At 73.7% G+C, this 57671-nt stretch carries 48 protein-coding genes and 1 pseudogene; 18 read left to right on the top strand and 31 right to left on the bottom strand.

From position 1 onward, the window contains the following. Positions 1-122: 122 nt before the first annotated feature. Both AB0F68_RS17690 and AB0F68_RS17685 read right to left on the bottom strand, forming a co-directional pair. Entirely contained in the window at positions 123-3104 is a 2982-nt protein-coding gene (locus tag AB0F68_RS17690; RefSeq protein WP_357339080.1) for a UPF0182 family protein, read from the bottom strand. A gap of 123 nt (positions 3105-3227) precedes the next feature. Further along, a complete protein-coding gene (locus tag AB0F68_RS17685) occupies positions 3228-4241 on the bottom strand; it encodes a PDZ domain-containing protein (RefSeq protein ID WP_357339078.1) in 1014 nt (337 codons plus the stop codon). A gap of 184 nt (positions 4242-4425) precedes the next feature. Between AB0F68_RS17685 and AB0F68_RS17680 the strand changes: the two genes are divergently transcribed. Then, entirely contained in the window at positions 4426-5628 is a 1203-nt protein-coding gene (locus AB0F68_RS17680; protein ID WP_357339308.1) for a zinc-dependent metalloprotease, read from the top strand. A gap of 146 nt (positions 5629-5774) precedes the next feature. Here AB0F68_RS17680 and AB0F68_RS17675 read toward each other — a convergent pair whose 3' ends face one another. Further along, complete coding sequence (locus AB0F68_RS17675) at positions 5775-6377, bottom strand: hypothetical protein (protein WP_357339076.1); 603 nt, start codon at positions 6375-6377, stop codon at positions 5775-5777. 585 nt (positions 6378-6962) lie between these two features. Beyond that, entirely contained in the window at positions 6963-7493 is a 531-nt protein-coding gene (locus AB0F68_RS17670) for a M48 family metallopeptidase (RefSeq protein WP_357339074.1), read from the bottom strand. A 479-nt stretch (positions 7494-7972) separates the two neighbouring features. Between AB0F68_RS17670 and AB0F68_RS17665 the strand changes: the two genes are divergently transcribed. The 3 genes and pseudogenes from AB0F68_RS17665 (at position 7973) to AB0F68_RS17655 (ending at position 10791) form a co-directional block, all read left to right on the top strand. Next, on the top strand, positions 7973-8140 hold the full coding sequence (locus tag AB0F68_RS17665; protein ID WP_012014940.1) for a DUF5679 domain-containing protein: 168 nt from the start codon (positions 7973-7975) through the stop codon (positions 8138-8140). A gap of 194 nt (positions 8141-8334) precedes the next feature. Beyond that, positions 8335-9434 (top strand): annotated as a pseudogene (locus AB0F68_RS17660) (TOMM precursor leader peptide-binding protein). A gap of 10 nt (positions 9435-9444) precedes the next feature. Further along, positions 9445-10791, top strand: coding sequence for an AarF/ABC1/UbiB kinase family protein (locus tag AB0F68_RS17655; RefSeq protein ID WP_357339071.1), 1347 nt, complete (start codon positions 9445-9447; stop codon positions 10789-10791). Between the two features lie 297 nt (positions 10792-11088). On the opposite strand, the gene AB0F68_RS17650 is transcribed toward AB0F68_RS17655, so the two are convergent. From AB0F68_RS17650 to AB0F68_RS17640, 3 genes are all read right to left on the bottom strand, one after another. Beyond that, a complete protein-coding gene (locus tag AB0F68_RS17650) occupies positions 11089-11454 on the bottom strand; it encodes a WhiB family transcriptional regulator (protein ID WP_073828771.1) in 366 nt (121 codons plus the stop codon). Between the two features lie 155 nt (positions 11455-11609). Then, positions 11610-11864, bottom strand: a complete 255-nt coding sequence (locus tag AB0F68_RS17645; RefSeq protein WP_357339069.1) for a hypothetical protein — start codon at positions 11862-11864, stop codon at positions 11610-11612. 130 nt (positions 11865-11994) lie between these two features. Further along, complete coding sequence (locus AB0F68_RS17640) at positions 11995-14148, bottom strand: ATP-dependent DNA helicase UvrD2 (RefSeq protein ID WP_357339067.1); 2154 nt, start codon at positions 14146-14148, stop codon at positions 11995-11997. Positions 14149-14240: 92 nt separating this feature from the next. Here AB0F68_RS17640 and AB0F68_RS17635 point away from each other — a divergent pair, with 92 nt between their 5' ends. Then, positions 14241-14483, top strand: a complete 243-nt coding sequence (locus tag AB0F68_RS17635) for a mycoredoxin (RefSeq protein ID WP_212832488.1) — start codon at positions 14241-14243, stop codon at positions 14481-14483. Between the two features lie 57 nt (positions 14484-14540). On the opposite strand, the gene AB0F68_RS17630 is transcribed toward AB0F68_RS17635, so the two are convergent. Next, positions 14541-15806 (bottom strand): MFS transporter, encoded by a 1266-nt coding sequence (locus tag AB0F68_RS17630; RefSeq protein ID WP_357339064.1) that lies wholly within the window; start codon positions 15804-15806, stop codon positions 14541-14543. A gap of 203 nt (positions 15807-16009) precedes the next feature. Between AB0F68_RS17630 and AB0F68_RS17625 the strand changes: the two genes are divergently transcribed. The 3 genes from AB0F68_RS17625 to AB0F68_RS17615 all read left to right on the top strand — a co-directional run bounded on the left by AB0F68_RS17625 (position 16010) and on the right by AB0F68_RS17615 (position 17771). After that, positions 16010-16990 (top strand): helix-turn-helix transcriptional regulator, encoded by a 981-nt coding sequence (locus tag AB0F68_RS17625; RefSeq protein ID WP_357339062.1) that lies wholly within the window; start codon positions 16010-16012, stop codon positions 16988-16990. A 69-nt stretch (positions 16991-17059) separates the two neighbouring features. After that, the gene (locus tag AB0F68_RS17620) at positions 17060-17290 is read left to right on the top strand and encodes a DUF397 domain-containing protein (RefSeq protein ID WP_357339060.1); all 231 of its coding nucleotides are present in this window, start codon (positions 17060-17062) and stop codon (positions 17288-17290) included. Positions 17291-17501: 211 nt separating this feature from the next. Then, complete coding sequence (locus AB0F68_RS17615; protein WP_357339058.1) at positions 17502-17771, top strand: hypothetical protein; 270 nt, start codon at positions 17502-17504, stop codon at positions 17769-17771. Positions 17772-17980: 209 nt separating this feature from the next. On the opposite strand, the gene nudC is transcribed toward AB0F68_RS17615, so the two are convergent. The 3 genes from nudC to AB0F68_RS17600 are packed head-to-tail and all read right to left on the bottom strand — an operon-like array spanning position 17981 to position 21569. Then, positions 17981-18928: an NAD(+) diphosphatase gene (gene nudC / locus AB0F68_RS17610; RefSeq protein WP_357339056.1), complete on the bottom strand. Its 948-nt coding sequence runs from the start codon at positions 18926-18928 to the stop codon at positions 17981-17983. Continuing rightward, on the bottom strand, positions 18925-20262 hold the full coding sequence (locus AB0F68_RS17605) for a pitrilysin family protein (RefSeq protein ID WP_357339054.1): 1338 nt from the start codon (positions 20260-20262) through the stop codon (positions 18925-18927). The genes nudC and AB0F68_RS17605 overlap by 4 nt, the downstream gene beginning before the upstream one ends. Next, positions 20259-21569, bottom strand: a complete 1311-nt coding sequence (locus AB0F68_RS17600; RefSeq protein ID WP_357339052.1) for a pitrilysin family protein — start codon at positions 21567-21569, stop codon at positions 20259-20261. Before AB0F68_RS17600 ends, AB0F68_RS17605 begins: the two co-directional genes overlap by 4 nt. Positions 21570-21798: 229 nt before the next feature. On the opposite strand from AB0F68_RS17600, the gene AB0F68_RS17595 reads away from it, so the two are divergent. From AB0F68_RS17595 to AB0F68_RS17580, 4 genes are read left to right on the top strand one after another with little or no spacing between them, the layout of a single operon-like run. Then, on the top strand, positions 21799-22857 hold the full coding sequence (locus tag AB0F68_RS17595) for an ABC transporter substrate-binding protein (protein WP_357339049.1): 1059 nt from the start codon (positions 21799-21801) through the stop codon (positions 22855-22857). Further along, positions 22854-23633 carry an ABC transporter ATP-binding protein gene (locus AB0F68_RS17590; protein ID WP_357339047.1) on the top strand — a complete coding sequence of 260 codons (780 nt, stop codon included), beginning with the start codon at positions 22854-22856 and terminating at the stop codon, positions 23631-23633. Before AB0F68_RS17595 ends, AB0F68_RS17590 begins: the two co-directional genes overlap by 4 nt. Next, on the top strand, positions 23623-24507 hold the full coding sequence (locus AB0F68_RS17585; RefSeq protein ID WP_357339045.1) for an ABC transporter permease: 885 nt from the start codon (positions 23623-23625) through the stop codon (positions 24505-24507). The genes AB0F68_RS17590 and AB0F68_RS17585 overlap by 11 nt, the downstream gene beginning before the upstream one ends. A gap of 4 nt (positions 24508-24511) precedes the next feature. Continuing rightward, the gene (locus AB0F68_RS17580; RefSeq protein WP_357339043.1) at positions 24512-24955 is read left to right on the top strand and encodes an Rrf2 family transcriptional regulator; all 444 of its coding nucleotides are present in this window, start codon (positions 24512-24514) and stop codon (positions 24953-24955) included. 129 nt (positions 24956-25084) lie between these two features. Here the strand turns inward: AB0F68_RS17580 and AB0F68_RS17575 are convergent, their stop codons facing one another. The 6 genes from AB0F68_RS17575 to AB0F68_RS17550 all read right to left on the bottom strand — a co-directional run bounded on the left by AB0F68_RS17575 (position 25085) and on the right by AB0F68_RS17550 (position 35534). Continuing rightward, positions 25085-26344, bottom strand: coding sequence for a DEAD/DEAH box helicase (locus AB0F68_RS17575; protein ID WP_357339041.1), 1260 nt, complete (start codon positions 26342-26344; stop codon positions 25085-25087). A 211-nt stretch (positions 26345-26555) separates the two neighbouring features. Beyond that, positions 26556-26759, bottom strand: a complete 204-nt coding sequence (locus tag AB0F68_RS17570) for a cold-shock protein (protein WP_013288421.1) — start codon at positions 26757-26759, stop codon at positions 26556-26558. Between the two features lie 201 nt (positions 26760-26960). Continuing rightward, positions 26961-30410: a UvrD-helicase domain-containing protein gene (locus tag AB0F68_RS17565; RefSeq protein WP_357339039.1), complete on the bottom strand. Its 3450-nt coding sequence runs from the start codon at positions 30408-30410 to the stop codon at positions 26961-26963. Beyond that, the gene (locus AB0F68_RS17560; RefSeq protein WP_357339306.1) at positions 30407-33976 is read right to left on the bottom strand and encodes an ATP-dependent DNA helicase; all 3570 of its coding nucleotides are present in this window, start codon (positions 33974-33976) and stop codon (positions 30407-30409) included. The genes AB0F68_RS17565 and AB0F68_RS17560 overlap by 4 nt, the downstream gene beginning before the upstream one ends. A 143-nt stretch (positions 33977-34119) precedes the next feature. Beyond that, complete coding sequence (locus tag AB0F68_RS17555) at positions 34120-34665, bottom strand: TIGR00730 family Rossman fold protein (RefSeq protein ID WP_357339037.1); 546 nt, start codon at positions 34663-34665, stop codon at positions 34120-34122. A 2-nt stretch (positions 34666-34667) separates the two neighbouring features. Continuing rightward, positions 34668-35534 carry a TIGR00730 family Rossman fold protein gene (locus tag AB0F68_RS17550; protein ID WP_357339035.1) on the bottom strand — a complete coding sequence of 289 codons (867 nt, stop codon included), beginning with the start codon at positions 35532-35534 and terminating at the stop codon, positions 34668-34670. Between the two features lie 155 nt (positions 35535-35689). Here AB0F68_RS17550 and AB0F68_RS17545 point away from each other — a divergent pair, with 155 nt between their 5' ends. Next, the gene (locus AB0F68_RS17545) at positions 35690-35851 is read left to right on the top strand and encodes a hypothetical protein (RefSeq protein WP_357339032.1); all 162 of its coding nucleotides are present in this window, start codon (positions 35690-35692) and stop codon (positions 35849-35851) included. Positions 35852-35905: 54 nt separating this feature from the next. On the opposite strand, the gene dapE is transcribed toward AB0F68_RS17545, so the two are convergent. After that, positions 35906-36979 carry a succinyl-diaminopimelate desuccinylase gene (dapE, locus tag AB0F68_RS17540; RefSeq protein WP_357339029.1) on the bottom strand — a complete coding sequence of 358 codons (1074 nt, stop codon included), beginning with the start codon at positions 36977-36979 and terminating at the stop codon, positions 35906-35908. Between the two features lie 80 nt (positions 36980-37059). Between dapE and dapD the strand changes: the two genes are divergently transcribed. Continuing rightward, on the top strand, positions 37060-38019 hold the full coding sequence (dapD, locus tag AB0F68_RS17535) for a 2,3,4,5-tetrahydropyridine-2,6-dicarboxylate N-succinyltransferase (RefSeq protein WP_357339027.1): 960 nt from the start codon (positions 37060-37062) through the stop codon (positions 38017-38019). A 90-nt stretch (positions 38020-38109) separates the two neighbouring features. Here the strand turns inward: dapD and AB0F68_RS17530 are convergent, their stop codons facing one another. Next, on the bottom strand, positions 38110-41445 hold the full coding sequence (locus tag AB0F68_RS17530) for a S8 family serine peptidase (RefSeq protein ID WP_357339025.1): 3336 nt from the start codon (positions 41443-41445) through the stop codon (positions 38110-38112). Positions 41446-41587: 142 nt separating this feature from the next. Here AB0F68_RS17530 and AB0F68_RS17525 point away from each other — a divergent pair, with 142 nt between their 5' ends. Continuing rightward, positions 41588-42154, top strand: a complete 567-nt coding sequence (locus AB0F68_RS17525) for a sugar O-acetyltransferase (protein WP_357339023.1) — start codon at positions 41588-41590, stop codon at positions 42152-42154. 201 nt (positions 42155-42355) lie between these two features. On the opposite strand, the gene AB0F68_RS17520 is transcribed toward AB0F68_RS17525, so the two are convergent. The 3 genes from AB0F68_RS17520 to AB0F68_RS17510 are packed head-to-tail and all read right to left on the bottom strand — an operon-like array spanning position 42356 to position 44674. Beyond that, positions 42356-43003, bottom strand: coding sequence for a nucleoside/nucleotide kinase family protein (locus AB0F68_RS17520; protein WP_357339021.1), 648 nt, complete (start codon positions 43001-43003; stop codon positions 42356-42358). Continuing rightward, positions 43003-43644, bottom strand: coding sequence for an SIMPL domain-containing protein (locus AB0F68_RS17515; RefSeq protein WP_357339019.1), 642 nt, complete (start codon positions 43642-43644; stop codon positions 43003-43005). Before AB0F68_RS17515 ends, AB0F68_RS17520 begins: the two co-directional genes overlap by 1 nt. Before the next feature lie 4 nt (positions 43645-43648). Next, positions 43649-44674 (bottom strand): prephenate dehydrogenase/arogenate dehydrogenase family protein, encoded by a 1026-nt coding sequence (locus AB0F68_RS17510; RefSeq protein WP_357339017.1) that lies wholly within the window; start codon positions 44672-44674, stop codon positions 43649-43651. A 292-nt stretch (positions 44675-44966) separates the two neighbouring features. Here AB0F68_RS17510 and AB0F68_RS17505 point away from each other — a divergent pair, with 292 nt between their 5' ends. Beyond that, positions 44967-46808, top strand: coding sequence for a M48 family metallopeptidase (locus tag AB0F68_RS17505; RefSeq protein WP_357339015.1), 1842 nt, complete (start codon positions 44967-44969; stop codon positions 46806-46808). A gap of 51 nt (positions 46809-46859) precedes the next feature. Here the strand turns inward: AB0F68_RS17505 and dapC are convergent, their stop codons facing one another. Both dapC and fdxA read right to left on the bottom strand, forming a co-directional pair. After that, complete coding sequence (gene dapC, locus AB0F68_RS17500) at positions 46860-47969, bottom strand: succinyldiaminopimelate transaminase (protein ID WP_357339303.1); 1110 nt, start codon at positions 47967-47969, stop codon at positions 46860-46862. Beyond that, positions 47966-48292 (bottom strand): ferredoxin, encoded by a 327-nt coding sequence (gene fdxA, locus AB0F68_RS17495; RefSeq protein WP_007464872.1) that lies wholly within the window; start codon positions 48290-48292, stop codon positions 47966-47968. The genes dapC and fdxA overlap by 4 nt, the downstream gene beginning before the upstream one ends. Before the next feature lie 79 nt (positions 48293-48371). On the opposite strand from fdxA, the gene AB0F68_RS17490 reads away from it, so the two are divergent. Continuing rightward, entirely contained in the window at positions 48372-49322 is a 951-nt protein-coding gene (locus AB0F68_RS17490; protein ID WP_357339013.1) for a GNAT family N-acetyltransferase, read from the top strand. Positions 49323-49365: 43 nt separating this feature from the next. Here AB0F68_RS17490 and AB0F68_RS17485 read toward each other — a convergent pair whose 3' ends face one another. The 3 genes from AB0F68_RS17485 to mshB form a co-directional block, all read right to left on the bottom strand. Next, entirely contained in the window at positions 49366-49830 is a 465-nt protein-coding gene (locus tag AB0F68_RS17485; protein WP_357339011.1) for a hypothetical protein, read from the bottom strand. An 86-nt stretch (positions 49831-49916) separates the two neighbouring features. Next, entirely contained in the window at positions 49917-50390 is a 474-nt protein-coding gene (locus tag AB0F68_RS17480; protein WP_357339297.1) for a hypothetical protein, read from the bottom strand. A 17-nt stretch (positions 50391-50407) separates the two neighbouring features. After that, a complete protein-coding gene (gene mshB, locus AB0F68_RS17475; protein WP_357339009.1) occupies positions 50408-51331 on the bottom strand; it encodes an N-acetyl-1-D-myo-inositol-2-amino-2-deoxy-alpha-D-glucopyranoside deacetylase in 924 nt (307 codons plus the stop codon). An 87-nt stretch (positions 51332-51418) separates the two neighbouring features. On the opposite strand from mshB, the gene AB0F68_RS17470 reads away from it, so the two are divergent. After that, positions 51419-53563 (top strand): prolyl oligopeptidase family serine peptidase, encoded by a 2145-nt coding sequence (locus tag AB0F68_RS17470; protein ID WP_357339006.1) that lies wholly within the window; start codon positions 51419-51421, stop codon positions 53561-53563. Between the two features lie 51 nt (positions 53564-53614). Here AB0F68_RS17470 and AB0F68_RS17465 read toward each other — a convergent pair whose 3' ends face one another. The 4 genes from AB0F68_RS17465 to AB0F68_RS17450 all read right to left on the bottom strand — a co-directional run. After that, positions 53615-55360: an ABC transporter substrate-binding protein gene (locus tag AB0F68_RS17465; protein WP_357339003.1), complete on the bottom strand. Its 1746-nt coding sequence runs from the start codon at positions 55358-55360 to the stop codon at positions 53615-53617. Positions 55361-55454: 94 nt separating this feature from the next. Beyond that, entirely contained in the window at positions 55455-56441 is a 987-nt protein-coding gene (locus tag AB0F68_RS17460; RefSeq protein WP_357339001.1) for an ABC transporter permease, read from the bottom strand. A gap of 13 nt (positions 56442-56454) precedes the next feature. After that, the gene (locus AB0F68_RS17455) at positions 56455-57456 is read right to left on the bottom strand and encodes an ABC transporter permease (protein WP_357338999.1); all 1002 of its coding nucleotides are present in this window, start codon (positions 57454-57456) and stop codon (positions 56455-56457) included. Continuing rightward, positions 57453-57671, bottom strand: a 219-nt coding sequence (locus tag AB0F68_RS17450) for an oligopeptide/dipeptide ABC transporter ATP-binding protein (protein WP_357338996.1), incomplete at its 5' end; no start/stop codon positions are given. The genes AB0F68_RS17450 and AB0F68_RS17455, both read right to left, overlap by 4 nt.

Genomic DNA, 57671 nt, shown 5'->3' with positions numbered 1-57671 from the left:
CCTGCTCTGATGACGGTGGAGGCGGGCACCGGGTTGCGGGTGTTCCGTCTGGAATGCGACACGAGCCCGTGGTCCGGACCGCTACGGGTCACGGACCACGGGCTCGCGTGGTCGGCTCGGCGTCAGCCGTTCGGGGTGGGCGAGGCCGAGGGCGAGGCCGGCGGCGACGCCGAGGGGCTGCCGCTGGGGCCCGAAGCGGGCGTCGGGTTGGCCGCCGCCTGTGCCTGCTGGAACGCGGCCATCGCCTCGTCCAGCGCCTTCAGCGCCCGCCCGTACCGCTCGAAGTCACCGGACGCCTGCGCGGCCTTGACCTCGACGATGGCGCTCTGCACCTTGCCGGCCGCCTCGGCCAGCTCACCGGTGAGCACCGGGGTGGTGGTGCCGCCGGTCGTCGGCGGTTTGTCGTCGGTGCTCGGCGGCGGGTTGCCGGAGGCCGGCCGCTTGCCCTGCTCGACGAGCTGCTTGATGCCGTCGCTCAGGTTGTTGGCCAGCACCACGTACGAGCCGCCGTCGCCGTAGGAGAGCAGCACCTTCTGCAGCAGCGGGTACGCGTCCTGGTTGCTGCTCTTCACGTAGACCGGCTCGACGTAGAGCATGCCGTCGGCGAAGGGCAGCGAGAGCAGGTTGCCGTACTGCACCTGCGCCTGGTTGGAGGAGAGCAGGTTGAGCTGCTGCCGGATGTCGCCGTTGTTGGTCATCTGCTGGTGCACCTGCGCCGGTCCGGAGATCCGGGTCTGGTCCGGCAGCTCCAGCACCTCCAGCTTCGGCTGCCCGTCGACGTACGACCCGGAGACCAGCGCGGCCAGGTTCTGCCGCCCGTTCGGCGTGACCGCCGCGGTGAGCTGGAAGCGCGGACCCTCCTGCCCGGGGAATTGGGTGAAGAGGTAGTAGGGCGGCTGCTTCTGCCCGCTGTCCGGCGCGTCCGGCACGTTCGGCACCTGCCAGAAGTCCTGGCCGGAGTAGAAGTCGCCGGGGTCGGTGACGTGGAACTTGGTGAGCAGGTTGCGCTGCACCTTGAACAGGTCGGCCGGGTAGCGGAAGTGGTCGGCGAGCTCCGGCGGGATGTCGCCCTTGGGCAGCACCAGGTCGCCGCCGAAGGCCTTGTTCCACGCCTTCAGCACCGGGTCCGCGTCGTCGAAGGTGTAGAGCTTCACCGTGCCGTCGTACGCGTCGACGGTCGCCTTCACCGAGTTGCGGATGTAGTTGACGTTCTCCCGGGCGAGCTGGAAGGTGCCCCGCCCGGTCAGCTCGTCGGCCGTCTCGGCCTGCAGGTTGACCCGCTCGGCGTACGGGTAGGTCGCCGCGGTGGTGTAGCCGTCGACGATCCAGAGGACCCGGCCGTTCACCACCGCCGGGTACGGGTCCCCGTCCAGGGTGAGGAACGGCGCGACCTTCTCCACCCGGTCCCGCGGGTTGCGCACGTAGAGCAACTTCGAGTCGTCGTTGACCGCCTCGGAGAGGAGGAAGTTCGACTCCTGCTCCTTGATCGCGTAGAGCAGCCGGCGGGTGAACGAGCCGATCTCGACGCCGCCCTCGCCGGTGTAGGTGTAGTACTGCTCGCCACCCGTGGAGGTCGGCTTGTCGAACTCGACGTTCCGGTCACCGGTCTGCCCGACGATCGCGTAGTCGTCCGGCTCCATCCGCTCGCCGTAGTAGATCCGCGGCTGCTGGGCCGGGATCTGCTCGGTCTGCGAGGAGCACGCCTCCTGCGCCTTCTCGCCGAGGAAGCCGGAGACGAAGTACGGCTGACCGCCGCAGACCACCTGGTTGGCCGGGGCGGCGACCAGGCCGTAGCCGTGGGTGTAGACCGTGTGCCGGTTGATCCAGTTGCTCTGCTGATCGGTCAGCTCGCCGTAGTTGATCTCCCGGACCCCGACCACGTAGTCGGAGGTCTTGCCGGCGTTCGCGTACCGGTCGATGTCCAGCTTCGGGCCGAAGTCGTAGAAGCCCCGGACCTGCTGCAGCTGCGTGTACGTCTCGGAGACCAGCTGCGGGTCGAGCAGCCGGACGTTCTGCACCACCGAGGTGTCGGTGGCCAGGCTGGCCGGCGGGACGAGATTGCTCGCCGCGTAGTCGGTGTTCTTCGTGCCGGTCAGCCCGAAGGCGGACCTGGTCGCCTCGATGCTGCGTTCGATGTACGGCGCCTCCTTGTCCCGGGCGCTCGGCTTGACCTCGAAGGTCTGCACGGCCCACGGGTAGATGCCGCCGATCGCCACCGCCGAGACGCCGAGCAGGGCGAGCGCGATGCCGGGCCAGACCAGGTTCCGCATCCACGCGTTGGAGAACACGATGATCGCGACGGCCACCACCACGGCGATCCAGGCGAGGATCTCCTTCGCCGGGAGCAGCGCGTTGATGTCGGCGTAGCCGGCGCCGTAGAGCTTGGCGCCCTCGTTGTACTCCAGCAGCATGGCCCGCTGGTCCAGCACGTAGGCGATGGCCTTGAGCAGCACGAAGACGGCCACCAGCGTGCTCAGGTGGGCCCGGGCGGCGTTGGTCATCCGGTCCCCGACGCCCTGGAGCCGCACCCCGCCGAAGATGTAGTGCACGGCGAGCGCGCCGAGCAGGGCGAGCACCACCGCGGTGAAGCCCACGCCGAGCAGGTAGCGCCAGAACGGCAGCTGGAAGACGTAGAAGCCGACGTCGACGCCGAACTCCGGATCCTTCACGCCGAAGCTGCCGCCGTTGCGGAACAGCAGCCACTGGCCCCACCGGCTCTGCGCGGAGAGGCCGGCGAAGAGGCCGATGACCGCGGCGGCCAGGGCGATCCAGGTGCCGAGCCGGGGGCTCAGCAGCATCCGGTAGCGCTCCAGGGTGGCCTGCTCGGCGGAGTGCGGGCGCAGCTGCGGTCGCAGCCGGTGAGCCAGCCAGAGGTTGCCGGCGATGATCAGCGCCATGCTGAGCCCGATGATCAGGAACAGCAGCAGGCGGGTGGCGAGGACGCCGGTGAAGACCTGGGTGTAGCGGACCTCGTCGAACCAGAGCCAGTCGGTCCACGCGTTGACCCCCCACCCGAGCAGGGTGAAGAGCACGAACACCCCGATCAGGACCCCGATGGTGACGCGTCCGCGCCGGCTCATCCTCGGCAGGGGGCTGCTACGCATGACCACTGTTGGCTCCGCACGCTCGATGTGATCGGCTCCGACCAGGCACCCAGAGTACGGGGTGTTCCTGAATACCTCGGGTCAAGGTCACGTCACGATCGTCCGGTGACCCGGCGTGACCGGTCAGCAGCGGGTCGGCTGCCCCCCGGCGCGCAGCTTCTCCAGCGCCGTCAGCGCGTCGTCCAGCGACGCCACCCGGAGCAGCGGCAGGTCCGGCTGCGGGTTGCGGACCGCCTCGGCGCAGTTGTCGGCCGGCACCAGGAAGACCTTCGCCCCGGCCTCCTTGGCGCCCACCAGCTTCTGCGCGATGCCGCCGATCGGGCCGACCCGGCCCTCGTCGTCGATGGTGCCGGTGCCGGCGATGACCTTCCCGCCGGTCAGGTCGGCCGGCTCCAGCTTGTCGACGATGCCGAGGGCGAACATCAGCCCGGCGCTGGGGCCGCCGATGTCACCAAGGTCGATCTTGAGGGTGAACGGGTGCGGCTGCTGCTGGTCGATCTCGATGCCGATGCGCGGCCGGCCGTCCTGCTCGCGGCTGGTCACCGTGGCGGTGGCCGGCTCCCCGCCGCGGGTGTAGCCGATCTTCAACGCGGTGCCGGCCGGCTTCGCCCGGATCAGCTCCGTGAGCCGGGCCGCGCTCGTCACCGGCTGGCCGTCGACCGAGGTGATCACGTCGTTGGGCTTGAGCACGTCGACCGACGGGCCGCCCCCGGTGACCGCCTTCACCAGCACCCGGATCGGGTAGCCCAGCTCGCGCAGGGCCGCCGTCTCGGCACTGGTCTGCGAGTTCTGGAAGTCCTCGGCGTTGCGCTGCTCGACCTCCTCCTGCGACTCCCCCGGCGGGTAGACCAGCTCACGCGGCACCACCGCCTCGTCCTTGGAGAACCACCCGGCCAGCGCCGAGCGGAGCCGGACGGTGGGCTGCACGCCGACCGTGGTCAGCCGAAGCTGCCCCGCGGAGGTGGACGTCGACCGGCCGGTGACCTGGATGATCTCCTTGCCGTCCTCGCTGCCCAGGGTGTTGACGGTCGGACCGGGACCGAGCACCACGTACGGGATGGGCACACTCAGCACGCCGACGCTGAGCAGGGCGGTGAGCAGTGCACCGAGGAGTACGGTCACGCCGCGACGTCTCATGCGCCAGAGCGTACCGATCCGGCCCGGAACGTCCGGCGCAGTGACCGCGGGACTTCGCCCTCAGCGGAACGGCGACGCACACGACCTGCGGCGGGGCCCGCGTACCGTAGACGTCGTGCCTGATATTCCGTTCGGCTTCGCGCTCCCGGGTGGGCAACCACCAGACCCCAACGATCCCGCGCAGATGCAGCAGTTCATGTCGCAGTTGCAGCACCTGCTCTCCGCGCCGGGCAGCGGTCCGGTCAACTGGGACCTCGCCCGGCAGGTGGCCGCGAGCCAGCTCGCCGCAGCCGGCGACCCGGCGGTCTCGCCGTTCGAACGCAACGCGGTCGAGGAGGCGCTGCGCATCGCCGACCTCTGGCTGGAGCCGGCCACCTCGTGGCCCTCCGGCATCCGCAGCTCGGTCGCCTGGAACCGCAACGAGTGGATCTACAAGACCCTCGACGTGTGGCGCAAGCTCTGCGACCCGGTGGCCAGCCGGATGGTCGGCGCCATGGGCGACCTGGTGCCGCCGGAGGCCCGCGCCCAGCTCGGCCCGATGCAGTCGATGGTCGCCACGCTGGGCGGCGCGCTCTTCGGCGGCCAGCTCGGCCAGGCGCTCGGCTCGCTCGCCGCCGAGGTGCTCTCCGCCGGCGACATCGGCCTGCCACTCGGCCCCGCCGGCACCGCCGCGCTCATCCCGGCCAACATCCGGGCGTACGGCGAGGGCCTGGAACTGCCCGAGGACGAGGTACGCCTCTACGTGGCCCTCCGCGAGGCCGCCCACCAGCGGCTCTTCCAGCACGTCCCGTGGCTGCGCGGGCACGTGCTCACCGCGGTGGAGAACTACGCCGCCGGCATCCGGGTCAACCGGGAGGCGATCGAGGAGGCGATGGGCCGGGTCGACCCGACCGACCCGGAGTCGATGCAGGCGATCGCCCTGGAGGGCATCTTCACGCCCGAGGACACCCCGGCGCAGAAGGCCTCGCTGGCCCGGCTGGAGACCGTGCTCGCCCTGGTCGAGGGCTGGGTGTGCCACGTGGTCGACAGCGCCGCGGGCGACCGGCTGCCCAACGTGGTGCGCCTCGGCGAGGCGTTCCGCCGCCGCCGCGCCGCCGGCGGTCCGGCCGAGCAGACCTTCGCCGCCCTGGTCGGCCTGGAGCTGCGGCCGCGCCGGCTGCGCGAGGCCACCGTGCTCTGGTCGGCACTCACCGAGCACCGCGGGATCGCCGGCCGGGACGCGGTCTGGGGCCACCCCGACCTGCTCCCCTCCGACGAGGATTTCGCCAACCCGCAGGCGTTCGCCGCGACCACCAACGACCTGGACGAGGAGCTGGCGAACTTCGACTTCACCGCGCCCGGCGCGCCGGAGGAGCAGCCCCCGGGCGAGGACGACGACAAGTCCTGACGCCGCACGTCGCCGGGGCCCGCACGAACGCTCGTGCGGGCCCCGACGCGTTCAACCAGCCCGCCCCGCCGTGCTGCCCCCCGTCGCATCGGTCAGCGCCTGCTGTACCAGGCCCCGACGGCGTGTCATCCGGCAGTCGAGGCGCGTCAGCCGGGCTGGCCGGAGAGGAGTGCCCGGGTGGCCTCCCAGCCCTCGAAGGCCGGGTCGAGGGTGGCCAGGTCGGCCGGGCCGCGCAGCCGGCGCCAGCCTGCGGTGACCGCCACGTCCCCGGGACGCGGGGCCGCGGCACGCACCTCGGCCGGCGCGGCGGTGTCCAGGTCCAGCGCCGGCAACCACTCCGGTACGGGCAGCCGGGCGGCCACCCCGAGCAGCCCCGCCCCACTCCCCTCCACGGGGGCGACCGCCACCGGACGGCTGGACAGCGGCCGGAGCAGCTTGCCCAGGGTGAGGCCCGGCACGTCGGGCGCGTCGGCGGCCACCACCGCCGCCTGGTCGTAGCCGGTCAGCGTGGCGAACACCGCGCCGACGGTGGGCTCCGGCACCTCGTGCACGGCCGTGCCGGGCCAGACCACCGCGTCAGCCAACCAGCGGTCCTCCGGCGTCACCGCCACGGCCGTCTCCACCTCGTTCAGGGTGGCCAGCAGGTCCACCACGTCCTCGGCGAGGGCGCTCCGCCACCGCGTCGGATCGATCCCCGGGGGCGCCCAGGTCACCGGGCCGAGCAACGCCACCACCACACGTCGAACCACCCGACGACCCTAACCCGCTACCCGCCCCACCCCTGCCATGTGGAGACGGGGCGACGGCGAGCATCGCCGGTGGGTTACCCGTCGCCGGTCCAGGCCCCAGCCGGTGCGACTCCGCATGCCCGGTTCCGCGATTGGCCGACCAGCACCGCCAACCGTCGGTGGAACACCATGGGTGTGTCAAAGCCCGCGAGACACCCATGGCGTTCCACCCGCCGACCGTTTGCGTCCGGCACGCGGGCCGCCACGGACACATTCGGCCGCCGCCGCCCCAGCCCGGCCGAGGTGGATGAGGTCGGCATCCCTGCTCCGCTCAGCAGCAGGCCGAGCTGTAGCCGCACCCCCCTCCGGCCGCCGCGCCCGCGCCGGGCACTCCGCGGGCCGCCACCGGCACCCAATCGCCCGCACCCCGCCGAATCGCCGCAACCATGCCCCAGCCCCCGATCTTGGCGACTTTCCGTTCGGAAAGTCGCCAAGATCTCCCGACTCGGCTCGCTGATCATGGGGTTGGTTGCGACAAAAAGGGCGAACCACACCGCCAACCTCATGATCGACGCAGCAACAAGCGGGGGTGTGGGAGGCCGGGGGTCAGTCGGCTAGGGGGACGCCGGAGGTGGCGGCTACGCCCTCCAGGTAGCCGCGGGCCCGCTCGGTCTTCGGGTAGCGGCCGACCAGGGCCCAGAACGCCGCGTTGTGGCTGGGCACGATGAGGTGCGCCAGCTCGTGCAGCAGCACGTAGTCGATCACCCAGTCGGGCATGTCCTGGATCCGGTGGGAGATCCGGATGGTGCGGTCGGCAGGGGTGCAGGAACCCCAGCGGCCGTTCTGGTTGGTCACCCAGCGGACGCTGGCCGGGGCGACGGTCAGCCCGTGCTCCGGCAGGTAGAGGTTGATCAGTCGGCTGGCCCGGGCCAGCAGTTCGGCGTCCGAGCGGGCGAGCCGGCCCTCACGGGCGGCGAGCCGGGCCAGCATCCGGTCGACCCACTCGCTCTCCTCGGCCCGGGAGAACTGGTCGGGGATCAGCACCACGACGCGCTCCCCGTCGCGGTACGCGGACACCGTGCGCCGCCGGCGCTGGCTGCGCCGTACTTCGACGACGGGCTTCCGCGTCCCGGCCATCACCGGTCCGCGCAGCCTCGATTGACTGTCACGAGGGAAAGCTAATGCGTACTGACCAGGGGTCCGCAAGAGTCAACACGACGACACGCGCCCGGAAAATGGGGGTTGGTCGTCAGGAGTCCTGAAAAATTTCTTTAGCGACGGGAGTTGACCATCACCTACCGGCCCCGGTCAACGTTAGGTGATCTACGACGGACTGTCGCCCCGGGGGGCCGCCCGAAGGGGGATCTGAGGGCATTCACCCGGCGTGTCCCCGCGAAACTGACTTATCCGACGTAACGCGGCATGCACACTCTCGTCGTCGACTTCCTCACAGAGTCGACGCACAGCTGACATGGAACCGCCCAGACCTGGGTAGGGTCCGCCAACCAGCGGTCACGTGAGTGATCGCGGGAAACCCCCCGGCGCCGGCGCCACTCGTGGCCCGCCGCAGGGAAACCCGCCGGAGGCGTCCGGCGGACGAGACGAGGAGGGCTACCGTGGCCGACCAGGCCCAGACCTACAACGGTTACTGCGTGAAGTGCAAGGAGAAGCGGGACTTCGAGGGCCGCGTGGAGGTCTCGAAGACCGGCATGAACATGGCCAAGGGCAAGTGCCCGGTTTGCGGCACAACAGTGAACCGCATCCTGGGCAAGGCCAAGGTCTGACCCGTCCCGGGTCGCACGGGGGAGGGATGGCCGGCGGCCGTCCCTCCCCCGTCGTGTAGCCGACACCGGCTACCGGCGGGTTGTGGACAACCGGGGTTTTCCTGTGGACAACGCTGGCCACAGCCCGGCGCACCTGTGGACAACGATCGACGCAGAGCGCCGACACGGTCACGATTCGTGGTGTGACCGACCCGATGCCCCTCGCGCGTCCGACGCTGCTGCCCGGCCTGACCCGGCTCTGGCGGGACCGGCGCACGCTCCAGCTCGGGGTGGAACCCGGCCCGGCCGTGCTGCTCGAGGTGACCAGCCCGGGCGCCGCCCGCCTGCTCGACCTGCTGGACGGCACCCGGAGCGAACGGGCCGTGCTCGCCGCCGCCACCGCCGCGCGGGTCCCGCCGGAGGAGGCCCGGGTGCTGCTCGACACGCTCCGGGCCGCCGGTCTCGTCGCACCCGCGCAGAGCCTGCTCCCCGCGACCTCACCGGTCCGGCCCGGGCCCGGCTCACCGCGGAGGCCGACGCCCTGGCCCTGGCCACGCCCGCCCTGCCGGGCACGCCGGCCCGGTTGCTGCGCCGCCGTCGGGCGGCCCGGGTGCTGGTCACCGGGGCCGGGCGGCTCGGCGCGGCGGTCGCCGTCGCGCTGGCGCAGGCCGGCGTCGGGCATGTCGTACCCGCGCTGGCCGGCCCGGTCCGCCCGGGTGACCTGGTCGGGACCGGCCTCGCCGGCGCGGAGCTGGGCCGTCCGCTGGCCCCGGCGGTCCGCGCGGCGCTGGCGCGGTGCGCGCCGGGCACGGCGACCGGGCCGCTCCGGGCGGGGCGGCCCGACCTGGTGGTCCAGCTCGGCGCGGACCGCCCGGCGGCCCTGCTCGCCGCCGGTCACGCGCAACGCCGCCAGCCACATCTCCTGGTCGACCTGCGCGGCGGCGTGCCGGTGGTCGGTCCGCTGGTCCGCCCGCCGGCGGGCCCCTGCCTGCACTGCCTCGACCTGCACCGGACCGACCGCGACCCGGACTGGCCGGCGCTCGCCGCCCAGCTCGCGGCCGACGACGGCGACCGGGCCTGCGCGGCCGCCACCCGGCTGGCCGCGGCGGCCTACGCGGCCGCCGAGGCGTTGACCCAGCTCGACGGGGGCACGCCGGAGACCCTCGGGTGCGCGGTCGAAATCCGGCAACCCGGCCGGTTCCGGCACCGGCGGTGGCCGCCGCACCCCTCCTGCGGGTGCTCCGGGCGTCGCCCGATCCGGTCGGCCGCACCCGCTCCCGGCCGCACGGCAGCAGCGGGCCCGTCCGGTCGGTAACAATGGCCGGGTGACCGACATCCCGCGCCGGGCCGTGTCCCGGACCGCCAAGCTCGCCGCTCTGCCGCTCGGTTTCGCCGGTCGGACCGTCCTCGGCATGGGCAAGCGGGTCACCGGGCTCGCGTCCGACGTCATCTCCGCCGAGATCCAGCAGCGCACCGCCGAGCAGCTGTTCAGCGTGCTCGGGCAGCTCAAGGGCGGGGCGATGAAGTTCGGTCAGGCCCTGTCGGTCTTCGAGGCGGCGCTGCCGGAGGAGATCGCCGCTCCCTACCGGCAGGCGCTCACCAAGCTTCAGGAGGCCGCCCCGCCGCTGCCCGCGGCGACCGTGCACAAGGTGCTCGTCGAGCAGCTCGGGCCGGACTGGCGGGACCGGTTCGTGGAGTTCGACGACACCCCGGCCGCTGCGGCCAGCATCGGCCAGGTGCACCGCGCGGTCTGGCGCGACCCGGGCTACGGGCCGAACGGCGGCCCGCGCCACCGGGACGTGGCCGTGAAGATCCAGTACCCGGGCGCCGGTGACGCCCTGCTCGCCGACCTGAAGCAGCTCTCCCGGCTGGGCGGCATGTTCCGGGCGATCCAGCCCGGGCTGGACGTCAAGCCGCTCCTGGTCGAGCTGCGCGAACGGATCACCGAGGAACTGGACTACGAGCTGGAGGCCGAGTCGCAGCGCGCCTTCGCCGCCGCGTACGCCGGGGACCCGGACATCTACATCCCCGAGGTGCTCGACGCCGCGCCCCGGGTGCTGATCACCGAGTGGGTCGAGGGCATTCCGCTGTCGCAGATCATCCGGGAGGGCACCGAGGAGCAGCGCGACGAGGCCGGGCGGCTGATGGCCGAACTGCACCTCTCCGCGCCGATGCGGGCCGGACTGCTGCACGCCGACCCGCACCCGGGCAACTTCCGGCTGCTGCCGGACGGCCGGCTCGGCGTGATCGACTTCGGCGCGGTGGCCCGGATGCCGGAGGGCACCCCGGAGCCGATCGGCCGGATCGCCGCGCTGGCCCTGCGCGACGACGCGGACGCGGTGGTGGCCGGGCTGCGCGACGAGGGCTTCGTCAGCTCCACCGAGCCGATCGACGCCGAGGGAGTGCTGGACTTCCTCCGGCCGATGCTGGAGCCGATCGCCGCGGAGGAGTTCCGGTTCACCCGGGCCTGGCTGCGCGCCCAGGCGGCCCGGCTGGCCAGTCCGCGCTCCCCCACCTACCAGCTCAGCCGGCAGCTCAACCTGCCCCCGTCGTACCTGATGATCCATCGGGTGACGCTGGGCTCGATCGGGGTGCTCTGCCAGTTGGAGGCGAAGGCGCCGTACCGGGCGATCCTGGAGCGCTGGCTGCCCGGCTTCGCCCCGGTGGGCTGATCGGCACCGACGCCGAAGGGGCGGTGACCATCTCGGTCACCGCCCCTTCAGTGGTGTAGGGATCTAGAGAGCGCCCAGGTCGCGAGCCGACTGGCTGCGGCTGCGCATGGCGACGGTACGGGCGGAACGGGTTGCCTCAGTGCTCGTGGTGGTGCCGGCCTGAGGCCGGCGCATTCGAGCCCGGGACAACGCTTCGTGGAGTAGTTGCATCTCGGTTCCATTCGGCAGGTGCAGCATGATTTCGACTTTCTCGTGGCCGGTGAGGATCACCGGCGGGGACGTTGGAACGGGGTTGTGTCAGGCTGCCAGCCGGACGGCGCTACGCGACTCGGACAGCCCACTGGCCGCCAGTCGCGCCTCCGCCTCGACCCGGAGCTGGGCGTCACGGGCGAGGTCCTCCTTACGCGGACGGCCACGGGGCCGCTTGCGCGGGACGACCGCGCCACGCTCGAAGATCTCGCCGCCCCAGACACCCCAGGGCTCGGCCCGCTCCACCGCGCCGGCGAGGCACTCGACGCGCAGCGGGCAGTCCCCGCAGAGCGACTTGGCCAGCTCGAGCTCGGCAGGCGAGTCGGAGAACCACAGGTCGGGGTCGAACTTCCGGCAGGGCAGGTTCGCCTCCACCTCGACGCTCACATCGAGTGGGGCCAACGCCAGACTCATCCTCCGGTCACCTCTCTCTCACTTCGATCTCGTGGATCGCTTTTCCGACGTACTTCGGCAGGTACTTCGGCATTGCAGGTGCGGTGCAAAAAAAACTGAGGCCGCGGATCCCGGTGTGCGGGTTCCGCGGCCTCGAGGTGAGCCGGTGGTCTGGATCAGACCGGTCTACCTCGAGGTGGAACGCCGCGGACATCCGTGCGCTTCTTGGCGTCGCCGATGCCCATGCCCGTGAAGCCACTGGTCCCCTCGATCGCCGCCAGCGGCGCCACGGTCAGGTTCAGCTCGGCCTGAACCTGGGCCTGGTGCACCAGCGGAGTCGACGGTCGAGCGGCAAGGGCCACCCGGACGGACGACAGCGGAACGCAGGCAGCTGGCATCGCCGCCGAACGCTCATAGGTGAAGATCTCCACGGGTGCCACCTCCCTGTCTTTCCTCGTGCCGACCATGGACTCATCCCCCGTGAGCAGCCAGAATGGCGCCGCTCGCGAGGTGTGTCCTGAGGCTATTCCTCGCCTCCGGGCGAGGGCAAACGATTTACGGCTAGATTTCGAAACTTTTCTGCGGGCAGACCTCGTCCACCCCCGCACCGGCCACCAGGGCCAGCACCGTTTCGCCGTATAGGCCCAGTTTGCGGGGGCCGATTCCGGCGATCGCGATCAGCTCCTCGGTGCGGCCCGGCCTCCGCTCGGCCAGCGCGGTGAGCGTGGCGTCGGTGAAGACCACGTACGCCGGCACCTTCTGCGCCCCGGCCACCCGCTGCCGCCACTCGCGCAGCCGCTCGTACAGCTCCTCGTCCAGGTCGGACGGACAGGTCGGGCAGCGGCCCAGCTTCCGGTCCGCCCCGGCGAGCAGGGTGGCGCCGCAGATCCGGCAGGAGACCACCTGGGTGCGCCGCCGCTCGGTGCGCCGGGCCGCGCCGGCCCCGGCCCGCTCACCGCCGCCGGAGCGGTCCAGCTGCGGCAGGAACCGGGACGGCCGCCGGGCCCGGCCACCGGGCGAGCGGGCCGCCGCGTACGACAGCCAGAGCCACTCCCGCGCCCGGGTGATCCCGACGTAGAGCAGCCGCCGCTCCTCCTCGACCTGCTCGGGGGTCTTCGCGTAGGTGGTAGGCAGGGTGCCCTCGGCCAAGCCGACCAGGAAGACGGCGTCCCACTCCAGGCCCTTGGCCGAGTGCAGTGAGGCGAGCGTCACCCCCTCCACGGTGGGCACGTGCTGCTGGGCGGCCCGCCGGGCCAGCTCCTCGTTGAAGTCGCCCAGGGTGACCGGGCGCTCGATCGCGACGGCCTCGCCGATCGGCACCACCTCGGGCGTCGCCGCGTACTCCTCGGCGAGCTGGACCAGGGCGGCGAGCGCCTCCCACCGCTCGCGCGCGGCCCCGCCCGGCGGGGGCGCGTCGGGCGCCCAGCCGACCGCGGCGAGCCCTTCCACGACGGCGGCCGGCAGCGGGGTCTCCCCCGGGATCGACCGGGTGGCGGCGCGCAGCGCGACCATCGCCTGGCGCACCTCGGGGCGCTCGAAGAAGCGCTCCGCGCCCTGCAGGACGTACGGGACCGCGGCCTCGGTGAGCGCCTTCTCATAAGCCTCGGACTGCGCGTTGGTGCGGAACAGCACCGCGATCTCCCGGGCCGGGGTGCCGCCGTCGATCAGCGCCCGGCAGCGGGCCGCGACCGCGTTGGCCTCGGCCGGCTCGTCGGTGAAGATCCGCAGCTCGGGTTCCGGGCCGGCCGGACGCTGGCCGTGCAGCTCCAGCCGGAGCCGGGCCTCGGCGCCCCGGGCCTGGGAGATCACCGCGTTGGCCAGCCCGACCACCTGCGGTGTGGAGCGGTAGTCGCGGACCAGCCGGACCACCGTGGCGGTGCGGTAGCGGCGCGGGAAGTCGACGAGGTAGGACGAGGTCGCCCCGGTGAACGAGTAGATGGTCTGGCTGGCGTCACCGACGACGGTGAGGTCGTCCCGGCCGCCGAGCCAGGCGTCCAACAGCCGCTGCTGGAGCGGGTTGACATCCTGGTACTCGTCGACGACGAAGTGCCGGTACTGGCCGCGGACCTGCTCGGCGACGTCGGCGTGTTCCTCGATCCCCCAGACCGCGGCGCGCAGCATGTCCTCGAAGTCGATCACCCCGTTGCGGCGCTTGAGCCGCTCATACGCGGCGAAGACCTCGGCCACCTTCGCCGGTTCGTGCGGGGTCTCGCGCAGCGCCTTGGCCGCGGCCACCACGTATTCACCCGGCTCGACCAGCGACGACTTGGCCCACTCGATCTCGCCGGCCAGGTCGCGGGCGGCGGCGCGGTCGGCCCGCAGGCCCACCTTGGCGGCGGCCAGGGTGACCATCCGGACCTTGCTGTCCAGCAGCTCCGGCATGGCCCGCCCCTCCAGCAGCCGGGGCGCGAAGTAGCGGACCTGGCGCAGCGCCGCCGCGTGGAACGTGCGGGCCTGGACGCCGCCCACGCCCAGCGCGGTGAGCCGGGCCCGCATCTCGGCGGCGGCGCGGGCGGTGAAGGTGACCGCCAGCACGTGCCGGGCGGAGATGTCGCCGGTGAGGGCGCGGTGGGCGATCCGGGAGGTCACCGCCCGGGTCTTGCCGGTCCCGGCGCCGGCCAGGATGCAGACCGGGCCGGCCGGGGCGGTCACCGCGGACCGCTGCTCCGGGTCGAGGCCGGCCAGCACCCGTTCCGCCGCTGAGTGAACCACCACAGCGAGGAATCATTCCAGCCTCCGGCGATGTTGCAGCGATTAGCCTGGCCTGATCGGGCCGGGCGGGAGCCAGACCGTTGGAGGACCTGACCATGTTGACGATGTATTCCACCTCGTGGTGCGGCTACTGCCACCGGCTGAAGTCGCAGCTCGACCGGGAGGGCATCGCGTACGAGGTGGTCGACATCGAGCAGGACACGAAGGCCGCGGAGTTCGTGATGGGCGTCAACGGCGGTAACCAGACCGTCCCGACGCTGCGGTTCGACGACGGCAGCGCCCTGACCAACCCCTCGATCACCCAGGTCAAGCAGCACCTGGCCAGCCTCCCCGGCTGACCCGACACACGCCCTGCCACGAGCGGCCGCCCCCACGGGGTGGCCGCTCGTCGCGTCTCACGGGGCCTCGCGGCGGCGGGTCGCGGCGAACACCTCCCGGTCGAGCGGGCGGCGGGGGGCCGGAACGTGGACCAGGACGGGCCGGGGCGCGGTGAGCCGGCGGCCGCGCCAGAGGTAGAGGCCGGCGGCCGTGGTGGTCATTCCGACCAGGGCGAAGAGCAGGCGGTAGTCGAAGACGCCAACGAGCAGCGCGCCGGCCCCGATGGAGACCGCCTGCGGGCCGCTGACCAGCGCCTCCGAGGCGGCGGCGACCCGGCCCAGCAGCCCCGGCGGGGTCCGCCGCTGGATCAGCGTGTTCAGCCCGACCATGGTCAGCGGCAGGGAGACGCCGGCCAGCAGCAGGGCCACCACGCCGAGCCAGAGCCGGGGGTACGCGAGCGCCAGCGCGGCCGGCCCGAAGAAGGTCACCCCGGCGGCGAGCGCACCCACCTCACCGGCCCGGCGTACCACGGTGGCCGAGAAGACCGCGCCGACCAGCCCACCGACCCCCTGCACGGTGACCAGCACGCCGACGAACGCGGCGTCCCGGCCCAGCCCCAGGTCGACGTACGCGAAGATCAGCGACTCGGTGAAGCCCATCATCAGCGAGCCCAGCCCGTACCCGAGCAGGGCCCGGCGCAGCGCGGGGTCGCCGGCCAGGTGCCGGACCCCAGCGCCCAGCCCGGCCGGCCAGCGGCGCGCGGACCGGGCCGGGGTGGTCTCGGTGACCCGGAGCACGCCGACCACCGCCGCGGCGGTGAGGAAGCCGGTCATGGCCAGGGCGACCAGCAGCCAGCCGCCGACCGCGGCGTAGAGCCCGGCCCCGGCCAGCGGGCCCACCAGCCGGAGCCCCTGCCGGACGGTCTGCAGCACCCCGTTGGCGTCGGCGAGCAGTTCGCTCGGCACCAGGTGCCGGATCAGCCCGCTGAGCACCGCGCTCAACGTGATGTACGACAGTCCGTAGAGCGCCGCCACCACGTAGATCACCCAGACGTCGGCGCGGTCGTGGACCGCGAGGAGCGGGCAGAGCAGCACCGCCGTACCGAGGTTGGCGGCCACGAAGAAGGGCCGGCGGCGGCACCGGTCGACCACCCAGCCGACCAGCGGGGCCAGCGCCATCGGCGCGATGACGGCGAAGATGGTCGCCCCGGCCATGCCGTCCGACCCGGTCAGGTCCTTGACCCAGACGGCCAGGGCCAGCAGCAGGATCGACTCGGCCGCCATGCTGGCCAGCAGCGCGACGAAGAGCAGGCGGAAGTCGGGGCGGCGCAGGACGGTGCGCATCGGGTTCCCTCCGGCGGGGTGCGCCTGTCGGCGCGTCGGGGGCGGGCGCCGCTGAAGGCACCCCTCCACAGTCCTCTTTTTCTCGCGTGACACGCCCACGCCGGACGCTCCGACACCGGTCGCGCCGTCCATACTGACCGTGGGGGGCGAATTTCATACAGTTACCGCCGCGCCCCGCGACGGTCGACGGGAAAGAGGACACCGTGCCTCCTGCCGCACCAGGCCCGATCCTGCGCCGTCGCAGGCTCGGCACCGAACTGCGCCGGCTGCGTGAACAGGCCGGTCTCACCGGCGACCAGGTGATCGAACGGATCGGCTGGGCCTCCGCGTCCAAGCTGTCCCGCCTGGAGAACGGCCGCAGCCGCCCCGACCCGGACGACGTCGACGTCCTGCTGACCCTCTACGGCGCGGACGACGACCTGCGCGCGGAGCTGCTGGGGATCACCCAGGAGGCCGGCGACATGCGCGGCTGGCTGCGCAACTTCCCGGTGATGACCCAGCAGCAGCGCGGCTTCGCCGAGCTGGAGGCGGGGTGCGCGGAGATCTCCGAGTACAACCCGGTGCTGGTGCCGGGCCTGTTGCAGACGCCCGGGTACGCCCGGCACCGGATCATGTCCGCGGCCCAGGTGGCCGAGGAGGCCGGCGACCTGGAGATCGAGGACCCGGAGACCGAGGTACGCGCCCGTCAGGCCCGCCAGTCGCTGCTGACCCGCTCGCCCGACGCGCCGCGCTACACGGCGGTGCTGGAGGAGGCGGCGCTCGGCCGCCGGGCCGGCCCGCCCGAGGTGCTGCGCGAGCAGATCGTCCATCTCTGCGAGCTGGCCATGCTGCCGAACGTGACGCTGCACCTGCTGCTGCGCGACACCAGGGTCGGCGACTGGTACCTCCCGCCGACCGCCTTCTCGGTCTACCGGTTCGCCGATCCGCTCGATCCGGAGACGTTGGCCATCGAAGGTGGGTTCACCGACGTCATGTCAACCGAGGCAAACACCCTAAATCGCTATAAAGTGGTGTTCGAGTGGCTGAGCTCGGCGGCGCTCTCCGCATCGGACACCCTCTCCTGGCTGATCGAGGCGACGGGACGGCTGACCGGCACGGCAGTCGAGTCCACAGTGGCGTTCGGGCCGGCAACGGCGCCGCCCCAGCGCCGCCGCGGCTCGGGGCGCCTGACGACGGACCGGTGATCCACGGGGACCGTCCGGCCTGCGGCGTCACTCGTCCCCATCGGAGCACTCCAGACCAGGAGCAGAACCATGAACGAGATCCGCAACAGCTCGTCCGAGCAGTTCACCCGCGCCGCCTGGCGCAAGAGCACCCGCAGCCAGACCTCGAACTGCGTGGAGATCGCACCGCTGCGTACCGGACCGGCGGCCGTCGCGCTGCGGGACAGCAAGGACCCGCGCGGGCCGGTGCTGCTGTTCAACCGGGCCGGCTGGCTCGGCTTCATCGCCGGCGCGAAGAACGGCCAGTTCGACCTGAACTGATCCGGCGAGCTTCGGGGGCCGTCGGCGTGGCGCCGGCGGCCCCTTACGCGTCCACCGCCGACAACCGTCCTGAGCTGGGGTCACCCGATCGGTCGACGCCCACGAACGATAGGCGAGTTTCACTTGCTGGGACGACGCTCCGGCGTAACATGACGCAAGAGTGAACGTGGAAGTTGCAGCGTGCATCCGTCCGTCCGTACCGGGGGACACCATGCGGTTCCTGATCGTCCGCACCGAGATCCGTGCCGCCGCCGACACCGACATCGCCGCCGCCTGGGCCGGCGGAGGTCGCCTGCGGGACGAGACCAGCACGCCGGAACCACGCCGCCAGGTCGTGCACGCCGAGGACCGGGACGCCGCGCTGCTGCTCGCCCGGGCGCTGTCCACCGTGGGGCCCGTCCGGGCCGGGCGGCAGCGGGTCAAGGTGCTGCCGATCGAGGACCTGCACCCGCGTCACCCCTACCAATGGGGCAGCAGTTGACCCGCCACTGACGTCCGTCGTGGCCGGACCGGCTCCCCCGCCGCGTTCCATGCCTCACCCGGCCACGACGGCCCGTGTTCCCGGCCCGCGACCGCCGCGGCAACGACGGTCCGGGCCGGGACCATCTCCGCCCGTGTTCCCGCCGATCAGCCGACCATCGCGGCAACGACGGTCCGGGCCGGGACCATGTCCGCCCGTGTTCCGGCCGGTCAGCAGTGGCCGTCGAGCCAGCGGTGGACCAGGAAGAGGGCGATCGACGAGGGCGGCGGCAGGAGCAGGCGGTCGCCGCCGTCCACCACGACCGGCTGGTCGGCCAGCGCGGCCCCGATCTCCCGCCGGGTGAACCAGCGGGCGTGGGCGATCTCGGCCGGATCCACCCGGATCGGCGCCACGGCGTCCGCCCGGGCCAGGAAGCCGAGCATCAGCGAACCGGGGAACGGCCAGGACTGGCTGCCGGCGTACCCGATCTCCTCGACCGCGACGCCGACCTCCTCGCGGACCTCGCGCAGCACGGCGGCCTCGGCCGACTCCCCCGGCTCGATGTAGCCGGCCAGGCAGGAGTAGCGGCGCTGCCCCGGGGTGCTCGGCCAGGTGGCGTTGTTGCCCAGCAGGCAGCATCCGTCGGGGCCGTCCACGCCGTCGTGCACCAGCACGATCATCGCCGGATCGGTACGCGGCCAGATCCGGCCGCCGGCCGGGTCGACGCGGGACCAGCCGGCCTCGTCCACCTGCGTCAACTGCCCGCTCGACGAGGAGTAGCCGTGCCGGAGGTGCCAGTTGAGCAGGGCGAGCGCCGTGGTGAAGATCCCGGCGTCGCGGTCGGTCAGCAGGTGGCCGACCTCGCGCAGGTTGACCCGGCGGGTGCCGGGCAGTTCGGGCAACGGCGCGTCCACCGCGAAGACCGGCACCCCGTCCGGCTCGACGCCGAGGAACATCGGCACCGACCGGGGCACCTCGGGCAGCTCGCCGGGGCCGACCAGCACCAGTTCCGGCGGTGCCGCCGCGCCGCGGACCAGGGCGCGGCCCTCGTCGGCCGAGTCCAGCACCAGCACCCGGGCCTGCTCCCACGCCTCCGCGAGCCAGCCCGGGTCGGTGCGCCGGTGCGCGGCCCGATCCAGCGTGGACCGGGCCAGCGGTGGCGCGGACTCGCCGCTCACGCGGGCTCCGTGCGGATCGGGGTGAGCGTGGCGAGGCCGTCGGCCACCCGCTCGGCGTCGCCGAGCACCACGGTGACCGCCTGCGCCGGAGCGAGGTAGCGGGCGGCCGCCGCGGCCACGTCGTCCACGGTCGCCTTGGCCAGCCGGGCGGCGTGCTCGGCGAGGAAGTCCAGGCGCAGCCCGTTGCCGGCGTACGCGCTGGTCAGCGACGCCAGCCCGGCCTGGGTGGACATGCCGAGCTGGAGCGTGCCGAGGGCGTACTGGCGGGCCTGCTCCAACTCGTCCGGCTTGGGCGGCAGAGCGGCCAGCCGGCCCAACTCGTACATGGTCTCCAGCAGGGCGGGCGTGGTCACCTCGGTGGCCACCTCGGCGGCGGCCACCAGCACCGACCCGGCCACCGAGTGCTCGATCAGCGAGTGCGGCCCGTACGTGTAGCCCTTGTCCTCGCGGATGTTCTCCACCCAGCGGGAGGAGAAGTAGCCGCCGAAGACCAGGTTGGCCAGTTGCAGCGCGGCGTGGTCGGGATGGGTGCGCGGCACCGCGGGCAGCGCGATCCGCAGCGAGGACTGCACCGAGCCGGGCCGGTCGACCAGCAGCAGCGGGCCGGGCTCCAGCGGCGGCGCGGGCGGCAGCTCGGTCGGCTGCCCGTCCCCCGTCCAGCCGGAGAGCGCCTGCTCGGCGGCGTCCAGCGCCCGCTCCGGCTGCACGTCGCCGACCAGCACCAGCACCGCGCCGGCCGGGTGCACCCGCTCGGCGTGCAGCCGGCGCAGCACCGGCGCCTTCACCGCGCGCACCTGGTCGGGCTCGGGGGTCTGCACCGCGTACGGGTGCCGGCCGTAGATCCGCTTGAGCAGCGCGGTCCGGGCCAGGTGGGCGGGCTGGCTCTGGGCCACCTGGATGCGGTCGACCAGGCGGTCCCGCTCGGTCTCCACCCAGTCGACCGGGTAGGTCGCGCCGGTGAGCACGTCGGCGAGCAGCTCCAGCATCCGGCCCAGGCCGGTGACCAGGCCCGCTCCGGAGAGCATCAGCCGGTCCGGGTCGATGCCGGCGGAGAGCCCGCCGCCGACCTTCTGCAACTCCGCGGCGAGCTGGGTCGCGGTGTGCGTCTCCGTGCCGGAGAGCAGGGTCTGCGCCAGCATCCCGCCGCGGGCCAGGTGGGTACGCCCGAACGGCATCCAGAGCCGCAGCTCGACCAGCGGGATCGCGCTGCGGCGTACCGCGATCACGGTGAGCCCGTTGCCGAGCGTGCGCTCGGCCTGCTTGGGCACCTTGAGCCTGCGGTTGGGGCCCAGCGCCGGCAGCGGCCGGACACCCGTTTCCACGGTTGCACTCAACGGGCACCTCCGGCGATGACCTCGATGGACGCGCGGCGCTCCGGCCGCAGGGTGGCGGCGGCCACGCGGACCTGCTCGTCGGTCACCTCGCCGACCAGCCGGGGCAGTTCGTTGAGCAGGCCCGGCTCGCCGCGCTGCTGTTCCAGGACGGCCATTCGCAGCGCCCGGCCGAGCACCGCGTCGGTGTCCCGCAGCAGGTGGGTGGCCATCCGGGCCTGGGTCCGGGCCAGCTCCCCCTCGGTCAGCCCGTCGGTGGCCAGCCGGTCCAGTTCCTCGTCGATGGTGCGCAGCACCTTGTCCACGTCGCCGCCGGGCGGCAGGTGGGCCTGGAGCAGCAGCGCGGTGGGGTCGCGCACGTCGAACGGGTCGCCCATGAAGCCGAGGTAGCCGCCGAGGCTGGTCACCGAGCGGTCCCGTTGGACCAGCCGCTCGACCAGCCGGGAGGCGTCGCCGTCGGTGAGCACCTCGGCCAGCACCACGTACGGCAGGTAGCCGGTGAAGTCGGTCACCGGGTCGGGTACTCGCCAGGCCCCGGCCACCGCCGGCAGCGGGGCCAGTTGGTCGGTGTACGAGGTGCGCCGCTCGGCGGTGAGGTCGGGCTCGGCGAAGTCGGGGCGCTTCGGGGCGGGCCGGGCCGGCACGTCACCGAAGTGCCGCTCGATCAGCGCGGTGGCCGCGGCCACGTCGATGTCCCCGCTGACCGCGAGGACGGCGTTGCCGCTGGCGTAGTAGCGGCGGAAGAAGTCGGCCGCGTCGCCGACGGTGGCCGACTCCAGGTCGACGAAGGAGCCGTAGCCGTCGTGCGCGTTGGGGAAGGTGTCGAACATGACCGGCGGCAGGGTGAGCCAGGGGAACCCGCCGTACGGCCGGTTGAGCACGTTGACCCGGATCTCCTCCTTGACCACGTCGACCTGGTTGCGCAGGTTCTCCTCGGTCAGCCGGGGGCCGCGCATCCGGTCGGCCTCCAGGAAGAGCGCCCGCTCCAGCGCGTTGCTGGGCAGGGTCTCGTAGTAGTCGGTGTAGTCCAGGTGGGTGGAGCCGTTGAAGGTGCCGCCGGCGCCCTGGACGTGCCGGAAGTGGGCCAGCTTCTCCAGGTTCTCCGAGCCCTGGAACATCAGGTGCTCGAAGAGGTGGGCGAAGCCGGTGCGCCCCTCCGGCTCGGAGCGGATGCCGACGTCGTAGACCACCGCCACCCCGATGACCGGGGCGCTGCGGTCGGGGGTGAGCACCACCCGCAGGCCGTTGTCGAGGGTGAACCGCTCGACCGGGTATTTCGTCGCTGGAATTCTGGCTCTCCGCGTCGGCACGTGATCGACCTTAACGCGTCCACAACGCCCGCACCGGCGGTGTGCGATGGCCCACCGGACGGCGGTGCCGGGCGGGGGCCGACCGGTGCCGCTATCTCCACCGAACAGGTGGGAATTATCGAGAATTCGCGGGCCAGCCGTCCCGGATCGTGAACGGGTCTTGACGCCGCTCACCGCTTCCCCCACTCTTCCTACCAACTAAGTAGGAATACTGCGGATTGGATACACGATGAGACGGCTCCCCTTCCGCCGCCTGGTCACCCTGGCCACCCTCGCCGTGGTCGGCGCGGCCACCCTGGGCGGCACCGCGGCCTGCGGCGACGACAGCGATGCCGGCGGCTCCGGTCCGGTGACGCTTCGCCTGGGCTACTTCCCGAACATCACCCACGCGCCGGCCGTGGTCGGCGTGGAGAAGGGCATCTTCAAGGAGAAGCTGGGCGGCGACGTCACGCTGGAGACCAAGACGTTCAACGCCGGCCCGGCGGCCATCGAGGCGGTCTTCTCCGGCGCGCTCGACGCCACGTACATCGGTCCGAACCCGACCGTGAACGCCTTCTCGAAGTCCAAGGGCGAGGCGGTCCGGGTCGTCTCCGGCGCCGCGTCCGGCGGCGTCGCGCTGGTGGTGAAGCCGGAGATCACCTCGGTGGAGCAACTGCGCGGCAAGAAGATCGCCACGCCGCAGCTCGGCAACACCCAGGACGTCGCGCTGCGCTACTGGCTCAAGGAGAAGGGCCTGCAGACCACCAAGGAGGGCGGCGGCGACGTCAAGGTGGTCCCGCAGGAGAACGCGCAGACCATCGAGACCTTCGGCACCGGCGCCATCGACGGCGCGTGGGTGCCCGAACCCTTCGTCTCCCGGCTGGTCAACGCGGGGGGCAAGGTCCTGGTCGACGAGCGCGACCTTTGGCCGGACAGGAAGTTCGTCATCACCAACCTGCTGGTCAGCACCAAGTTCCTCAAGGCACACCCGGACGTGGTGAAGAAGCTGGTCGAGGGCCAGGTCGCGGCGAACGAGTTCGTCAACAGCAAGCCGGACGAGGCCCAGCAGGCCATCTCCGACCACATCGGCAAGATCACCGGCAAGCCGCTGGACCTCAAGCTGATCAAGCAGGCCTGGCCGACCCTGGAGTTCACCAACGACCCGATCCCGGCCTCGCTGAAGGCCGGCCTGGATCACGCCGTCGCCGTCGACCTGACCCAGCCGGTCGACCTGACCGGCCTCTACGACCTGAAGTACCTCAACGAGGTGCTGAAGGCGCAGGGCAAGTCCGAGGTCACCCAGCCGTGACGTCGACCACGACGACCCCGCGCAGCGCGACCGGCTCGGTCGCGCTGCGCGGCGTGACCAAGGTGTACGGCCAGGGCGAGCACGCCGTCCTGGCGCTGGACGGGGTGTCGCTGGACGTCGCTCCCGGCGAGTTCGTCTGCCTGGTCGGCGCGTCCGGCTGCGGCAAGAGCACCCTGCTCAACCTGGTCGCCGGGCTGGACCGGACCAGCGGCGGCCGGATCGAGCTGGGCGAGGGGGTCAACCCCGGCCTGATGTTCCAGGAGTCGGCGCTCTTCCCGTGGCTCACCGTCGAGGGCAACGTCGAGGTGCCGCTCAAGCTGCGCGGGCTGCCCCGCAGCGAGCGCAGGGCCCGGGTCGCCGAGCTGCTGCGCACCGTGCACCTCTCCGACTTCGGCCGCAAGCGCCCGCACCAGCTCTCCGGCGGCATGCGGCAGCGGGTCGCGCTGGCACGAACCCTCGCGCTGGACACCCCGGTGCTGCTGATGGACGAGCCGTTCGGCGCGCTGGACGCGATGACCCGGGACATCCTCCACGACGAGCTGGAGCGGATCTGGTCCGAGCGGAGGCTCACCGTGATCTTCGTGACCCACAACGTCCGCGAGGCGGCCCGGCTCGCCGACCGGATCATCCTGCTCTCCAGCCGGCCCGGCCAGATCATCTACTCCACCGAGGTCGACGTGCCGCGACCCCGGCGGATCGACTCGCCGGAGATCGCGGCCATCGCCGCCGACGTCACCGACCGGCTGCGTACGGAGGTGGGCCGTCATGGCCAGTGACACGCTCGCCGCGTCACCGCGTACCGACGCGGAGATCTCCGGCCTGGACGCCCTGGAGACAGCCGGCCGGGAGAAGGCGCCGTCCCGGTTGCGCCGCGGCTGGTCGGCGCTCTGGCCGAAGCTGGCCGCCCTCGCCCTGGCCGTCGCCCTCTGGCAGGCCGTGGTCTGGACCGGCTGGAAGGACCCGTGGGCGCTGCCCGGGCCGGCCGTGGTCTTCGCGGACCTCGGCCACTACCTGGGCAGCCCGGCGCTCTGGGACGGCCTCGCCACCACCGCCCGGCGCGCCGCCGTGGGCTTCGCCGCCGCGGTCTCGGTGGGCCTGCTGCTCGGCCTGGCGGTGGCCCGGGTGAAGGTGCTCCGCGCCGCGCTCGGCTCGATGATCACCGCGTTGCAGACCATGCCGTCGATCGCCTGGTTCCCGCTGGCCATCCTGCTCTTCCAGCTCAGCGAGCAGGCGATCTTCTTCGTGGTGGTGCTCGGCGCGGCGCCGTCGGTCGCCAACGGCGTCATCCACGGCGTGGACTACGTGCCGCCGCTGCTGGTCCGGGCCGGCCGCAACCTCGGCGCCCGCGGGTTCAACCTCTACCGCTACGTGATCGCGCCGGCCGCGCTGCCCGCCATCGTGGCCGGGCTCAAGCAGGGCTGGGCGTTCGCCTGGCGCAGCCTGATGGCCGGTGAGCTGCTGGTGGTCATCGCCACCCGGACGTCGATCGGGGCGCAGCTCACCTACGCCCGGGAGCTGAGCGAGGCGCCCCGGCTGATGGCCATCATGATCGTCATCCTGGTGGTGGGCATCGTGGTGGACGCCGCGTTCGGCGCGGCCGACAAGGCGATCCGCCGCCGCTGGGGCGTGCTGGACCAGGCCGGCAACTGAGGCCGTGTACGTCTCCGCGCGCGCCGACTACGCGCTCCGGGCCATGCTCGCCGTCGCCGACGCCGCCGGGTCCACCGGCGACGGGGGGCTCGGCGGCGGCGAGCTGGTCAAGGCGGCGAGCCTGGCCGAACGCCAGGACATCCCGCTCAGCTTTCTCCAGGGCATCCTGCTCGACCTGCGCCGGGCCGGGCTGCTGCACAGCCACCGCGGCACCGAGGGCGGGTACGCGCTCACCCGCCCGGCCGGCGAGATCAGCGTGGGCGACGTGCTACGGGCGGTGGGTGGTGCGCTGACCAGCGTCCGGGGCATGCCCGCCGACCGGGCCGGCTACCACGGGGTGGCCGCCGGGCTGCGGGACGTCTGGCTGGCCGTGGACGGCGCGATCGCCCTGGTGGTCGACCGGACCACCCTTGCCGACCTGCTCGCGGACCACGCCACCGTGTCCTGACCGTCCAGCCGGGACCGGGCCGCGGATGCGACGCGGCCCGGACCTGACCGGCTCCGGCTCGGCGGGCCGGCGGTGTCCCGGCGATCCGGGCACCGCCACCTCGCCGAGCCGGAGCCGAGGGTCAGCCGGTCAGCGGCGCCGCGGGCGGCGGGACCGGGCCGGCCGCGAGGCCGGGGCCGGGTGCGGCGCGGGCGGCGGGTTCAGGGTGACCGGAACGCCGGTGGGCTGGCGGGCGCCGGTGACGCGGGCCAGTTCCTCGTCGCCGGGGCGTACCCGGGCGGTGTGCGGGGTGATGCCGGCGACCGTCATCAGCCGGGAGACGTCCCGGCGCTGCTCGGGCAGGACCAGGGTGACCACGGTGCCGGACTCGCCCGCCCGGGCGGTCCGCCCGCCCCGGTGCAGGTAGTCCTTCGCCTCGGTCGGCGGGTCGGCGTTGACCACCAGGTCCAGCCCGTCGACGTGGATGCCCCGGGCCGCCACGTCGGTGGCCACCAGGGCGGTCACGTGGCCGGTGCGGAACTGCTCCAGGATCCGGGTGCGCTGCGGCTGGCTCTTGCCGCCGTGCAGCGCCGCGGCGCGTACCCCCTTGGCGAGCAACTGGCGGGCGACCCGGTCGGCGCGGTGCTTGGTCGCCATGAACAGGATGGTGCGCCCCTCGCGGGCCGCGATGTGGGCCAGCGCGGCCGGCTTGTCGTCCGCCTCGACGTGCAGCACGTGGTGGGTCATGGCGGTCACCGTGGCGGTGCCCGGGTCGACGGAGTGCGACACGGGGTTGCTCAGGAAGCGGCGGACCAGCCGGTCCACGCCCCCGTCCAGGGTGGCCGAGAAGAGCATCCGCTGGCCGTTCGGGGCGACCTGCTCCAGCAGCTTCGTCACCTGCGGCAGGAAGCCCATGTCGGCCATCTGGTCGGCCTCGTCGAGCACCGTGATGGCCACCTGGTCCAGCCGGGCGTCGCGCCGGTCGATCAGGTCGTGCAGCCGGCCCGGGGTGGCCACCAGCACCTCGGCGCCGACGCGCAGCGCGTCCGCCTGCCGCTGGAGGGAGAGCCCGCCGACCACGGTGGCGCAGCGCAGCCCGAGCGCCCGGGCGTAGGGGGTGAGCGCCGCGGTGACCTGCTGGGCCAGCTCGCGGGTGGGCACCAGGACCAGCGCGAGCGGGCGGCCGGGGCGGGCCCGGCGACCGGCCGTGCGGTGCAGCAGCGGCAGCCCGAAGGCCAGCGTCTTGCCCGAGCCGGTGCGACCCCGGCCGAGCACGTCGCGGCCCGCCAGCGAGTCCGGCAGGGTCGCGGCCTGGATCGGGAACGGCTCGGCGATGCCCTGCGCGGCCAGCTCGGCGACCAGCTCAGGGGCCAGGCCGGTGGCGGCGAAGGTGGGAATGGTCATGGTCATGCGAATAGCCTTCCTCGACGCGGCACGTGTCGAGGAAGGGCGCCGCGAGCGGCGCGTCACCGGCGTCACCGGTGGTCACAAGCACGAACCGAAAGGGTACGGGCCGGCCCGCCGCAGCACGCCACGTCCCGCGGAGCGGGTGGGCGGCGCAGCGGACCGGCCCGTCACCGCGCCCGGGGGGCGCGATGGGTGTTACCGGATGATCCGAAGATCAGAGCGGACGGATGTTCTCCGCCTGCGGGCCCTTCTGGCCCTGGGTCACCTCGAACTCGACCCGCTGGTTCTCGTCCAGGCTCCGGTAGCCGGAGGTCTGGATCGCCGAGAAGTGGGCGAAGACGTCGGCGCCGCCGTCGTCCGGGGTGATGAAGCCGAAGCCCTTGTCAGCGTTGAACCACTTGACGGTGCCAATTGCCATGTGTTTCGTCTCCTTGACGGAACGTTCGGACCCGCACCTGTTGCGGACCGAAAGGGAGCACACCGCACGCGAGTGCGCGGTGTACCTGTCGCTGCTGGTCGCCCCGCCCGGAGAACTCCGGACACAACAAAGAGCGCCTGGGGCCACAATCCGCCAGGCGCACACAGAGTCTCTGGAAACCAAAACTGCAACGCGCCTAACCTACCACGATCTCTGCAACACCGCGCCCTCTGTCGGAAATTCCGGCACCGCGGCGAGGAGCGCGGTCAGTCCGGCGGCGTCGAGCAGGTCGGCCGGGCGGACCGTCACCCCGTCCCGGACGTAGTGGAAAGCGGCCCCGACCCGCTCGACCGGCACCCCGGCCAGCTCGGCCCAGGCCAGCCGGTAGACGGCGAGCTGCACCGCGGCCGCGTCGGCCTCCCGGCCGGTGGGCTGCCGGCCGGTCTTCCAGTCGACCACGTCGTAGCGGCCGCCGGGGCGGGCGAAGACGGCGTCCATCCGGCCCCGGACCACCACCCCGGCGACCACCGTGGCGAAGGGCACCTCCACCTCCACCGGCATCCGGTCGGCCCACTCGCTGGCCAGGAAGCGCTGCTGCAGTTCGGTGAGCGCGTCGTCCGGGGCTGCGTCGTCGTCGGCCGCGCCGGGCAGCTCGTCCACATCGAGCAGCCGGTCGGCGCCGAAGCGCTGCTCCAGCCAGGTGTGGAAGGCGGTGCCCCGGCGGGCGTACGGGTTGGGCTCGGTGGGCATCGGCCGGCGCAGCGCCCGGGCCAGGGCCTCCGGGTCGCGGCGCAGCGCCACGAGCTGGGTCACCGACAGGTGGTCGGGCAGTTCCACCTCGACCGCCTCGGCCCGCCGGGCCAGCTCGGCCCGTTCGGCGAGGAGCAGGTCGGCCTCCCGCCGCCACCGGGCCACCTCGACGTCCTCGACGGGCTCGGCGGCCGGCCGGGCCTCGTCGGCGGCCCCGACGGGCTCGGCGCCGGCGGCCAGCAGGGCCTCCTCGCGGCGGGCCGCCTCGGGGTCGGCCAGGTAGCGGCGGACCACGGCGGCCGCCTCGGCCAGCGCCGGGCGCCGAGAGCCGAGCGGGTCGGCCGGCCACTCGGACCGCAGCACCGTCTCGGTGGTCGGGTTCACCGCGTCCCCGGCGGGTTCGGGCGCCCAGGCGTCGACCAGGTGGCCGTCCGCGCCGGCCAGGCAGGCGTCGTGCACCTCGCGGAGGAAGACCGACGGACCGCGGAACTTCTTCGTGCCCTCGCCCCACCAGTAGCCGGAGCAGAGCAGCAGCCGCCGGGGCCGGGTCACCGCCACGTACGCCAGCCTGCGCTCCTCCCGCTCGTCGTGCGCCCGCCAGGCGTCGGTGAAGTCCTCCACCGCCCGGGCCACCCCGCGCTGGTCCTCCGCCCCGTGCAGGCCCAGCTCGGGCAGCCCGTCCGCGTCGCCGCGCAGCGGGAACGGCAGCACACCCAGCCCGCCCAGCCAGTGGTCCGAGTTGCGTACCGGCCCCGGCCAGACGCCCCGGGTCAGCCCGGCGACCGACACCACGTCCCACTCCAGGCCCTTGGCGGCGTGCGCGGTGAGGATCTGCACGGCGCCCTCCACCACCTCGACCTCCCCCGGGGTGAGGCCGCGCTCCTCGTCCTCGGCGGCGGCCAGGTAGGCGAGGAACCCGGCCAGCGTGGCGCCGGGGGTCTCGCCACTGAACCGGGCCGCGACGTCGCCGAGCGCGTCCAGGTGGGCGCGGGCCAGGCCGGCGTCGCCGGCACCGTCCCGGCCGGCCCGGACCGCCACCTCCACGTCCAGGCCGATGGTCCGCTCGATGTCCGCGATCAGCTCCGGCAGGGACTGGTCCAGCCGGTAGCGGAGCAGCGCCAGCTCCATCCCGTACGACCGCAGCCGCGCGTACCCCTCCGCCGAGTACGCCTGCGCCGGACCCAGGTCGGCCAGCGCCTCGACCAGGGTGGCCTCGTCCAGCACGTCGACGGTGATCTCCGGCCCGTCGTCGCCGGTCACCTCCCGCCGGGCCCGTGCGATGGCCCGGGCCCGCCGGTGCAGGGCGACCAGGTCGCGCGGCCCGATCCGCCAGCGCGCGCCGGTGAGCAGCCGCAGCAGCGCCGCCCCGTCGGTCGGGTCGGCGAGCACCCGCAGGGTGCAGACCACGTCCCGGACCTCGGGGGTGTCCAGCAGCCCGCCCAGGCCGACCACGTCGACCGGCAGCCCGCGGGCGCGCAGCGCCGCCTCGATCGCCGGGATCTGGCTGCGCAGCCGGACCAGCACGGCGGTGGTGGGGCGCCGGTGCGCCGGGATGTGCTCGGGCAGCGCCTCCGGCATCCCGGCCGCCCCGCGCCAGGCGGCCAGGACGCTGTCGGCGATCCAGTCCGCCTCGTCGGCGTACGTCTCGAGCAGCGCGCAGTGCACGGTGCCGGCGGCCCGCCCGCCGGGGCTGCGGTGCGGGATCGGGTCGCGGACGCTGAGCGCGGCGTGCAGCTCGGGCACCCGGGCGCCGGCCGCCCGCAGCGGCACCGACAGCGCGTTGGCGACGCCGAGGATCTCCGGCCGGTTGCGCCAGCTCGTGGTGAGGCTGAGCACCTCGGCCGGGGCGCCGTCGGTGCGGGCGAACTCGGTGGGGAACCGGTCCAGCGTGCCGGCGCTGGCCCCGCGCCAGCCGTAGATGGACTGGCAGGGGTCGCCCACGGCGGTGACCGGGTGGCCGCCGCCGAAGAGCGCGTTGAGCAGCACCACCTGGGCGTGGCTGGTGTCCTGGTACTCGTCGAGCAGCACCACCCGGAACCGGTCCCGCTCGATCACCCCGACGCCGGGGTGGTCGCGGGCCACCCGCGCGGCCCGGGCGAGCTGGTCGGCGAAGTCCATGGCCTCGAAGTCGTCCTTGCGCCGGGCGTACGCGCGGACCAGCGGAAGCAGCTTCAGCCGGGTCTGCTGGAGCTGGAGGGCCTTGCGCACGTCGGCGTAGACCCGCCCGGGGCGGGACTGCACCTCGGCGAAGAACCGGCCGGTCCAGGCGGCCAGCTCGTCCGGGTCGACCAGGTGCTCGTCCAGCTCCCCGGCCAGGGCGAGCACCGCGTCGGTGATGGTGGCCGGCATCCGGTCCACCTCGGACATGTCGCCGTCGTAGTTGCGCACCAGCAGGTCGACGAGCTGCCAGCGGGACGCCTCGGTGAGCAGCCGGGTGGTCGGCTCGTAGCCGGCCCGCAGCCCGTGCTCGGTGACGATCCGGCCGGCGTACGAGTGGTAGGTGGAGACGGTGGGCTCGCCCGCCAGGGGATCCTCGTGCGGGTCCCGGCCCTGCCGGCCGAGCCGCCGGATGAGCTGGTCGAGCCGGGTGCGTACCCGGTGCGCCAGCTCGCCTGCCGCCTTGCGGGTGAACGTGAGGCCGAGGATCTGCTCGGGGCGGACGTACTGATTGGCGACCAGCCAGACCACCCGGGCGGCCATCGTCTCGGTCTTGCCGGAGCCGGCGCCCGCGACCACCAGCAGCGGCTCCACCGGCGCGGCGATGATCGCCGCCTGCTCCCGCGTGGGCGCCGGCAGCCGGAGCAGTTTGGCCAGCTCGAGCGGGGTGTAGCGAGGGCCGGCGTCGGCGGTCCGGGGCGTCGGGGCGGCGGTGGCGCTGAACAGCGCCGGCTGGATCGTCATGCGTGCTCCGTGGGTGGCTCGACCACCTGGCGTCCCTGCCCGGAGACCGGGCAGCTCGTCCGCACCGGGCAGACCCGGCACTTCGAGTTGGCGACGGCGGCGAAGGTGGCGGCGGCCATCGTGTCGGCGGTGCGCCGGACCAGTGCGGTGGCCCAGCCGGCCTCGGGACCCTCCCCGGCCGCCGCCTGCGCCTGCTCCTTGGCGTCCTTGGCGCCGGTGCCGAGCTGCACCAGCGCGGCGCCCCCGGACTCCTCGCCGAACTCGGCGAACGCCCCCGCCTCCACGGCCGCCTGGTAGGCCCCGAGCTGCGGGTGCTCGGCCACCTCCCGCTCGGTGACGGCGGTGGACTTGCCGGTCTTCAGGTCGATCACCACGAGCCGCCCCTCGGCGTCGACCTCCAGCCGGTCGACCCGGCCGGTCAACTCGACCGGCCGGCGCGGGTCGTCGAGGCGGACCGCGAACTCGTGCTCGATGGCGAGCAGCCGCCGCGGGTTGCCGGCCAGCCAGCGCAGCAGCTTGTCCACCATGGCCTCGGCGCGGGCCCGTTCCGGGCCGACCATCCAGCGGGCGGCCAGCTCGATGGCGTCGAACCGGGCGGCCACGTATTCCAGCAGGGCGGTCCGGTCGACGCTGGCGTCCTCGGCCAGCATGGCGGCGGCGTGCACCAGGTTGCCGACCCCCTGCGCGGCGCTGGCCGGGGCGCTGCCGCCGTGTCGTTCCAGCAGCCAGCGCAGGCTGCACCGCAACGCGCTCTCCATGGCCGACGGGGTGACCCTCACCGGCTCGCCCTCGTCGACCAGCGGCCGGTCGTCGGAGAGGCCGCGCAGCCCCCACCAGTCGTCCGGGTGCGCGCCGGGCACCCCGGCGGCGGCCAGCCGGGCCAGCTCGGCCGCCGCCGCGCGCCGCCGGGTGACCGGCGCCGCCGGGTCGGTGACCGCGGTACGCAGCTCCGCCACCAGCGCGGACAGGGTGAGCCCGCGCGGCGGCAGGGTGACCGGCAGTACGCCCGGCGCCGCGTCCTGCGGATCCTCGTCGCCGGCCGGCACCGGCCCGTCCGACACCGGGGGGATCAGCGCGGCACCGCCGCCGGGACGCCCGTCCCGGCGACCCCGCTCCGGGCCGGCGTCCCCGGTCGCGGCGTCGTCGGCCGGACCCCCGCCGTCGGGGTCGGTCGGGGCCGGGCCGGTGCCGCCGCCCCCGCCGATGGTGGGCGGGTCGGTGGCGGCCAGCTCGTGCAGGAAGCGGCTCGGCTGCTCCTCGTGGTCGTCGCCGCCCACCGCCGCCGAGGCGACCGCGGTGACCAGCAGCCGGCGCCGCGCCCGGCTGACGGCCACGTGGAACAGTCGGCGCTCCTCGTCCAACAGCGCCGAGGTCTGCCCGACCAGGCTGGCCCGCAGCCCGGCGCCGTCGGCCCGGCCGGCGAGCACGTCGACCAGCCGCTCCGAGCCGAGCAGGCTGCCGCGCAGCCGCAGGTCCGGCCAGACGCCCTCCTGCACCCCGGCGACCGCGACCAGGTCCCACTCCAGCCCCTTGGCGGCGTGCGCGGTGAGCAGGCGCACGGCCTCGCCCCGGTCGGCGCTCGCGGCGAGGGTGTCGGCCGGCAGCTCCTGGCCGAGCACGTGGTCGAGGAAGACCTCGGTGCGCGCGCCGGGCAGCCGGTCGGTGAACCGGGCCGCCGCGTCGAAGAGCACCATGACCGCGTCCAGGTCCCGGTCGGCGGCCTCGGCCCGCCAGCGCTGCGCGGTCTCGTGCTCGCCGGTGGCCGCCCGGCCGCGGGTGATCGCCCCGGCCCAGCGCTCGGCGAGGCCGCTCTCCCGCCACACCGCCCAGAGCACGTCCTCGGCGGTCGCGCCGGGGGTGACGGCGGCCTGCCGGGCGGTCTCCAGCAGGTGCGCCACCGCCTGCGCCGGGGCCGCCCAGCGCCGCTCGACCGTGGCCAGCTCGGCCGGGTCGCGCAGCGCCTCGACGATCAGCTCGCCGGAGGGGCGGCGGTCGCCGGCGGCCAGCGCGAGCGCGCGCAGCCCCTGGCGCAGCCGCCGCTCGGCGAGCGGGTCCGCGCCACCCAGCGGCGAGTGCAGCAGGGCGACCGCCGACTCCTCGTCGAGCCGGTCGGGGTCGAGCGCGCAGCGGAGCAGGAGCAGCAGCGGGGCCACTCCGGGCTGGAGGTGCAGGGGCAGGTCCTCGCCGTGCACCACGGTCGGCACGCCCGCGGTGTGCAGGGCGCGCCGCAGCGACGGCAGCTGCCGGCCGGTGGAGCGGACCAGGACCGCCATCCGGGACCAGGGCACCCCGTCGAGCAGGTGCGCCTCGCGCAGCGCGTGGGCCAGCCAGGCGGACTCGCTGGTGGCCGAGCGGAAGGTGCGTACCTCCAGGCCGCCGGGTGGGGCGTCGGGGAGCGGGCGCAGCCGCCGGTGCGCCGCCGGGCCGCGCAGCCGGCGGGCCAGCCGGGCGGTCGCCGCCAGCAGCTCCGGCCCGGCCCGGTAGGAGGTGGTCAGCATGACCTGGGCCGCCGGGGCGCCGGAGGCGGTGCGGAACCGGTGCGGGAAGGTGGTCACCCCGGCCGGGTCGGCGCCGCGGAAGGCGTACGTGGAGGAGTCCGGGTCGGCGAAGGCGACCAGGGACTTGCCGCCACCGGCCACGACGGCGAGCAGGTCGAGCTGGGCGGGGTCGGTGTCGGCCAGCTCGTCGACGTAGACGTGGGCCAGCCGGCGGCGCTCGGCGGCCAGCAGCTCCGGGTCGTCGAGCAGCATGCCGGTGGCGGCCCGGACCAGCTCGGCCGGGTCGTAGGCGATCGAGCCCCGGTTGCTCACGTCGCGCAGGGCGAGAACGGCCACGTACTCGCGGAGGAAACGGGCGGCGGCCGGCCAGTCGGCGCGGCCCAGCTTCTCGCCCAGCCGGGCCAGCTCGACCGGGCCGACGCCCCGCTCGGCGGCGCGCATCAGCAGGTCGCGGAGCTGCTGGGCGAAGGCCCGGGTGCGCAGCGCCGGCCGCAGGTCCTCCGGCCAGCCGGCCGGGTCCTCCTCCGGCTCCTCGCCCACCACGTCGAGCAGCTCGCGGATGATCAGGTCCTGCTCGGGGCCGGTGAGCAGCCGGGGCGAGGGTTCCCCGCGCTCGGCGGCGGCCCGGCGGAGCAGGCCGAAGGCGTACGCCGGGAAGGTGCGGACCAGCGGCTCGCGGACCACGCGGTGGCCGTCGCCGGCGATCCGCGCCTCGATCCGGTGGCGCAGCTCGGTGGCACCCCGCCGGCCGAAGGTGAGCACCAGGACGTGTTCCGGGTCGACGCCCTCGGCCACCCGGGCGGCGACCGCCTCGACCAGGGTGCCGGTCTTGCCAGTGCCGGGGCCGCCGACGACCAGCATCGGCCCGTCGGTGTGCGCGACGACCTCGGCCTGCACCGGATCCGGCCGGCGCGGCGGCGGGTACGCGGCATCGCCCGCGGACCCCCCGGATCGCGGCTCCGTCTCGGCCGGCCCGCCGGACCGACCACCCCCCTGCCCCGCCCCGGCGGCGCGGGAGACCCCCGTCCCCACCCCACCGGGCCGGCGCACCAACCGGTACGCCTGCATCACCGACATCCCACCACGCCCGTCCGACAATCAACTCCCCCGCCGGTCCAGTACGCGCCCCAGCTCACGACGATCATGGGGTTGGCGGCACCCACGGCGATCGACTTCGCCGTCAACCTCATGATCGACCCCGGCGGGCGCGGTCAGGTGAGGCGGGAGTCCAGGAGGTTCAGGGCTTCGGGGACCGTGTCCGCCACCAGGAGGAGGTCGAGACCGGCCGGCTTGAGGAAGTGCCGGTCGGCCAGGGTGCGCAGCCAGTCGAGCAGGGGGCGGTAGAAGCCGTCGGCGTCGACCAGCACCATCGGCTTGGCGTGCAGGGCCAGGGTGGCGGTGGTCCAGACCTCGAAGAGCTCGTCCAGGGTGCCGAGCCCGCCGGGCAGGGCGACGAAGGCGTCCGACTTGTCGATCATCAGGGTCTTGCGGCTGGCCATTCCGTCGGTGATGAGCAGCTCGTCGGAGGCGAGGTCGGCGACCTCCAGGTCGACCAGGGCCTGCGGGATGACACCCAGGGTCCGGCCGCCGGCCGCCCGCGCCCCGTCGGCCACCGCGCCCATCATCCCCACGCACCCGCCGCCGCTGACCAGCGTGTGCCCACGCCGGGCCAGCTCGGCGCCGGTCTCGGTGGCCAGGTCCAGCCAGCGGGCGTCGAGGGTGCGCGAGGATGCGCAGAACACGCAGACGTTGGCCATGGTCAGCCCTGCTCCGCCGGCCCCTCGGGGGCGGCCTCGGCGGCGGCCTGCTGGTCGCTGGCGAGCCGGGCGACCGCCTCCTCGCGGATCGCCTCCTTCTCGGCGGAGAGCACCGCCTCGGAGTCCACGATGTGCTGGACCGCCTCGTTGACGTCGTCGGTGAGGCAGATCAGGTCCAGGTCGGTCGGGCCGACCTTGCCCTCGGCCGCCATGGTGTCCCGCATCCAGTCGAGCAGGCCCCGCCAGTAGTCGACGCCCATCAGCACCACCGGGAAGCGGGTCACCTTGCCGGTCTGCACCAGGGTGAGCGCCTCGAAGAGCTCGTCCATGGTGCCGAAGCCGCCGGGCAGCACCACGAAGGCCTGGGCGTACTTGACGAACATGGTCTTGCGGGCGAAGAAGTAGCGGAAGTCGATGGCCAGGTCGACCCACTCGTTGATGCCCTGCTCGAACGGCAGCTCGATGCCGAGCCCGACGGAGAGCCCGCCCGCCTCACCGGCGCCCCGGTTGGCCGCCTCCATCACGCCCGGCCCGCCGCCGGTGATCACCGCGTAGCCGGCCCGCGCCAGCGCCCCGCCCAGCTCCTCGGCCAGCCGGCACTCGGGGCTCTCCGGCTTGCTCCGGGCCGAGCCGAAGACGCTGACCGCGGCCGGCAGGTCGGCGAGGGTGTCGAAGCCCTCGACGAACTCGGACAGGATGCGCAGCGCCCGCCAGGCGTCCTTGGTCTTCCAGTCGCCCCGGCCCCGGGAGTCGAGCAGCCGCTGGTCGGCGGTGCTGGTCGGGATGGCCTGGTTGCGCAGCGTGACGGCACCCCGGTGCCGCTCCCCGCTCGGCCCGCGGCCGGACGGCCGCCCGATGCTCTGGCTCATGGGGCCACCGTAGTGGAGCCGGGGCGACGCGGTGCGGAGGCGGGCGACCCGGAGAAATTCTTCCCGATCATGGGCAACTAAATGGCTCGCTCGTACGTCTTACTATTCACATACCGGGTATGCCCGGGCGCGCGCCTTCGGGGGAGGAGCCAGCGTTGATCAGCAGCAGCGAGATGATCCGGATCCGCCGGCAGATGCAGCGGCGGATCCGTGACGTGGTGGCCGAACGCCGCCGCGCCCGGATGATGGAAGCCCACCACACCGACCTCACCGGCGAGAGCAGCGAGTCGGACGCCCCGCTCACGACCACCGTCTGACGGCCGCCGGGATCCGGGGGTCCGCGTCACCGACGCGGACCCCCGGTCGCGTACTCAGGACGAGGCGAGCCAGCGGTGCAGGGTGGCCGCGCCGTCGCGGATCTTGGTCAGCTCGACGTGCTCGTCGGGGTGGTGGGCCAGGTTCGGGTCGCCGGGGCCGAAGTTCAGCGCCGGAATGCCCATGGCCGCGAACCGGGCCACGTCGGTCCAGCCGAGCTTGCCGATCGGGGCCGCGCCCACCGCCGCCAGGAACTCCTGGGCGGGGGCGGCGGTCAGGCCGGGCGGCGCGCCGGCGGCCACGTCGGTCACGGTCAGGTCGAAGCCGGCGAAGACCTCGCGCAGGTGCGCCTCGGCCTGCTCCGGGGTGCGGTCCGGGGCGAACCGGTAGTTGACCTCGATCTCGCAGTGGTCCGGCACCACGTTGCCGGCGACCCCGCCGTGGATGCGGACCGCGTTCATGCCCTCCCGGTAGTCGCAGCCGTCGATGGTGACCCGCCGCGCCTCGTACGCCTGGAGCCGCCGCAGCACCTCGCCGGCCGCGTGGATGGCGTTCACCCCGTGCCAGGAGCGGGCCGAGTGGGCCCGGACGCCGGTGGTCGTCAGGACCGCCCGCATGGTGCCCTGGCAGCCCGCCTCGACGATGCCGTACGTCGGCTCCAGCAGCACCGCGAAGTCGGCCTCCAGCCACTTCGGGTGCGCCTGCGAGACGAGGGTGAGGCCGTTGTACCTCGACTCGATCTCCTCAGCCTCGTAGAAGAGGTAGGTGACGTCGTAGCGCGGGTCGGGCAGGGTCACCGCCAGGTGCAGCGCGAAGGCGACCCCCGACTTCATGTCGGAGGTGCCGCAGCCGTACATCAGGTCGCCGCGCATGGTCGACGGGAAGTTGTCGTTCAACGGGACGGTGTCCAGGTGGCCGGCGAGCACCACCCGCTGCGCCCGGCCCAGGTCCGTGCGCGCCATCACGGTGTTGGAGTGCCGGTAGGTGGTGAGGTGCGGAACGCCCCGCAGCACCTCCGCGACGCAGTCGGCGATCGCCTTCTCGTTGAGCGAGACGGACTCGATGTCGACCAGCGCGCGGGTCAGCGCCACCGGATCGGCCAAGACCTCGGGGGTCAACGGGTTCTGCATGTAAGGCACGGTACCGTCAATTTCGGTGAGCGCGAGGAGTGAGCTTGCGAGCCCCGCAGTCGCGAACGAAAGGTGAAACAGTGACGACCGCACAGTCTGCCTGGGGCATCGGCCTGGCCACGATCACCGCTGACGACCAGGTGCTCGACACCTGGTACCCGACCGGCAAGCTGGGGCTCGGCGAGCTGCCGCTGGTCCCCGGGGAGGACCAGGCCGACGTGCTCGACCTGCCGCCCGGCGCGATCGGGGAGCGCGCGCTGTCCGGCCTGCGTACGGTCCAGGTGGTCACCGTGATCGGCTCGCTGGACGACCCGATCAAGGACGCGGCCGACGCGTACCTCCGGTTGCACCTGCTCTCCCACCGCCTGGTGCGGCCCAACGAGCTCAACCTCGACGGCATCTTCGGCAAGCTGGCCAACGTGGCCTGGACCTCGGCCGGGCCCTGCCCGCCGGAGCGGGTCGACGAGCTGCGGGTCATCGAGCGGGCCGCCGGCCGGCACCTGGCCGTCTACGGCGTGGACAAGTTCCCCCGGATGACCGACTACGTGGTCCCCTCCGGCGTGCGGATCGCCGACGCGGACCGGGTCCGGCTCGGCGCCCACCTGGCCGCCGGCACCACCGTCATGCACGAGGGCTTCGTCAACTTCAACGCCGGCACGCTGGGCACCTCGATGGTCGAGGGGCGGATCGTGCAGGGCGTGGTGGTCGGCGACGGCTCCGACATCGGCGGCGGCGCCTCGATCATGGGCACCCTCTCCGGCGGCGGCACCGAGAAGGTGCGCATCGGGGAGCGGAGCCTGGTCGGCGCGAACGCCGGTGTGGGCATCACCCTCGGCGACGACTGCGTGGTGGAGGCCGGCTGCTACATCACCGCCGCCTCGAAGATCAGTCTGCCGGACGGCCGGGTGGTCAAGGCCCGCGACCTCTCCGGGGTGGACGGCCTGCTCTTCTGGCGCAACTCGGTGACCGGCGCGCTGGAGGCGAAGCCGCGCACCGGCCGGGGCATCGAGTTGAACGCGGCGCTGCACGCCAACGACTGACGAGCGACGCGGAACGGGCCGGGGCGCGAGGCCCCCGGCCCGTCCGCGTCCGGGCCTGCGGCGCGACGACCACGGACCCGGACGACCGGTTCACCGCAGGCGGTACGCCTGGATGATCCGCTGGGTGACGGTGTTGCCGGCGCCGTCCCGGGCGGCGGCCCGCAGCGAGACGTAGCCGGGGCCGGCCGGGTGCCGGACGGTGGCCGCCCAGGCCGCACCCTGCTTGTGCAGGGCCGCCTTCCGCCAGCTCTTGCCGCCGTCGTAGGAGACCTCGACGGTGAGCGCCGCGACCGGGGACGCCGGCGCGCCGGGCTGGCGTTGCACCGTCACCGGGATGGTGAAGGTCCGGCCGGACGGGGCGCTGCTGTCCACGGCCAGCGGCGGCGCGAAGCGGACCGCCATGGCGGGCAGCCGTGCCCAGTCCTCGCCCGGCACGCGCCGGGAGCGGAACGTCCAGCTCGCCGAGACCTCGGTGCTCAGGTCGGTGAAGCCCCGCGTGGCCGAGGTCTCCAGCCGGTAGCTCGCCGCGCCCGGCGGCACCTGGAACTCGCCGTACCCCGCGGCGGGCTGCTCGCCGAGCAGCTTCCCGTTGCGGTAGAGGGCGGTCCGCTCGGTGTCGTTGAGCGAGCCGCCGGGATGGCCGCCGGCGTCGCTGTGCACCGGCAGCGCGACGACGACGGTGTCGCCGTTGCGCGTGATGCCCTGCTCCGGCCAGCGCGGCTGCGGGAACGACGGCCCGTACGGCGCGCTGTTCCAGTCCTCCCGGTAGGTCCGGCCGGCCCGGTACCGGGTGGGCACCGACTCCAGCACCGCCCGCACCTCCAGCCAGCCGTCCTCGCCCCGCTCGCCGAAGTCCAGTTCGGAACTCCACCGGGTGCGGGTCGTGCTGTAGTGCTCGACCCGCTTGCCGGGCACCGGCACGGGCACGACGATCGCCGAGCCGCCGATGTTGTAGTCGGAGTCCGGGAAGACGATCCGCTCGTTCTCCAGCCCCGCGTAGCCGGCCGCGAACCGGTGGGTCACGGTGGCCAGGTCGGCTGGCCGGTAGTGCCGGACGGACCCGGTCGGGAACCGGCCCGGGAACAGCTCGTTGAGGGCGTAGAAGTACGGGCTGCGCTCCGGCGCCGTCGGCTCGGCCCACTGGCTGGCCAGGGCGCCGACGAAGAGCGAGTCGGAGACGCCGCGCCCGAGCTGACCGCTGTAGAGGCCGTCGAAGCTGGACGCCCAGAGCCCGAACCCGTATGAGGTCTCCTCGGTGAACCAGTTGGCCGAGAGGTCGATCAGCAGCGGGGCCGCGCCCCGCTGCGGCACGGTGGACCGGACCGGTTTCGCCCGCCGGGCGTCGAGGGTGAGCCGTTGGTCGCCGCTCACCAGCAGCTCGGGCTGGGCCAGCATGGACACCTCGGTCCAGCCCTCCTCCCCCGGCCGGTAGATCAGGCTGTTCACGCCGTACCGGCCCTTCGGGAGGCGGATCCGTGCCTCGCCGTCCGGGTCGAACACGTCCCGGTACACGAAGCCGTCCAGCCCGATCAGCGTGGTGAAGTAGTCGCCGGTGAGCTTTCCGGCCCGGTCCCGGTGCGTGACGGTCAGGTCGTAGCTCTCCACCTCTCGGTTCACCGCCAGCGGGGTCACCGCGACCGCGTCGCCCCCGCGGGCGACCAGCCGGCCGGTCCAGTAGCCGTCCAGACCGCCGAGCCGGGTGTCCGCGGTGACCGTGACCTGGGCCGTCCCGCCGGCCGGCACGGTGAGCCGGGACGCGCCGAGGGCGAACATGCCGGCCGGGGCGGCGCGCCCGTCCGGGCCGGTGACCTCGGCCGTGAGGTCGAGGGTGAGCGGGCCGCTCCCGCCGTTGCGGTAGGTGATCGTGCGGGCGATCGGCTGGTCGTCGCCGTGCGGCCAGGCCGCCAACCCGAACGAGACGCTGGGCGGGTCGGTGGTCACCTGCTCGGTGATCGCGTGGGCCACGTCCACCCGTCCGGCGCCCTGCTGGAAGGCCGTCTGGTCAGGGTGCGGCTTCGCCGCGGCCATCAGCGTCGCCTTGTACCGCCCCGCCGTCCAGCCGGGGTGCTGCTGGGCGAGGAGCGCCGCCGCGCCGGCCACGTGCGGGGTGGCCATCGAGGTGCCGGAGAGGGAGACGTACTTCTCCTCCACCGGTTCGCCGATGGCGCCGTTGGCGGCCCGGGCGGCCACGATCTCGACGCCGGGGGCGGTGATGTCGGGCTTGAGCCCGCCGTCGACCCGCGGCCCCCGGCTGGAGAAGTCGGCCAGGGCGTCGTCCCGGTCGACCGCGCCGACCGCCAGCGCGGCGTCGGCGGTGGCCGGCGAGCCGACCGAGCCGTCGGCGCCGTCGTTGCCGGCGGCCACCACGAAGAGCGTGCCGGTCTGCGCGGTCAGCGTCTCCACCGCCTGCTCCAACGGGTCGACCTCGGGGAAGTCGGCGCCGCTGAGGCTCATGTTGACCACGGTGGCATGCTTCTCGGCCGCGGCCCACTGCATGCCGGCGAGGATCGCCGACTCGGTGCAGCCCTGGTTCTCGCAGACCTTGCCGGAGAGCAGTGTGGCGTCGGGGGCGACGCCCCGGTACTTCCCGCCGGAGGCGGTCCCGCTGCCCGCGATGATCGAGGCGACGTGGGTGCCGTGCCCGACCATGTCGTCCGACTCGGCCGCCTCGCTGAAGTTGCGCGCGTCGGCGACCTTGCCGGCCAGGTCCGGGTGGCTGAGGTCGACGCCGGTGTCGAGCACCGCGACGCTGACCCCCTTGCCGGTGAAGCCGGCGGCCCAGGCGGTGGGGGCACCGATCTGCGGCACGCTGTGGTCGAGGGTCACCCGCCGCCGGCCGTCCAGCCAGATCCGGTCGACATCCCCCGCCGCGTCGACCCGGGCGCCGGGCCGGTCCGCCGTCACGGCGGCCCAGACCGCTCCGGCATCGGCCTTCGTCGCGACCAGCGCCGCGCCGCCGATGGCCGGCAGGTCGCGGGTCATTCGCGCGCCGGCCATCGGTGCCGCCGCCCGGCGGGCCGACCCGGGCCGGTACGACACCAGCAGCGGCAGCGTGTCCCGCCGGGCGTCGTCGTAGCCGGCGGCGACCAGCCCGGTGACGTCGAACAGCCGCCGGTCGACCCGGCCGGCCCGGACCAGGGGCAGCGCGTCCTGCGGCAGCACGGTCAGGTGGCCGCGTTCCCGGCCGACCAGGAAGCCGATGCCGGCGCGGCCGGCGCCGGGGCGGACCGCCGCCTGGCCGGCGGCGGTGACGGTGACCTGGTCACCGGTGATCAGGGTGACGGTGACCGGCGTGCCGGCGCGGGCGGCACGAGCGGGGACGCCGTCCGGGGCCGCCGGCGGGGCGGCGGAGGCCGGCACGGGCACGCCCAGCGCCAGCCCCAGGGTGAGGCCGAGGCCGGCGATTTTTCTTCGGATTCGGCGCAACGTTCCTCCTTGGTGGAGCGTCTTCATCGATGGGGACCCATCGATGGGAACCGTCAGAATTACATACCGCGTATGCAATCGGAAGTCGCCAACCCGACGGAACGGGTACCGCATCCACCGCGGCGCGGGGCATGATCGCCCGGTGAGCGCCATGAGGGACCGCATGCTCGCCGGCGAGCCGTACATCGCCGACGACCCCGAGATCATCGCCGACCTGGACCGGGCCGCCCGGCTTGGCGAACGGTTCAACCGCAGCTCCGCCGACGATCCCGAGGGGCGCCTCGCCGCCCTCCGTGAACTGCTCGGCTCGGTCGGCGAGGACGTCTGGGTCCGGCCGCCGTTCCACTGCGACTACGGCCACCAGATCCACCTCGGGCCGCGCACCTTCGTCAACTTCAACGCGGTCTTCCTCGACGTCGCCCGGATCACCATCGGCGCCGACGTCCAGATCGGACCGAACGTGCAACTGCTCACCGCCACCCACCCGGTCGAGGCGGCGGCCCGGCGGGCCAAGTGGGAGGCGGCCCAGCCAATCACCATCGGCGACAACGTCTGGCTCGGCGGCGGGGTGATCGTGCTGGCCGGCGTGACCATCGGGGCGAACACCGTGGTCGGCGCGGGCGCCGTGGTGACCCGGGACCTACCCGCCAATGTGGTGGCGGTGGGTAACCCTGCTCGTCCGGTACGGAACCTGGAACAGCCCGCCTGAGCTGCAAAAGCGACGCCGCGGCCGGGGTGCGGATTCCGGCCGGAGAGCGCACTCTGGGTAGTGAATGGTTCACCCAGGGGGCGCGATGGAACGGGTGCTCGAACTGCGGGTGCACGGAGTGTCGAATGCGGCTATCCGGACGCGGCCGAGTTCACCCGCGAGCGGGCGGTGGTGGCCCGGCTGCTGCGCCGGGCCGTGCCGTCACCCCGGCAGGGGGTCGGCTAACCGGACCACCAGGTCGGCGTGCCCGGCCGTGTCGGCGACCAGCCGGGCGTTGGCCTCGTCGCTGCCCAGCGCCCAGGCGCGGGCCTGCTCCGGCGTCTTCCCGTACGCCTCGTGCCGGGCGGTGAGCCGGCGCACCCGCAGCTCGGCGTCGAGGTCGAGGAACCAGATCTGGTGCAGCAGGGTGCGCACCTCTTCCCACGGCTCGTCGCGCAGCAGCAGGTAGTTGCCCTCGGTCACCACCAGCCGCACCTCGGGCGGCACCTCGATGGCCCCGGCGATCGGCTCCTCGATGTCGCGGCGGAACGCCGGCGCCCACACCGAGGTCGGCTCCAGCCGGCGCAGCCGGCGCAGGGTGGAGACGAAGCCGTTGACGTCGAACGTGTCCGGCGCGCCCTTGCGGGCGTCCCGGCCCAGCCGGACCAGCTCCGCCTGCGCCAGGTGGAAGCCGTCCATCGGCACCAGCCGGGCGGCCGGACCGACCTCGGCGACGATCCGCTCGGCCAGGGTGGACTTGCCCGCCCCGGGCGCGCCGGCGATGCCGAGCAGTTGCCGCGGGCCGTCCCCGGCGAGGGCCCGGGCCCGGGCCACCAGCTCGTCGAGCGGGAGCACCTGCGCGGGCGGCATCAGCCGAGCACCGGTTCGCTGATGGTGAACCGGGCCTCGACGGCCGCCCGCACCGGTTGCGGCTGCGGATCCAGCTCCAGCTCGGGCGCGGCCTCCGCGGTCCGCGCGAAGCCCGCCTTCGCCAGCATCGGCGGGGCGGCGGCCAGGCCGGTGTCGGCCAGCTCCAGCAGGGCGGTCACCCGGGCGCCGAGCGCCTCGGCGTATTCCCGGGCGCGGGCCAGGGCGTCCGCGATCGCGGCGTGCCGGGCCTCCCGGTACGCCGGGCTGTCCGGCCGCAGCGACCACCACGGGCCGGCCACCTCGACCTGCTCCTGGTCGGCCAGGCGGAGCATCAGCTCGCCGAGCGTGGTGAAGTCGGCCACGGTGACCGTGGTGGCCACGCTGCCGTGGTAGGCGACCACCCGCTCACCCGAGCGCTTCGTCTCCGGCCAGACCCGGAGCTGGCCGGTCTCCCGCCGCTCCACGGCCGGCTCGGCCGAGTCGAGCAGCACCCGCACGGCGGCCGTCCGCTCAGCCAGCCGGGTCAGCGTGGTCTCCCGGTCGCGGTCGCGCGCGGTCGCGGTCACCGTGAACCGGGCCAGCTCGGGGGCGACCTCCCGGTACGCCTCGCCGCGTACCGCCACGACCGGTGCGTCCGCCATGCGCTCAGCCTAGTGGCGGGGTGGCCGGAAGGTGCGCCGTGTAGATGACCGCGCCGCCCGTCACCCGGCAACCGGTCAGGTGGCCGCCGGCCGCGCCCAGCTCCCGCAGGTAGGCCAGTTCCCCGGCGTGGTCGACGGCGGCCGGGAACTCGCGCCGGTGGGCGGTGAACGCCCGGCCACGCAGCGCGGCCCGGGCGGTGCGACCCTCGGCCAGCCGGCCGGCCAGCTTCCCGGGATCGCCGGCCCGCAGCGCCTCCGCCAGCTCGTCGAGGTAGGCCCGGACGGCGTCCAGCTCGGCGAGCACCCGCTCCCGGTTGCCGAGCAGCATGTTCGCGGTCCGCTCGGGCGGGCCGCCGGCGACCCGGGTGCCGTCCGAGAAGCTGCCCGCGGCGAGCGCGAGCACCGCGTCGCGCAGCGCCGAGCGCTGCACCGTCCCGGCCAGCGCCCCGGCGAGCAGGTGCGGCAGGTGCGAGGCGAGCGCGGCGGCGCTGTCGTGCTCCGGGGCGGACATCGGCACCACCCGTGCGTGGAAGACGTCGATGAGCAGCGCGGCGAGCCGCCGGAACGCGGCCATCCCGGTCGGCCCCGGGCAGAGCACCCACGCGGCCCCGTCGAGCAGGGCCGGGGTGGCCGCGTCGAGACCGGCCCGATCGGCGCCGGCCATCGGGTGGCCGGGCACGAACCGGTGCCCGAGACCCTGGGTGGCGGCCGCGGTGGCCACCTCGGCCTTGGTGCTGCCCACGTCGGTCAGCACACACCGGTCGTCGGTGACGGCGGCCACCCGGGCCAGCGTCCCGGGCAGGGTGGGCAGCGGGCCGGAGAGGAACACCACGTCCCGGCCGGCGACCGCCTCCTCGACGGTGTCCGGCGCCGCGCCGCCCTGCTCCTGCACCCGCCGCCGGGTCGCCGGATCCGGGTCCCAGCCGGCCACGTCGAGCCCGGCGTCGCGGAGCCGCAGCAGCATCGACCCCCCGATCAGGCCGGTGCCGACCACCGCCACGCGTGCCTGCCCGCCGGCCCCGCCCACCATCGGCCCACCTCGGCGTCGCGTCGTCCGGAGCCGTCTCGGCCCCGCTGGAAGTCCCGCCGAGGATACCGTCCGGTGCTCAGCCCTGGCCCTCCATCACCGTCCGCCGCCACCGGGTGAACGCTTCGCCCTCCGCCGGAACGGCCACATGTCCTCGTCCACCCCCGTGCACGTCGACGGAGGTCGTAGGGCGGACCGGATGGGCACGGAAGGGGGTTGTCCGAGCAGCGCTCACGTCGTACGGTCCCCCGGCGGCCCAACCGGACGGGCCGGAATCAACGGGGAAAGGAAGCACATGTCCGCCACGTACCGGGCGCTCGCCTCGGTGGTCATGTTGATCGGTTTCTACGTCGTCGCGCTGCTCCAGCTCGCCGCCGTGGCCGCGCTCGGCGTCTGGCTGTTCAGCCACACCAGCGGCCTGGTCACCGGCAAGCTGCTGCTCCCGCTGGTGGTCGCCCTCGGCGCGGTCGGGGTCGGGCTGTGGAAGGCGATCCGCACCAAGAACGAGCCGGCGCCCGGCCTGATCCTGGACGAGCGGGCCGCGCCGTGGCTCTGGGCCACGGTGCGGGAGCTCGCCACGGCGGTCGGCACCCGCGCGCCGGACGAGATCCGGCTGGTGCCGGAGGTGAACGCGGCAGTCGGCGAGCAGAGCCGACTGCTCGGCCTGGTCGGCGGCCGGCGCACCCTCTACGTCGGACTGCCGCTGCTCCAGGCCATGCGGGTCGACCAGCTCCGCTCGGTGCTGGCGCACGAACTGGGCCACTACTCGGGCCGGCACACCAGCCTCGGCGGGGTCGCCTACCGGGGCCGGCTGGCCATCGGCGAGACCATCGAGCGGATCAGCCCGCGCAACCCGATCGGCTGGGTCTTCAAGCAGTACGCGAAGCTCTACCTGATGGTCGACAACGCCGCGTCCCGTCGCCAGGAGCTGGAGGCGGACCGCGCGTCGGTGCGGATCGCCGGGCACCAGGCCGCCGCCTCGGCGCTGCGGACCCTGCCCGCCCTCGACGCGGCCTGGCGCTTCTACGAGACCCGGTACGTCGACCCGGGTTGGTCGGTCGGGCTGGCACCGGACGACTTCTTCGGCGGCTTCGGCCATCTCCTCCACGCGCGCCGGGACGAGATCGACGAGCTGCGGGAGAACGCCCCGGAGCGGCCGGAGTCCCGCTGGGACACCCACCCGCCGATCGGTGCACGCGTCGCCGCGATGGACCAGATCCCTCCGGTGCACGTCACGCCGGACGACCGGCCGGCCTGGACCATGCTCGCCGACGTGGTGGGGGCCGGCCGGGCGCTCCAGAGCCTGATCGTCGCGCACGGCTCCCGCCGCCTGCTGCCCTGGCCGCAGTTCATCGCCGAGTCGGTCGCCGCCGGCGTGCAGCAGCGGGCGGACCGGATCTACCGGGCGGCCGGCCGGTTCACCGGCACACCGGAGCCGGGCCTGCCCACCGTGCTGGACCTGATCCGCGCCGGCCGGCTCGGTGAGTTCGCCGAGCAGTTCTTCACCAACGCCACCCGCCGGGAGGCGGCGGCCGCCTTTGCTGGCCCGATGGAGACGCTGCTCGACAACGCGGCGGTCCGCTCGGGCCGGGCGTACTGGCAGCTCTCCTGGTCCGAACCCGCCCGGCTGGTCGGTCGCTCCGGCGAGCCGTGGGACCTGGCCGAGATCGCCAAGCTGGCGCTCGCCCCGGAGACCCTGGACGAGGCGCTCGCCCGGCTGGCCGAGCTGGGCGTCGACGTGCGGCAGTCGAGGGTGGTCCAGGCCCGGGCCTCGGCGCGGAACGCCGACCTGATCGCCGCGCTCGCCAACATCAAGATCGACGGCCGGGAGCACGACGTGTACGTGCTGGACAACGGCCTGGTCCTGGTCCCCGACCCGGGGAAGGCGCACGAGGGTGAGAAGCGGCTCAAGGAGGTGCTGAGCGCGACGCCGGTCGCCGAGGTGGCCAGCCGGAACCCGTTCCTGCCGTACGAGGAGATCCGCTCGGTCGAGGTGACGAAGCGGGTGCCGCTGAGGGCGGCCATCACCCTCCACGACGGCCGCACCGTGCAGGTGCAGGAGCTCATGGCCAGCGAGTTCCTGGAGAAGCACAGCCGGGACACGCTGCTGCGGGTGTTCGAGCAGATCAACGGCTGACCCGGTCGCGCCGGCCGGCCCTCCTCGGGCCGGCCGGCGCGGCGACGGTGGTCAGGGCTGGGCGAGCCGGCCGGCGACCGCGTCGACGTGCTCGTCCGACTCGGTCAGCGCCACCCGCACGTGCCGGGCCCCGGCCGGGCCGTAGAAGACGCCGGCGGCGACCAGGATGCCCCGGCGGGCCAGCCAGTCGACGGTGTCCCAGCAGTCCTCGTCCCGGGTCATCCAGAGATAGAGCCCCGCCTCGGAGTGCTCGACGGTGAAGCCGGCGCCGGTGAACGCCGCGTACAGCTTCTCCCGCCGGACCCGGTAGCGCTCCCGCTGGGCGTCGGCGTGCGCCTGGTCGCCCAGCGCGGCCACCATCGCCGCCTGCACCGGGGCGGGCACGATCATGCCGGCGTGCTTACGGATCTTGAGCAGCTCGGCCACCAGCGCCGGGTCACCGGCCACGAAGCCGGCCCGGTAGCCGGCCAGGTTGGAGCGCTTGGAGAGCGAGTGCACCGCGAGCACGCCCGCGTACGAGCCGCCGCAGACCTCCGGCGAGAGGACCGAGACGGGCTCGGCGTCCCAGCCCAGCGGCAGGTAGCACTCGTCGCTGGCGACCACCGCACCGCGCTCGCGCGCCCAGTCGACCACCTTGCGCAGGTGGCCGGCGGGCAGCACCCGCCCGGTCGGGTTGCCGGGCGAGTTCACCCAGACCAGCCGGACCCGCGGGTCGGGGCCGAGGGCGGTCAGCGACTCGGTGCGCACCGTGGTGGCGCCGGCCAGCCGGGCCCCGTCCTCGTAGGTGGGGTAGGCGACGGAGGGCACCACGACCACGTCGCCGGGGCCGACGCCGAGCAGCGTGGGCAGCCAGGCGACCAGTTCCTTGGAGCCGATCGTGGGCAGCACCCCGAGCCCGTCGACGCCCGCACCGCAGGCGCGGGCGACCCAGGCCGCGATGGCGTCCCGGAGCGCGGGGGTGCCCGCGGTGAGCGGGTAGCCGGGCGCGTCAGAGGCGTCGGCCAGCGCCTGCCGGATCACCGCCGGCACCGGGTCGACCGGCGTGCCCATCGAGAGGTTGATCAGACCGTCCGGGTGCGCCGCGGCCGCCGCGGCCGCGGCGTCCAGGGTGTCCCAGGTGAACTCCGGCAGCCGCGACGAGACCGGCGCGGGCCGGTTCAGTGGCCCTCTCCGCGCGGCGGCTGCGCGGCCACGAAGGTCGCGTCCTTCTCCACCTTGCCGATCTTGGAGGCGCCGCCCGGCGAGCCCAGGTCCTCGAAGAACTCGTAGTTCGCCCCGGTGTAGTCCTTCCACTGCTCCGGGACGTCGTCCTCGTAGAAGATCGCTTCGACCGGGCAGACCGGCTCACAGGCACCACAGTCGACGCACTCGTCGGGGTGGATGTAGAGCATCCGGTTGCCCTCGTAGATGCAGTCGACCGGGCACTCCTCGATGCATGCCTTGTCGAGCACATCCACGCACGGCTCGGCGATGATGTAGGTCACCGGTCTTCTCCTCCGCAAGACTCGTCGCGATCATCCGCGACGGTAAGAGCCTAGTATCTCGCCGGGGAGGGGGTCGATCGTGCTCCGACAGCAGGACGTGGGACACCGGATCGTGGTCCGGCGTATTGTGGGGATTCGCGAAGGCCGGCCGCTCTTCTCCGACGCTCTCGGCGAGCTCGTCGAGCTGAGCGAGACCCACATCACGCTGGCGACCGACCGGGGGCGGCTGCGGGTCCCGGTGGAGCAGGTGCACCGCGCCAAGCGGGTGCCGCCGGCCCGCCGGCCGACGGCCGCCGCCGTGGTCGCCCTGGAGCTGGCCGCCGACGAGGCGTGGCCCGCCCCGGTACGCGGCCGGATCGGCGACTGGCTGCTGCGCAGCGCCGCGGGCTGGACCGGCCGGGCGAACACCGCGCTGCCGATCGGCGACCCGGACCGTCCGCTCCCCGCCGCGCTGGACGCGGTGCAGCGCTGGTACGCCGAGCGCGGCCAGCCCGCCATGGTCAACACCCCGCTTCCGCTGGCCGCCCCGGTCGGCGCCGAGCTGGACGCGCGCGGCTGGACCGCCCGGCCGCCGGTGCTGGTGCAGACCGCGCCGCTCGCCGCGCTCCCCCCGGGGCGCCCGGACCTGCCCCCGGTCGGCCTCTCACCGGCGCCCTCGGCGGAGTGGCTGGCGGTGGCCGCCGGCCGTAAGGGCGGGCTGCCGGACGCCGCCCGGCACGTGCTCACCGCCGTGGACCGGATCCGCTTCGCCCACCTGCACGTCGACGGCCGGCTGCTCGCGGTCGGCCGGGGCACGGTCACCGGCGAGGGGCGCTGGCTCGGCCTCACCCTGGTCGAGGTGCTGCCGGAGGCCCGCCGGCGCGGGTTCGCCGGCGGGGTCATCCGGGCGCTGGCCGACTGGGGCCGGGCCGAGGGCGCCACCCACGCCTTCCTGCAGGTGGAGCAGCGCAACACCCCCGCCGTGGCCCTCTACCAGCGGCTCGGCTTCACCACCCACCACACCTACCTGACCCGGGTCGCCCCGGACTGATCAGCTGGCCCGGACGGGCCCCGCCGCACGGCCGGGCTCCGCCTCAGCGACGGACGATCTTGCGCGGCTTGGCCGCCTTCAGCTCGGCGAAGCGCTTGAGCTGGCGCGAACGGTGGTCGCGGCCCAGCGCGGTGAGGATCAGGTAGCCGACCAGCACGCCAGCCACGGTGGCCGCGAGGTAGAGCCAGATCTGGGCGAAGAAGAGGCCGGCGCCCCCCTCGAACGGGTTCTCGCCGACCAGCAGCGGGCCGATGAAGACGGTCAGCGCCAGCGCCACGGCCACCGCGACGGCCAGGTCGCCGCTCCAGCGGGCCACCGGCCGGTCCCCGCCCCAGCGGAACGCCGTCCCGGCCAGGATCAGCCCGATCACCAGGAACATCGCCAGCGAGACCCGGCCGGCGGCGGTGTCGTCGTGCGGGTAGGCCAACTTGATGACCAACCGGGCCACCACGTTGACCACGAACAGCGCAGCCGCCAGCACGCCGACCGCACGCCACCGCTGGAACATCGCACGCCTCCCGCCGTACCGCCCGCCTCCATGGTGGGCTCCTGGCAGGAATATCTACCATCGCAACCTGTGCGGCGTCTGCACCCTCAGCGGCCGGGCGGCGGAACCACCATCTGCCGGAAGCCCAGCACCGCGAAGGTGATCGCCCCCGCCACGATCAGCCCGAGGCCCAGCACGTTGTCGCCGCTGAGCGCGAGGTCGCCCTCGACGGTGCGGAAGCCGCCCGCGACGATCACCACGAACCAGGGCAGGGCGGCCAGCGCCGCCGCCCAGCGGGTGCCGACCGCCAGGTGCGCGAACCAGCTCACCAGCACCGTCAGCATCACCACCGCGACGATCCCGCCCACCGCCAGCGAGATGCCGACCAGGGCCTTGCCCGCAGCGCCGGGGCGGCCCTTGACCACCTCCCAGGCCCAGGTGGCGAAGAGCAGGTCGAGCACCGCGGCGAGCACGCCGGCCCAGACCACCACCACCCCGCCGGCGACGCGCACCGCGAGGTCGACCGCCCGCCCCGACGGCTCGGGCGGCGCGGCGGGCTGCTGCTCGGGGGCGATCGACATGGGTACGGCGGGCAGCGTCACCGGAGGCCGGCCGCCGTGACCGGGGACCGGTCCGGCCCGTCCAGCGTCAACCCGGCGAAGAGGTCGTCCTCCCAGCCGTACGGGCCGTTGCCCGGCCCCTTCTCGCCGACCGCGAGGGTGAAGTATTCGACGCCCATGAACTCGGCGCCGAAGTTGCCGGCGATCGAGTAGAGCCAGGAGTTGGCCGGGATCTGGGTGGCGTGCGCCCGCATCGCCGCCTCCTTGGCGGCGTGCCGGTCGGTGGCGTCGATCCGCGCGGCGATCCCCTCGTCCGGGGTGCCGAAGGGCAGGTCGTCGATGCTCTCGATGCCGGCGAAGGGGTTGTCCGACGACTCGGTGAACGCGTCCAGGCCGGCCTCCAGCACGCCGCGCGGCATCGCGGTCCAGTAGACCTTCGTCGGGGCGATGCCCTCGGCGGCGGCCAGTTCCACGCCGCGCATCGCCACCCGGTGCGCCTGGATGTGGTCGGGGTGGCCGTAGAAGCCGTTCGGGTCGTACGTGATCATGACCTGCGGGCGGACCTCGCGGATCACCCGCAGCAGGTGGCCGGCGGCCTCGTCGAGGTCGGCCTGCCAGAACGCCCGGGGGTGTTCGTTGGTGGCCAGCCCCATCATCCCCGAGTCGCGGTAGCGGCCCGCGCCGCCCAGGAAGCGGTGGTCGGTGACGCCGAGCGCGGCGCAGGCGGCCGCCAGCTCGCCGATCCGGTAGCCGCCGAGCTGGTCGGCCTCGGCCGCGGCGAGCTGGGCCAGCGCCGGCACGTGGACCTCGCCCTCCTCGCCCAGCGTGCAGGTCACCAGGGCGACGTGGGCGCCGGTGGCGGCGTAGTGCGCCATGGTCGCGCCGGTGCCGATCGACTCGTCGTCGGGATGCGCGTGGACCAGCAGCAGGCGGCGGTCGGGCAGCGTCGTCACGCCCGTCACTCTAACCGGCGGTCCTGCCCGCTCGATGCTTACGCGTCCGCCCAGGTCGGCCACATCACGCCCGGCCCGCGCCTACTCTCTACAGGCGTGGACTTTCCCGAGCTGGCCGCCCGCACCCGTCGGTTCAGCCACGGGGCGCCGCGCGCTGTCTCCGTCGCCGACGACGGTTCCCGGGTCATCTTCCTGCGCTCGTCGGGGCCGGAGGACCCCGCCGACGCGCTCTGGCTGCTCGACGTCTCCTCCGGCGAGGAGCACCTGGTCGCCGACCCGGCCGTGCTGCTCGGCACGGACGGCGAGCCGGCCGAGCTGGCGCCGGGAGAGCGGGCGCTGCGCGAGCGGCTGCGGCTCAGCGCCTCGGGCATCGGCTCGTACGCCCTGGACGGGGCCGGCCGGGTGGCCGCGTTCGCGCTGGCCGGCCGGTTGTTCCGGGCCGACCTGGTGCACGGCGACGTGGTCGAGGTGGCCGCCGTCGGTCCGGTGATCGACCCGCGTCCCGACCCGACGGGCGCACGGCTGGCCTACGTCACCGACGCCGCCGAGGGGGTACGCCGGGGCCAGCTGCGGGTGGTCGAGCCCGACGGCACGGACAACCTGCTCGCCGGCGAGGACAGCGGGGTGACCTGGGGGCTGGCCGAGCACATCGCGGCCGAGGAGTTCGGCCGGTTCCGCGGCTACTGGTGGGCCCCGGACGGGCGCGCGGTGCTGGCCGCGCGGGTGGACGAGTCCCGGCTGGATCGCTGGTACCTGCACGACCCGGCCGACCCGGCGAGCCCGCCGACCTCCGTCGCGTACCCCCGGGCGGGTGGGCCGAACGCGGAGGTCAGCCTGCACCTGCTGGACCTCGACGGCGGCTGGGTCGACGTGCACTGGGACCGGGAGACCTACCCGTACCTGACCTCGGTCGACTGGGCCGACGGCGGCCCGTTGATCACCGTGCTGCGCCGGTCGCAGCAGCACGGGCTGGTGCTGGCGGTGGACCCCCGCACCGGGGAGACGCAGGTGCACGCGGAGCTGGCCGACCCGCGCTGGGTGGAGCCGATCCCGGGCACCCCGGCGCACCTGCCCGACGGGCGGGTGCTGGTCGGCGGCGAGCTGGCCCACGACGGGTACGACGCCCGCTGCCTGTTCGCCGACGGCACCCTGCTCACCCCGCCCTCGCTCTACGTGCGGCGCGTGGTGGGCCGGCTGCCGGCCGGCCCGAACTCGGCAGCGGACCTGCTGGTCGAGGCGAGCGAGGGCGAGCCGAGCCAGCGCCACCTCTACCGGGTGCGGACGGCGATCGGCGGCGGGGTTGACGCCCGCCGGATGGGCAGCGACCCGGGCTGGCACACCGCCGCGATCGGCGGCAGCACGCTGGCGGTGGGCGTGGCCTCGCTGGAGCACCCGGGCACCCACTGGCGGGTGTGGCACGGCGACCGCGAGGTGGCTGAGCTGGCCTCGCGCGCCGCGACTCCGCCGTACGCGCCGCGGCCGACGCTGGTCCGGGTGACCGACCGGCGGCTGCCGAGCGCGGTGCTCTACCCGGGTGAGCACGTGAAGGGCACGAAGCTGCCGGTGTTGCTGGACATCTACGGCGGCCCGGGCCACCAGGAGGTGATCGCCGCCCGCGGGGTCTGGCTGGAACGGCAGTGGTGGGCCGAGCAGGGCTTCGCGGTGGTCACGATCGACAACCGGGGCACCCCGGGCATCGCCCCGTCCTTCGAGAAGGCGATCCACCGGCGGATGGCCGACGTGATCCTGAGCGACCAGGTGGACGCGCTGACCGCGCTGGCCGGCAAGCACCCGGACCTGGACCTGGAGCGGGTGGCGGTGCGCGGCTGGTCGTTCGGCGGCTGGCTGGCCGGGTTGGCGGTGCTGCGCCACCCGGAGCTGTTCCGGTGCGCGATCGTCGGCGCGCCGGTCACCGACTGGACGCTGTACGACACCGCGTACACCGAGCGCTACCTGGGGATGCCGGACGACGGGATGGACGTCTACGCCCACCACTCGCTGGTCGAGCTGGCCGCCGAGCCGGTCGGCGACCCGGCGCAGGCCCGTCCGATGCTGCTGGTGCACGGCCTGGTCGACGACAACGTGCTGGCCGCGCACACGCTGCGGCTCTCGGCGGCACTGCTGACCGCCGGCCGGCCGCACGCCGTGCTGCCGCTCACCGGGGCCAGCCACATGACCGCCAACGGGCTGGCCGAGCGGCTGCTCCGGCTGGAGCTGGACTTCCTCCGCCGGCACCTGTGAGACGCGAGGGCCCCGGTCGGATCCGACCGGGGCCCCTGCGCTGTCAGGCCGTCACTGCTTGACGTAGGCGTTCACGAAGCTGGGCCAGCCGAAAATGCTGCCGATGAAGAGGCCGCCGGCCTTCTCGCCGTGCGCGACGGAGACGACCTCGTTGTACAGCGGCACCGCCGGCGCCGACTCCTTCATGAGCCGCTCGTCCAGCTTGCTCCACTCCTCGGCCTGCTTGGCCGGGTCGAGCGCGAGCACCCGGTCGAACTCGGCGTTGATGGCGTCGTTGTTCAGCTGTGCGGTGTTGCTGTTGCCCTCGGCCTTGATGTTGCGGCCGTCGAAGAGCACCGGCAGGATCGACGCCCCGCTCGGCCAGTCCGCCGCCCACGAGTCGACCCAGATGTCCCACGGGTTGCTCTTCTTCTTCACGAAGTCGAGGTAACCGTCCTCGGGGATCGGCTTGATGGTGACGGTGAAGCCGGCCTTCTCCAGGGCGGTCTTGATCTGAGTGGCGGTCTCCTGCGACGGGGTGTCGTCGGAGGTGCCGAGCACCAGGTTCACCGCCTTGCCGGCGAGCAGCTCCTTGGCCTTCTCCGGGTTGCCGCTCTCGCCGGCGGGGTACGCGTCGAACTGCTTGTAGCCGAGCGTGGTGGGCGGCAGGATCGTGGTGAGCGGCACGGCGCCGTACGGGCCGCCGAGGTTCTTGGTGATGCTGCTGCGGTCGATCGCGTAGTTGATCGCCTGGCGCACCGACAGGTCGGTGACCCGGGTGGTGTTGATGGTCAGGTGGTACGCGTTCGGCGTGGCGGCGACGATCATCCGCTCCTTGAGCTTCGCGTCGCCGGTGACCTTGGCGATCAGCTCCGACGGCACGCCGCCGGTGGCCACGGCCGCGGCGTCGTTGCCGGTGCCGGCGAGCACCCGGTTGGTCTGGGTGGCGTTGTCCGCGCCGAACGACCAGATGAACTTGTCCGGGTACGCGTGCCGCACCGGGTCGGTCGCCGGGTCCCAGTTCTCGTTGCGCTCCAGCACCATCTCCACGCCGGGCTGGTGCTTGGTGATCTTGTAGGGCCCGGACGAGAACGGCTGGTTGTCCAGGTTGACGCCGGTGTCCTTGTCCGCCGGCAGCGGCGCGGTCGCCGGCAGCGAGACGGCGAACGGCAGGTCACAGCGCGGCTTGTTGAACTCGAAGCGCAGCGTCTGCGCGTCCGGGGTGCTCAGGCCCGGCGGCAGCGAGGTCTTGTTGGCCTTGAAGTTCCACTTGGTGTCGTACTGCGGGCTGTCGACCAGCCACTCCTGCAGGTAGGTCGGGCCACCGGTCAGGTCGGGGTCGAACGAGCGGGCGATGCCGTACGCGACCTCCTTGGAGGTGATCGGACGGCCGTCCTCGAACTTCACCCCCTGCTTGAGCTTGAACTCCCAGACCTTGCAGTCGTTGTTGACGTTCTTGCCGGGGGTCTCGGCCAGGTCGCCGACCAGGGTCACGTTGCCCTTGCCGTCGTCCTTGAACGTGGTGAGGAAGCGGGCGTAGAGCTGGCTCCCCATCAGGCCGGCGAACGAATAGACCCGCTGCGGGTCCAGGTGGGAGATCTTGTTCTCGCGCAGGATGTAGAAGGTCCCGCCCTTGGCCGCGCCGGGCACCTCTGCCGCCGGGCCGAGCGAGTCCTTGGGGTCGGTCGCGATGGCGCCGGTGCGCGGCTTGTTGGTGTCCACGCTGTCGCCGTTGTCGCCGGTGTTCTTGCTGCATGCACTGAGCGCAACGACCAGTGCCATCGCACCGCCCATGGCGGTGGCGAGTCTTGCTCGCATACTCACTCCTCCGGGTCCGATGAAGGAAAGCTTCGCGCAGCTTTCATCCGCGGTAAATTTCGAGCAGATAACGAATCCACTGCGACACGCGAGGTCAGCCGAGGCGTACCCGCGGATCGATGAACGCGTAGAGCAGGTCGACCACGATGTTCGCGACGACCACGAAGAGCGCGGAGATCAGCACGGTGGCCATGATGGTCGGCAGGTCGCCCTGGCGGACCGCCTCCACGGCGGTACGCCCCATCCCCTGGATGCCGAAGGTCGTCTCGGTGATGACCGTGCCGCCGAGTGCCGCGCCCACGTCCAGACCGGCGATCGTCACGATCGGCGTGATCGCCGCCCGGAGCGCATGCCGGCCGTAGACCTTCCGTTTCGCCATGCCCTTGGCTCGGGCGGTCCGGACGAAGTCCTCGGAGAGCGTCTCCAGCATCTGCGCCCGGGACAGCCGGGCGTAGATCGCGGAGAAGAGCAGCGCCAGGGTCACCCACGCCAGGACCAGCCCGCGCGCCCACTCCACCGGGTTGTCGAGGAAGGGCACGTACCGCGGCGTCGGCAGGATCCTGAACGAGTACACGAAGATCAGCAACAGCAGGGCGCCGACGAAGTAGAGCTGCAACGAGGCGAAGGTGAGCGTGAGCCCGATCGAGACGCGGTCGAGCAGCGAGCCCCGCCGTAGCGCCGATATCATCCCGAGCCCCACCCCGAGAGCGAGCCAGAGCACCGCCGCGGGGAGCACGATGTTCATGGTCACCGGCAGCACCCGGGCGAAGGTGTCGCTGACCGCCTCGCTGTTGACGTACGAGTAGCCGAGGCAGGGCGCCTCGCACTCGCCGCCCTGCGCGCTGCCCAGGTCGCGGCCGACGAAGATGCCCTTCATGTAGTTGGCGTACTGCGTCGGCTTCGGGTCGTTCAGGCCGAGCTCCGTCCGCACCCGCTCCAGGCGTTCGGCGTTGCAGTTCTTCGGGCACATGCCGGTGACCGGGTCGCGGGGCAGGGCGAAGAACATGAGGAAGCTGACGATGCTCACCGCGAGCAGCACCGAGACCGCCAGCAGGATCCGCTTCAGCAGGAACCGCACCATGGCGCCGAACCCCTTACCGTGACGACTTCGGATCGAGCGCGTCGCGCAGCGCGTCGCCGAAGAGGTTGAACGCCAGCACGAGCGCGAAGATGGTGATGCCCGGGAAGAAGACGTACGCCGGGTCGGTCTGCAGGTAGTCGATGCTGCGGTAGATCATCCGGCCGAAGCTGGGCACCGACTCGGGCAGCCCGACGCCCAGGAAGGACAGCGCCGCCTCACCGGTCACGTACGACGGCACCGCGAGCGAGAACGCGACCAGGATCGGCGCCCAGATGTTCGGCAGCAGCTGCCGGAAGAGCATGTGGCCCAGCCCTGCGCCACTGGCTCGGGCCGCCTCGACGAACTCCCGCTCGCGCAGCGACACCACCTGCCCGCGCACGAGCCGCGCCGTACCGGTCCAGCCGAACGCGGCGAACACCACGATCAACGTGGTCACCGCGAACCAGGTCGGCACCGCGTCCCGGGGGCCGTAGAACCGCAGCGAGAACGTCGGGACCACGGCCAGCGCGAAGATGAGGAACGGCATCGCCAGGGCGACGTCGGTGACCCACATGATCACCGAGTCGACCACGCCGCCCAGGTAGCCGGCCACGATGCCGAGCACCACGCCGATCGTCGTGGTGACGATCGCGGCGCCGAGCGCGATCAGCAGCGAGGTGCGGATGCCGTAGATCATCCGGATGAAGATGTCTCGGCCCAGGCCGGGTTCGAGCCCGAACCAGTGGTCGCCGCTGACCCCGCCCACGTAGCCGAGCGGCATGCCGGTGGAGTCCAGCAGGTTACCGAACTGCTGGCTCGGCGACATTCCGTAGAGCCGCTGGAGGAGCGGCGCCGCCAGTGCCGCGACGATGAACAGGGCCAGCACGATGCCGCTGACCAGGGCCGTGCGGTCCCGGCGCAGCCGGCTCCAGACCAGTTGGCCGGGCGAGCGCCCGACAAGCCCCTTCTCCTCGGGGTCCGCACCGGTGGACTCGATCTCGGCAAGCGCCACGCCCTCGACCGGGGACAGGCTCATTTCGACACCTCCTCGGCGGTCGCGGCGACCGGTCCGGCGCCCTGGTTGAGCGTTCCCGTCTCCGGGTAGTGGCAGGCGGTGGCCTGGTTGCCGCCGTCCCGGCTGACCAGCGCCGGTTCCTCGGTGGCGCACCGCTCCTGCGCCTTCCAGCAGCGGGTGCGGAAGCGGCAGCCCGATGGTGGGTTGAGCGGGGTGGGGACGTCGCCGGTGAGCCG

This window comes from Micromonospora sp. NPDC023966 (assembly GCF_040639095.1).
Classification (GTDB): domain Bacteria; phylum Actinomycetota; class Actinomycetes; order Mycobacteriales; family Micromonosporaceae; genus Micromonospora.
The sequence above is the reverse complement of the archived record's forward strand: the minus strand, read 5'-3'. Positions and strand labels throughout refer to the sequence as shown.

Bases quoted from the DNA above. Each gene is read 5' to 3' on its own strand.
- AB0F68_RS17690 (WP_357339080.1), bottom strand. From the start codon at position 3,104: ATGCGTAGCAGCCCCCTGCCGAGGATGAGCCGGCGCGGACGCGTCACC.
- AB0F68_RS17685 (WP_357339078.1), bottom strand. From the start codon at position 4,241: ATGAGACGTCGCGGCGTGACCGTACTCCTCGGTGCACTGCTCACCGCC.
- AB0F68_RS17680 (WP_357339308.1), top strand. From the start codon at position 4,426: ATGCAGCAGTTCATGTCGCAGTTGCAGCACCTGCTCTCCGCGCCGGGC.
- AB0F68_RS17670 (WP_357339074.1), bottom strand. From the start codon at position 7,493: ATGGCCGGGACGCGGAAGCCCGTCGTCGAAGTACGGCGCAGCCAGCGC.
- AB0F68_RS17650 (WP_073828771.1), bottom strand. From the start codon at position 11,454: ATGAGTCTGGCGTTGGCCCCACTCGATGTGAGCGTCGAGGTGGAGGCG.
- AB0F68_RS17635 (WP_212832488.1), top strand. From the start codon at position 14,241: ATGTTGACGATGTATTCCACCTCGTGGTGCGGCTACTGCCACCGGCTG.
- AB0F68_RS17630 (WP_357339064.1), bottom strand. From the start codon at position 15,806: ATGCGCACCGTCCTGCGCCGCCCCGACTTCCGCCTGCTCTTCGTCGCG.
- AB0F68_RS17620 (WP_357339060.1), top strand. From the start codon at position 17,060: ATGAACGAGATCCGCAACAGCTCGTCCGAGCAGTTCACCCGCGCCGCC.
- AB0F68_RS17615 (WP_357339058.1), top strand. From the start codon at position 17,502: ATGCGGTTCCTGATCGTCCGCACCGAGATCCGTGCCGCCGCCGACACC.
- AB0F68_RS17595 (WP_357339049.1), top strand. From the start codon at position 21,799: ATGAGACGGCTCCCCTTCCGCCGCCTGGTCACCCTGGCCACCCTCGCC.
- AB0F68_RS17585 (WP_357339045.1), top strand. From the start codon at position 23,623: ATGGCCAGTGACACGCTCGCCGCGTCACCGCGTACCGACGCGGAGATC.
- AB0F68_RS17575 (WP_357339041.1), bottom strand. From the start codon at position 26,344: ATGACCATGACCATTCCCACCTTCGCCGCCACCGGCCTGGCCCCTGAG.
- AB0F68_RS17570 (WP_013288421.1), bottom strand. From the start codon at position 26,759: ATGGCAATTGGCACCGTCAAGTGGTTCAACGCTGACAAGGGCTTCGGC.
- AB0F68_RS17565 (WP_357339039.1), bottom strand. From the start codon at position 30,410: ATGACGATCCAGCCGGCGCTGTTCAGCGCCACCGCCGCCCCGACGCCC.
- AB0F68_RS17560 (WP_357339306.1), bottom strand. From the start codon at position 33,976: ATGCAGGCGTACCGGTTGGTGCGCCGGCCCGGTGGGGTGGGGACGGGG.
- AB0F68_RS17555 (WP_357339037.1), bottom strand. From the start codon at position 34,665: ATGGCCAACGTCTGCGTGTTCTGCGCATCCTCGCGCACCCTCGACGCC.
- AB0F68_RS17550 (WP_357339035.1), bottom strand. From the start codon at position 35,534: ATGAGCCAGAGCATCGGGCGGCCGTCCGGCCGCGGGCCGAGCGGGGAG.
- dapE (WP_357339029.1), bottom strand. From the start codon at position 36,979: ATGCAGAACCCGTTGACCCCCGAGGTCTTGGCCGATCCGGTGGCGCTG.
- AB0F68_RS17520 (WP_357339021.1), bottom strand. From the start codon at position 43,003: ATGCCGCCCGCGCAGGTGCTCCCGCTCGACGAGCTGGTGGCCCGGGCC.
- AB0F68_RS17515 (WP_357339019.1), bottom strand. From the start codon at position 43,644: ATGGCGGACGCACCGGTCGTGGCGGTACGCGGCGAGGCGTACCGGGAG.
- AB0F68_RS17510 (WP_357339017.1), bottom strand. From the start codon at position 44,674: ATGGTGGGCGGGGCCGGCGGGCAGGCACGCGTGGCGGTGGTCGGCACC.
- AB0F68_RS17505 (WP_357339015.1), top strand. From the start codon at position 44,967: ATGTCCGCCACGTACCGGGCGCTCGCCTCGGTGGTCATGTTGATCGGT.
- AB0F68_RS17485 (WP_357339011.1), bottom strand. From the start codon at position 49,830: ATGTTCCAGCGGTGGCGTGCGGTCGGCGTGCTGGCGGCTGCGCTGTTC.
- AB0F68_RS17480 (WP_357339297.1), bottom strand. From the start codon at position 50,390: ATGTCGATCGCCCCCGAGCAGCAGCCCGCCGCGCCGCCCGAGCCGTCG.
- AB0F68_RS17465 (WP_357339003.1), bottom strand. From the start codon at position 55,360: ATGCGAGCAAGACTCGCCACCGCCATGGGCGGTGCGATGGCACTGGTC.
- AB0F68_RS17460 (WP_357339001.1), bottom strand. From the start codon at position 56,441: ATGGTGCGGTTCCTGCTGAAGCGGATCCTGCTGGCGGTCTCGGTGCTG.
- AB0F68_RS17455 (WP_357338999.1), bottom strand. From the start codon at position 57,456: ATGAGCCTGTCCCCGGTCGAGGGCGTGGCGCTTGCCGAGATCGAGTCC.